This window comes from Chryseobacterium sp. C2(2020), assembly GCF_014218915.1.
In the GTDB taxonomy this organism is placed as follows: Bacteria; Bacteroidota; Bacteroidia; order Flavobacteriales; family Weeksellaceae; genus Chryseobacterium; species Chryseobacterium mucoviscidosis.
Genome location: NZ_JACLCT010000002.1, coordinates 115,344 through 173,014, shown reverse-complemented (window position 1 = coordinate 173,014; position 57,671 = coordinate 115,344). Strand labels below are relative to the sequence as shown.

Sequence of the window (57,671 nt, the reverse complement as noted above, 5' to 3'; positions counted from 1 at the left end):
TTTTAGATTGGATTTCTAAAGGTAAAAAGAAAACCATTCAAGAGATAGAAGCCGAAGCGAGAGCGAATTATAAGAATCTAAAATAATTCTGATGCATTCGCCACAAAAACGGTATCAAACCGAAACAGGTTCTGTTACGGTATTTGATAAAGTGATTAAATATCTGAATCACAAATATCAAGTCAGATACAATGAAATTGCTTTGGAATTTGAAATCCGAACGGAAAACGAAGATTGGGACGAATTGAATATCAATTCCCTGTTTATTGAATTGATTCAATCCGGGATTAATATTACGTTGAATAAGTTGGAAATTTTACTGAAAAGTCATTGGATAGAGAAATACAATCCGATTCAAAATTACTTTGAAAATCTACCAAAATGGAACGGCGAAAATCACATTCAAAAATTAGCGAATCACATAACAATGACTGACGATGAATCATTTCAAAAGCATTTTGAAAAATGGCTGACAAGAGCAGTTTTATGCTCATTGAAGAAAGGCTACGTCAACAAACAATGCTTGGTTTTGTTCAATACCAAACAAAATTCTGGAAAAACCAGCTTTTTGAGATTCCTGATTCCAACCGAACTAGAAAAATATTACACCGAAGATATTGGAATTGATAAAGACGGATTGATTTCGCTTTGTAAATCACTAATAATTAACATAGATGAACTATCCGTCATGTCAAAAATAGATGTGAATACGCTGAAATCTTTCATTTCCAAAAATACCATTAATGCAAGACTACCTTATGACAGAAAATCGTCATTAATGCACAGAACCGCTTCGTTTTGTGGCTCCACGAATCGTTCTGATTTTCTGACGGATGAAACAGGAAGCGTTCGCTGGCAAATTTTTGAAGTGTTGGAAATTGATTTCAATTACTCAAAGGAAATCAATATCAATCAAGTTTGGGCTCAAGCATATTTCAATGCTTTTGAAAGGAAAAATTACAATCCGGAACTCACTGCCGAAGATATTTTGGAAAACGAGAAACGGAATGAAAAATACAAGCAAGTCAGTTTAGAGCAGGAAATTATTCTCACTCATTTTGAGAAATCGGATAGTAAAAATGAATTCCTCACAGCAACGGATATTATGTTGGCGATGAACAATGCATTGGGAGTTCGGTTAAACATTATAAAAATAGGAAAAGCATTAACGGTCTTGAATTATGAACGGATAAAACATTCCAAAAGGCAAGTCTATGGTTATTTAATCAAACGAAAAATCGAAGAATCAAAAAACGAAAATTAAAAACCGACTTACCTCAATTACCAACTTACCTAAAACCTTTGAAAACCACCATCAATAAGGGCTTTTCTAATAAGGTAATATTAAAATCACTTCTTACCTAAGTTACCAAAACAAATAAAAATGAAGGTAAAAAGGTAAAGAAAGGTAACTGACAAAAATTAACCAAAACACTTTCTAACAAAGACTTTGGTAGAAAGGTAAGAAGATTCTGAAAAAACTTACAAAACTTTAAAACATTACAAAAAATGAACTGCAAAACAGCTAACGAAAATATCAATATTCGGGAAATTCTAGAGAGTTTTTCTCTTTTCCCAAGCAAAGAAAATCCTAAAACAGCATTTTATTTTGCTTTTAACAGAAACGAAAGAACAGCAAGTGTAATTGTTAATTTCACTAAAAATACCGCTTTCGATTTTGGAACAGGGAAACAATACGATAATGTTTCTTTAGTTCAAGCCATTAAAAAATGTTCGGTTTCGGATGCACTCCACTATTTGAAAAGGTTTGAATATTCAATTTCAAAATATCAAAACGAAGAAAAATCCAACGAAAAGCTGACATCAAATTATGAAATTTTAGAAATCAAAAATGTTCAAAATCTCAAACTTTTGGAGTATTTAAAATCTAGAAATCTTGAAAGCCAAAATTCAGAATTAAAGGAAATTCATTATTTACTGAATGAGAAAAAATATTTCGGATTGGCTTTTCAAAATGATTCCGGAGGTTACGAAATTCGGAATCCATTGACTAAAATCTGTCTTGGAAAAAAGGATATTTCCACCATAAAAAACGGAAGTGAAACTTTGAGAATTTTTGAAGGATTTACAGATTATTTATCATTCAAAATTTTAGAAAAATCACTCGAAAAAGAACCTTCGGATTACCTTGTTTTAAATTCCGTTTCTATGCTTTTAAAAACAAAAAATGAAATTGAAAACTATCAAAAAATTGAACTTTATTTTGATAACGACCAAGCTGGAAATTTGGCAACGGAGCAATTAATTAGCCTTCATAAAAATAGTTCAGACGAACGTTTACTCTACAAAAATCACAAAGATTTGAATGCGTTTTTGATGAACAATGAAATTAAAGAAGAACGTCATCCAAAATTCGGCAGATAGATAGTGCAAAAAGTACCCAAAGTTTACAATAAGCGTGTCCGCTGATTGAAAAATTTGAACTTTTTGGTTTTTTCCTATCGTCAAAAACAGATTTTAAAACCAACAATTAAAGACAAAAAAAACAAATGGAAAATGATTTTTTGAAAACGTTTGTTCAGCAAATTTCCAAAGTGGAAGAACAAAAAAATGCAGAGCAAAAAAAGAAAAAATACTTCCAAAAATTGGGAAGAAAAGGTGGACTAAAAAAGAAAACTTCGGAACAATTTTCTAAGGTGATTTCGGTACGATTTACTGAGAAAGAATTTGAAGAAATTAGAAAGGAATCGGAAAAATTTAAGCTCACTTTTTCAAAATATTTACGGTTGATATTCACAGAAAAAGAATTGAAAATAAATGAATTTAAAACCGACGAAATTCTGTTGAAATATGGCGACAATTTTATCAAAATCCGAAACCTTTTTAGAAATAAAGAATGGACTGCTTTTGAAAATAAAAAAGAAATCTTGATGGAAATAGAATTGGTTTTGGGTTTAATCAAAAACTATCTCTATCAAAAAAATAATCGAAATGAATAACTCTGCAACCACAAGAAGAATTTCCAAAATCGCTTTGGAATATAACGGAAACGATAAAGGAAAAGCAGAAATGGTTTACAGCAAAAATCTTCTGAATGAAAATCCAGAACAACAATTTTTGGAAATGAAAACGATTGCTGACAGAAATTCTAATGTGAGGAAATGGGCTTTCACTGGATATATTTCGCCCGAAAAATCGATTGGCGACACATTATCGAACGAAGAATTGGTGAAGTTAACTTTGAAAGCATTGGGAAAAGTTGGCGTGACGGAACAAAACCAAATTCGGTTGGATATTCATTCTTCAACCAAGCAAAAACATATTCATTTTGTGGTTAATAGAATCAATATTCACGGAAAGAATACGATAAAAGCTCATAAAATAGGAGAAAGTTTCGGAAAAGCCGTTCGTGAAGTTTGCAAAGAAATGAACCTGAAAACCGACCTTGAAATTGGCATTGAAAAGAAAAATCAAATGCTAATAGATTTGAAATTTTGCTTGAAAACAGCAAAGAATTTTGAAGAACTCACCCAAAAAATGCACCAATTAAATTATAGAGTTACCCTTTCGGAGAATGTGAAAATTGGCGTTTCGGGAATGCGAATTGTTCGGAATGAGGACATTAACAATGATACACTTCGCCAATACTTTTCAGGTTATAAATTGTCTGAAATCACAAACAAACTGAAAATTGCGGATATAAAGACGATTTTGAATGAGAATCAAATGAAATTCAGTTCGGAAATTTCGGAAAATAAATCCCAAAATGGAACAGGAAAATCATTTTTCAATGAAATTGAAAATCTATCAAAAGACCTATTGAAACCTACATTTACCGCTTCAGAAGAAGAATTATTAAAGAAAAAACGAAGAAAATTTTAAACAAAATGGAAAACAAAGAAAACAATCAGGATTTTGGTTTAGAACTGCTAAAAAAAGTAATTGAAACCAACGAGAGAAACATTGAACAAGGAATAAAAGCAGAATTTGCATTCGAAGATTTATTGAGTTTAAAAGGCAAAACAGATTCTTCTTTGCAAGGAATGAATGCTATGTATTTAAAATTAGTCGAATCGCTTGAAAAAGAAAAGCAAGAAAGAGAAATTTTTTTAGAAAAAATACCAAAAACTATTGATGTCATAATTCCTGAAACAACATTGAAGCAATTCAAGGCATTTGAAAAGAAATTTAAAGCGGGGAGATATTTATTTTTTGGAAGCATTGGAATTTTGATTCTTTCAATCATTACAATTTTTTCCGTTGGAAAACTTGCTAAAAATTGGTATTCGGAAAGTATAAAAACCAAAACCGAAATTCGCCAAGAAATCCTCACCGAAATCGAAAACGAAGGAAAAAGCATTTACAAAACTTCCGATTTGGAACAACTTAAAACTAACACAGTAATTATGAATAAATGGATGCATAAAAACCCGAAAGAGGCTGAAAGTTTTTTGAAGTTTAAGGAGGGGTTTGAAAGTAGATAGATATTTGTGAATACTATCAGGATTATAAATGAGCGTTCAATAAGATGTCTTCTTTACGGTTTTCCGCTTTGTCCTTTCAATTGCTATTTGTAATTTTAACAATTGAATTACTTTATAGAAATCAACAAAACTAATGGCTAAAAAGAAAAAGGAAGAAGTACAAGAATCTATCGAGAAAACCTTATGGAAAGCAGCAGATAAACTCCGCAAAAACATCAATGCAGCAGAGTATAAAGACGTGGTTCTTGGCTTAATCTTCTTAAAATATATATCGATTGCATTTGAAAAATTACACGCAGAATTAACCGCACAAATCGATCAAGGAGCAGATCCGGAAGACAGAGAAGAATATACTGCAGAAAACGTATTCTTCGTGCCACCTTCTGCGCGTTGGTCGTTTTTACAAAGTTCGGCTAAGCAAATTACCATTGGTAAAATTGTAGATGATGGTATGGATGCTATTGAGGCAGAAAACCCACAATTGAAAGGAATTTTACCAAAAGTATATGCCAAACAAAATTTGGATCCGACCAGTTTAGGAGATTTAATTGATTTGATCGGCAACATTAATTTTGGCGGTACCCAAGAGCGTTCTGCTGATGTATTAGGACACGTTTTTGAGTATTTCTTAGGTCAGTTTGCCTTAGCGGAAGGACAAAAAGGCGGACAGTTCTACACGCCTCGTTCAGTAGTAGAGTTGTTGGTAGAAATGCTGGAACCACAAAAAGGTCGTGTATTCGATCCGTGTTGTGGTTCGGGTGGTATGTTTGTGCAGTCGGAAAAGTTTGTGGAAGACCATCAGGGAAGAATTGATGATATCTCGATTTACGGACAGGAATCCAACCAAACCACCTGGCGTTTGGCAAAGATGAATTTAGCCATTCGTGGGATCGATTCTACGGGGGTAAAATGGAATTCAGAAGGTTCGTTTTTGAACGATGCACACAAAGATTTAAAAGCCGATTATATCATTGCGAATCCTCCGTTTAACGTGAGCGATTGGTCGGGCGATTTATTGCGTAATGATGCGCGTTGGCAGTTTGGAACACCTCCAGTAGGGAATGCCAACTTTGGTTGGTTGCAACATTTTATCCATCACTTGGCACCAACAGGACAAGCGGGTGTCGTATTGGCAAAAGGAGCTTTGACTTCTAAAACGTCAGGCGAAGGCGAGATCCGTAAAAACTTAATAGAAGAGGGATTAATCGACTGTATTGTGAACTTACCTGCGAAGTTGTTCCTGAATACGCAAATTCCTGCGGCCTTATGGTTTATGCGCCGTAAGAAAGTACCGAATGCAAAATTCCGAAATACCGAAAACGAAATATTGTTTATCGATGCGCGTAATCTTGGGCATCTCATCAACCGTAGAAATCGTGAGTTGAGCAAAGAAGATATCGAATTAATTGCATCTACCTACCACAATTGGCGTAATGTAGATGGGCAGTACGAAGATGTCGCCGGTTTCTGTGCTTCGGTACCTGTGTCTAAAGTTGCAGAATTGGATTATGTACTTACGCCTGGGCGTTATGTAGGTTTACCGGATGAAGAAGACGATTTCAACTTTGTAGAGCGTTTTACGTCATTGAAAAGCACTTTAGAAGAACAATTAGCCAAAGAAGCTGAATTGAATGCCATTATTGCGGATAACCTTTTGAAAATTGAATTGCCGAAGGATGGAGAATAGAGAATGGATAGAAGGAAAACTTTTGGATATTGCCAATATTAAAATGGGACAATCTCCTAAAGGGGAAACCTGTAATAATAGCAATGGATTGCCACTTTTAAATGGACCTACAGAGTTTGGCTTAAAGCATCCTAAAGAAATGCAATATACAACTGATTCAAGAAAGGAATGTGTTCCTTTAGATATTTTATTTTGTGTTAGAGGTTCCACTACAGGAAGAATGAATTGGGCTGATAAAGTGTACTCAATTGGAAGAGGTTTAGCTGCAATTAATCATAAAAGTGGGGCTGATTACAATTATTTTATTAAAGGTCTATTAGATTATAATTTAGATTTATTGTTAGCTAGTGCAACTGGTTCAACATTCCCAAATATTTCGAGAAGTCAATTAGAGACTTTAGAAATCCAACTTCCCCCACTTCCCGAGCAAAAAGCCATTGCATCGGTATTGTCGAGTTTGGATGATAAAATCGACTTATTACACCAACAAAACCAAACCTTAGAGGCTTTGGCAGAAACTTTATTCCGTCAGTGGTTTATTGAAGAAGCTAAAGAGGATTGGGAGGATTGTACAATTGGAGATTTAGCGATTCATTCTAAGATATCAGTACATCCGAAAAAAAATCCTGATATACTTTACTATCATTACAGTATTCCTGCTTTTGATTCAAATAAAAAACCAGTTGTAGAATTTGGAAAAGAAATTCAAAGCAATAAATATAAAGTTGAAGAAAACTCTATTTTATTCTCAAAATTGAATCCACATAAGGATAAACGAGTTTGGTTGATACAAGATAGTGTAGAAGAACATGCGATTTGCTCAACAGAATTACAAGTTGTTAAACCTAAAGACAATGACTATTTGTATTTTATTTATGGTTGGTTAACCAATTCTATTTATTACAATGAGATTGCTGCAGGTGTTGGAGGAACAAGTGGTAGTCACCAAAGGATTGAGCCGAAAGCAATATTCTCAGCTCCGTGTGTAAAAATTGATAAAAATATTATCCATCAATATAATATACTTGCAGAACCATTGTTCAAAAAACAATTTGAAAATCAACAACAAATCCAAACCCTAACTAAACTTCGCGATACCTTATTACCAAAGTTGATGAGTGGTGAGGTACGGGTGAAAAACTAAATTATGAGTGAGCATATTAATAAATATCATAAAGGATCAGAATGGCGTAAATGGGACTTACATTTTCACGCCCCAAGTATATATACATGTGCGAAAAATGATCAATATGAAGGAAATGATTTGCTTGATAAGCAAAATCGTTTTATAGATGAACTTAAAACTGTTAACGATATTACTGTTTTAGGAATTACTGATTATTTTTCTTTAGAAGCATATAAATTAGTGTTGAGTAGATCTAACGAGCTATCACAGTTTGATTTAATATTACCGAATATTGAATTAAGAATAACACCTGTCACTAATGATAATAGAAAAATTAACCTTCATATAATTCCTAATACTGAAGTTTTAGATGTAGAAGAAATAGAAAGGTTTCTATATAAATTTGAGTTTGGTCCTGATAAATTAACCTGTAAAAGAGAAGATTTAATTCGACTAGGACGTAAAGCAAATTCAAGTTATAGTGATGAAGAAGCCTTTAAAAAGGGATTAAATGAGTTCGCAATTAGTTATGATAAATTCTTCGAAATTTATAATAGCTTATCAGATCGAATAAAAGAGAATATAATAATAGGAGTTTCAAATAATAGTGGAGATGGTGCTTCGGGTATTAAAGATATTCAAGGTATTCGTGAAATAATTTACTCAGGTGTTCACTTTATATTTTCTGCTCAACCTAATGATAAAATTTATTTTCTTGGAAAAGGTGTAGATAGCGAAGAAATAATTAAACAAAAGTATGGAAGTCTAAAACCATGTTTACATGGCTCCGATTATCATGGCTCTAAAGATGGTAAAAAAATATGTGTTCCGGATTTAAATAGGTTTTGTTGGATTAAAGCTGACCCTACTTTTGAAGGATTAAAACAAGTAATTTATGAACCAGAGGATCGAGTTTTAATTCAAGCAAGCAAGCCGCAAGAAAAAACGGGCTATCAAATTATAGATCATATAGAAATTATAAATGATTCTATTTTCAATAATAAAATCCATTTAAATCAAAATCTTAATTCAATTATCGGAGGTAGATCTTCAGGGAAGTCTGTTTTACTTGGTGCTATAGCGACAAAAGTAAAAACAACGAGAGCTATTGAGTTTTCGGATTCAGGTTATCAAAAATATGTAAAAGAAATCTCCGATACAATAAAAGTTATTTGGAAAGACGGAGAGGAAGAGAATAATAGAGAGGTTGAGTATTTTGAGCAAGGTTATATGCATAAAATAGCTCGAAATGAAGCTGAACTTAATAAGATTGTAAATGACATCTTAATTCAAAACGGTAAAGAACCAATTCTTGATGAATATAAGCGGTTTGTTACCGATAATTCAAAGTCAATAGCTGGTTTTGTAAGTGATTATTTTTTGCTTTTAAGAGATATCCAAGAAAAAGAAAGTAAGGTTAGAGATAAAGGTGATAAAAAAGGTATAGAGGACGAAATTGCAAAACTTAAGGGGGAGTTGATAAAGCTTTCTGTCACGGCAATAACAGACGAAGAAAAATTACATTACGAAGGAGTAAAAACATCTATTGAAGACTATAATCAACGAATTCAATCTATTACAAAGGATGTTGGATTAATTGATAAACTGAAGACAATTAGTGTAATTAAAGATAATCTTGACTATGAGTTAATATCTCTAAGTGAAGAGGTGAAAAATTCAATTTCCACTGCTCTAGATGCTATCAAAGCTGACGCTCAAAGAAAATGGTCGGAGGAGTTAGAAAGGTTACTAGCTTTAGGAAAAGCAACCATTGATGGAGCAAATCATGAAATTGAAGAATTATCAAAAGATGTAGTTTATCTGAAAGTTCTTCAAGCTTATAAAGACAATTCTCAACTCTCAGAGTATGAAGCTAAAATTAAAACTCAAACAGACAAATTATTTGAAATAAACACTTTATTATCCGAAATAGCTAATCTGAAACAGCAGGTACTTGAAATCAAAACTAAAATTACTTTAGCTCATAAATTATTTTATGAAAAAATAACAAATCTTTTAGGAAATCTTTCAGATAGTCAAGATGGGTTAGCAATTATTGGAAAATATAAATTCGAAGGAGAACAATATAAATCTATTTTAAATGCTGGATTAAACTTACAAGGTTCTGCAAATAGAGATTTAGCAGAATACAGTTATGTTGATTTTAATAGTTTCGAATCACATCAATTTAATCTTTTTGACAAATTAGAAGCAAACCAACTAACATTAAAAGGAGGTTACACTAATCAAAGCCTTATTACTTCTTTGTTGTCAACCAACTTTTTTAGTCTTAGCTATGATATAGAATATGAAGGCGACGATTTTAAAAAGATGTCTGATGGTAAAAAAGCATTTGTTGTACTTAAGCTTCTCTTGGATTTTAGTGACAAAAACTGTCCTATTTTAATAGATCAACCAGAAGATGATTTAGATAATCGAGCAATTTACAACAACCTTGTACAGTATTTACGTAATAAGAAAAAATTTAGACAGGTTATTGTGGCAACTCATAATCCAAATATTGTTGTAGGAGCAGATAGTGAACTAGTTATTTGTGCTAATCAACATGGAGAAAAAAACATCAATAATGAGAATAAGAAATTTCAATACGTAAGTGGTAGTTTAGAGCATACGTTTCCAAAATTAATTGAAAAAGAGGAAGTTTTAGAAAGCCAAGGAATACGTGAGCATGTGTGTGAAGTTCTTGAAGGAGGAAATATTGCATTCAAGCTAAGAGAAAAAAAATATTCAATTAAAGAATAGGAGAAATGACTGAAAACGAAATTGAAAGTTAAAATCCAAACCCTAACTCAACTTCGCGACACCTTATTACCTAAGTTAATGAGTGGCGAGGTGCGGGTGAAGGTATAAAAACCTAAAAGGAGCTGTGTGAAAATGCGGCGCCTTAAAGCGATTAACCAAAGCTAAATATAACCAAAAAAACATGAGTGCAGCACTTCAATTAGCCATCACAACTATTGGAGATTTACTTTTAGGTTCTACCATCAGCAAAAATGCAGAAGGTAAACCTTTAAGTTCAATCAATTTGGTGATACCACCTTATCAGCGACCATATAAATGGACAGCAAAAAATGCAGTTCAACTTTTTGACGATATCATCGACGCCAAAAATCAAAATAAAGAAACCTATCGTGTAGGAACTCTTATTTTACATTACGACAAGGCAAAATTAATCTATAATATAGTAGATGGTCAACAACGTACTATCACATTTTCCCTGCTGTTAATGGCGTTTAATGAAGGTAGTGGCGATGATATTGATTTCTTAAGGCAATCGTTAACAGACGATATGTTCAATGCCAGAAATATTCCTAATAACTACAGAACATTAGAAAGACGCATCCACAACATCTCGGATCATAGAGAACGTGCAGAACTGTACGATTACGTAAAAAATAACTGCGAATTAATTGTGGTTATTACGGAAGATATTTCAGAAGCTTTTCAATTTTTTGACTCACAAAATGCTCGTGGCAAAAAGTTGTATCCGCACGATCTTTTAAAGGCATATCACCTTAGAGAAATGAACAGTTTGGCTATTGCTGAAACAGAAAAAATCGTGAAGGACTGGGAAGATTTAGATCAGAAAAAATTGTCACTGCTGTTCAGTGATTATCTCTACCGATTAAAAGAATGGATTAAAGGTAATAGAGCAGGTGAACTGAACGAGAGTAATATCCAAAAATTCAAAGGGATTAACCATACAGGTAATTATCCCTATGCGCAATTTTTTAAAGGAGCTTATGCTTACGCTGATATGGTCAATCAATCGTCTATGCCGTTTGTAGCAGGGATGGGAGGTTTAAAACCGTTTCAGATAGATACACCCATTATTGCAGGAAAATCATTTTTTGATTATGCAAAACATTACTTCCACATTCTAAAAGATATCCAAAACAATAATAAATACGAAGGTTATTTTATCAATGATAACGAGATCGTTAAAACATTAGATCTACGCAAATATAAAAATGGTGTAGGGAATGGAATTACACGATTATTGTTTGATACTGCGATTTTACTTTATGTAGACAGATTTTGCCCAAGCGAACGTCCAACCAAAGTAGACAAAGAAATGTTAGAGAAGCAATTTGTAGTTTACGCTTTTATATGGGCGTTTTCATTAAGGGCTCAATACCAAAACTTAGGTTGGCAGTCTGCTCAAAATTATATTTTAGGAAGTGATGTTAAAAATTCATTTAATATCTATAAAATGATCACAGAAGCAGATTCACCAGTAGCATTATTAAGCCTGCTTTCGGATCATTTAAGTCCACTTTCTTGGAATAAAATTAAGGCGACAAATAACGATATACACTATCAAGAGAATGGTGTTTATCTAAATTACCTGCACTATTTCAAATTAAATAAATTTATTGAAGAAGATTAATATGGCAAGAGCTGTTTTACCACTAAAAGAACAATCGATAGACGAAATATACAATGGTAATCAGGTTACTTACGAAGTGCCGATTTATCAAAGAAATTACGCATGGCAAGATGATGAAATTTCAGCATTAATTCAGGATGTATATGACGCTTTTCTTCAAGGAAAAAACACCTACTTTATAGGTACTTTGGTGTCTTATCATAAAGGTGATCAGGTATATGAAGTAATTGATGGACAGCAACGTTTAACAACGATTAATTTGGTTCTTTCTGCGCTAGATATTTATCGTAAAAATAAATTAACGTACAGAGCTCGTAAAAAGTCGAATGAAACCATAAAAAATATTCCTTTATTTGAAAACGAAGAGAAGGATAATGGGATCATTAGCGGTTATGGATTTGCTAAAAATGCAATTAAGAAAATTATTCCTGCTGAAGATTTAGAAAGCTACAAAAAATACTTTCAAAATAATGTTCATATTATTCATTACAATGTTCCACAAGATATAGACTTAAATCATTATTTCGAAATAATGAATTCTAGAGGGGAACAGTTAGAAAAACATGAGATTATAAAAGCGCGTCTTATCGAGCAATTGGATGAAAGTGATAAAGTCAAATTTAGCCAATTATGGGAATACTGTAGTGTAATGAGTGTTTACATTCAGCAGAAATATAGGCAAAGTGCGATTTTTGGAAATAATCATCATGAATTAATAATCTCAAGTTTTGACGAATTACCACAGGTTGAAGTTGGATCGGGTAAAAAATCTATTTTGACTCTTGTAAAAAGTAAAGTTGGTGATCTTGGCGGAGCTGATTATGTGGACTTAGATACCTTCCAGCCCATCATCGATTTTTCAAATTTTTTATTAATTGTACTTAAAATAACAAGAATTTCTGAGCCCGATTTTGTGGCAACAGATTTTATTTTGGATGATAAGGAGTTGATTCGTGAATTCGACAAAATAGAATTGAATGAAAGTTTTGCAAAGGAGTTTGGCTTTAATTTACTAAAAACAAGATATTATTTAGATAACTATGTGGTGCACCATTCCAATGAAAATGATACGTTGGAAAGTAATCCATGGAAACTTCAGTTTTGGCAGAAAGAAGGTAAAAATGAATATTTGAAAAATCTGGATGGTGAAAGTGAAATTCAGCATAACTTAGTACAGTTATTATCGATGTTTGAAGTATCATTTACAGCAAGACAAAGAAAAAATTACTTGTTCTACTGCCTGTTACATCTCTTTAACGAGGGGCCAGATCTTCAAAAATACCTTCAATTCGTCAGGAATTTAGCAGATAAGTATTTTCAAGATGTTTACTTGGATCCAACAAAACTAAATGCGATCAACGTACCGAATCCAGGTAGTTTTGATAGTACTATACTTGTTGACAACAAACTAGTTGTTACGCCAGAAAATGCAGATTTGAGTTTTAACGAAGTCTATGGTGATGGAAATGTACGTTCTAACGGCATTCCATTATTCGTCTTTAATTTTCTTGATTATAAGTTGTGGGAAAAATACTTTGATGAATTACGCGGTGAAAAAACAAAAGAAGGTAGTACCGAACGTAAAATTTTCTTTGAGAATTTAGGATGTAGTGATTTTGGTTTAAAATTATTTGAACAATTCTATTTTTCAAGAACAAGAAGAAGTTTAGAACATTTTTATCCTCAAGCCAAAGCTGATGGAAACGATGGAAGACCCACCCAAGACCAGATTAATTGTTTAGGAAATTATGCAATGATTGGTAGTGAAATGAATAGTTCAGGAAACAATTGGGATCCAAATGCAAAATTAAGCCATTACCTGGATTCAGGTAAGATCAGACAAATTAGTATTGCTTCAATTAAGTTTATGATTATGATGCAGAAATGTAAAGATAATTTATTGGAAAATAATCGTAAACATGGTTTAGAATGGAATTTTGAGGACATTAAAGAGCATCAACGTAAAATGGAATCAATTTTAAGTGTGAATTAAAAATAAACAACCATGACCGAAAACGAAATAGAACAACTCGCTATAGCATTATTAGAACACCAAGGATATACCTATATCAATGGGGTTCAGTTAGCTCCTGATGCAGGAGATACGGAAAGAACATCATTTGAAGAGGTTGTTTTAAAACAACGTTTAGAAAATGCGGTTCGTCGTATCAACCCAACGATTCCTCCTGATGCACAACAAGATGCAGTGAAGCAAATTTTGCGTATTGCTTCGCCTGATGTGTTATCAAACAATGAAAGCTTTCACCGGTTATTAACCGAAGGTATTCCGGTAACCAAACGTGTGAATGGACAGGAACGTGGGGATCGTGTGTTTTTAATTGATTTTGAAAATCCATTACACAACGAATTTTTAGTAGTCAATCAATTTACTATCGTAGAAAACGGAGTAAATAAAAGACCAGATATCATTCTTTTTGTCAATGGTTTACCATTAGTTGTGATTGAGTTAAAGAACGCTACGGATGATAAAACCACCATTCAATCTGCCTTCCGACAAATAGAAACCTACAAAGCAATGATTTCATCTTTGTTTACTTTCAATGCTTTCTCGGTTATTTCTGATGGATTGGAAGCGAAAGCAGGAACGATTTCGGCAGGTTTGAGTCGTTTTATGGCTTGGAAAACTACAGATGGTATCTCCGAAGCTTCTAAACAAATCAGCCAATTAGAAACATTGATTAAAGGAATGTTGCAACCAAGCGTAGTATTGGATTTGGTGAGACATTTTGTGGTTTTCGAAAAATTTAAAAAAGAAGATGCAGATGGAATTGTTACCATACAAACGGTAAAGAAATTAGCAGCTTATCATCAATATTATGCCGTAAATCGTGCGGTAGAATCTACTAAAAGAGCTTCTGGTTTTGTTTCAAAACAAACATTAGGGAATTTAGTAATGGAATCTCCTGAAAGCTACGGTTTACCAGGCGTTAAAAACCAACCTGCAGGCGACCGAAAAGGTGGTGTGGTTTGGCATACACAAGGTTCCGGTAAATCCTTATCTATGGTGTTTTATACAGGTAAAATTGTATTAGCCTTAGATAATCCAACGGTTTTAGTGATAACGGACCGTAATGATTTGGACGATCAATTATTTGACACCTTTGCGGCTTCGAAACAATTATTGCGTCAAGATCCTGTCCAGGCAACGGATCGCAAACAATTGAAAGACTTATTGAAGGTAAATTCAGGTGGTGTAATTTTCACGACGATACAAAAATTTCAACCCGAAGAAGGAAATATTTTTGAAACATTATCCGCCAGAGAAAACATCATTGTCATAGCAGACGAGGCACACCGTACACAGTATGGTTTTAGTGCTAAAACGGTTGATGATAAGGATGAAAAGGGAAATGTAATTGGTAAAAAAATCGTGTATGGATTTGCAAAATATATGCGTGATGCCTTACCTAATGCGACGTATTTAGGTTTTACAGGAACACCAATTGAAAGTACGGATGTCAATACACCAGCAGTTTTCGGTAATTATGTAGATATCTACGATATAGCTCAAGCAGTAGAAGACGGAGCAACAGTTCGTATTTTCTATGAAAGCCGATTGGCGAAGGTAAAATTAACCGAAGAAGGAAAGGAATTAGTAGATGAGCTGGATGATGAATTGGATCAGGAAGATTTAACAGCCACTCAAAAAGCCAAAAGTAAATGGACTCAGTTAGAAGCCTTGATTGGTGGGAAACAACGTGTTCAAAATATAGCTGCTGATATTGTCGGTCATTTTACTCAACGCCAGGAAGTGTTTCAAGGGAAAGGAATGATCGTGTCAATGAGTCGTCGTATTGCGGCGGATTTGTACAATGCGATTATTGCTATAAAACCTGAATGGCATTCGGACGATTTGAAAAAAGGAAAGATAAAAGTTATTATGACTTCTGCATCTTCTGATGGTCCTGAATTGGCTAAATTCCACACGACCAAAGAGCAACGTAGAATGTTAGCCGAACGTATGAAAGATCCTAATGATGAATTAGAATTGGTTATTGTTCGTGATATGTGGCTAACAGGTTTTGATGCGCCTAGTATGCATACCCTGTATATCGATAAACCTATGAAAGGGCACAATCTGATGCAGGCGATTGCTCGTGTTAACCGTGTGTATAAAGATAAGCCAGGTGGTTTAATCGTTGATTATTTAGGAATTGCTTCCGATTTGAAAAAAGCGTTAGCATTCTATTCTGATGCGGGAGGTAAAGGAGATCCTGCTGTGGCACAAGATCAGGCGGTAGCTTATATGTTAGAAAAAATTGAAGTGATTTCTGCCATGTATCATGGTTTCCCTTATGAAGATTATTTCGATGCTGATACATCAAAAAAACTGTCGATGATATTAGCTGCCGAAGATCATATCCTAGGTTTAGAAAATGGTAAGAAAAGATATATTGATGAAGTAACTGCTTTATCAAAAGCATTTGCCATTGCTATACCACACGATCAAGCTATGGATGCTAAAGATGAAATCTCATTTTTCCAAGCCGTTAAAGCAAGGTTAGCAAAGTTTGATATTACGGGTTCAGATAAAACAGATGAAGAAATTGAAACAACCATTCGTCAAGTAATTGATCAAGCTTTAGTTTCCGATCAAGTGATTGATGTTTTCGATGCAGCAGGTATTAAAAAACCTGATATTTCTATCTTATCAGATGAATTCTTGATGGAATTGAAAGATATGCAACACAAAAATGTCGCATTAGAGGTTTTAAAGAAGTTGCTAAATGATGAAATAAAATCCAGAACTAAAACCAATTTAGTGCAAAGTAAGAAGTTACTGGAAATGTTGGAGCAATCAATTAATCGCTACCATAATAAAATTTTAACAGCTGCAGAGGTGATTGATGAATTAATTCATTTAAGTAAAGATATAGTCGAGTTAGACAGCGAACCTAAAAAGTTAGGCTTAACAGAATACGAGTATGCTTTTTATACCGCAGTTTCTAATAATGATAGTGCTAAAGAATTACTTCAGCAAGAAAAGTTACGTGAACTTGCGGTTGAATTAACCAACACAATAAAACAAAACGCAAGCATTGATTGGAATATCAAAGAGAGCGTGCGGGCAAAGCTGAAAGTAGCGGTAAAGCGATTGCTACGTAAATATGGCTATCCACCAGATATGCAGTTGTTGGCAACGGAAACCATTTTGAAGCAAGCCGAAATGTTGGCGAAAGAATTGAGTAAATAAGCAAGAGATATATTAATTTTCTAAAAGTCCGATATTTCAATCATTTTGTTTGTTTTTGTGTGAAATAATAATCATTTAAAAAATGAAAAATAAGCCTCTCACTAAGTCTCGTTTCAAACTCGGATTAGAATGTCCTAACAAACTCTTTTTTACGAGTAAAAAAGAATATGCCAATACCAAAGTAGAAGATACTTTTTTAAAAGCATTAGCACAAGGCGGTTTTCAGGTAGAAGAGCTCGCTCGACTTGGTTATCCGCAGGGTGTTTTTGTTGATGTAGATCATCATCAGTATGATGAAGCATTGCAATTTACAAAAGATCATTTGACTGAATTAGATGTCATTTTATTCGAAGCAGGATTTGGCTATGAAAATCTTTTTGTAAGAACGGATATTGTCGAAAAGAAAGGTGATAATGTTCGCTTGATAGAAGTAAAAGCAAAAAGTTTTAATTCTACTGACGAGTATACATTCTTAGGAAAAAAAGGAGGGTTAGTTGCTAGCTGGAAGCCCTATTTGTATGATTTGGCTTTTCAGAAATATGTAGCTCAAAAACAATATCCTGATTATGATTTTACTGCTTTTTTGTGTTTAGCTGATAAAACAAAGATAGCCACTATTGATGGATTGAACCAAATGTTTAGAGTTCCTATTAATGGAGATCCAAGAAAAGATATTGTTAAGAAACTGTCCTCTATTGAAGAGATCGGTGGAACTGTCTTATCAGAGGTTAATGTTGATGAAATCATCAATGATATAATTGCTGATAAATTTCAATATTTGGAAAGTTTAACTTTTGAAGAGATAGTTGATTTATTTTCGAATACCTATCGAAAGAATGAATTCCTCAATTGGCCTATAAATTATTCATCTTGTAAAAATTGTGAATTCAAAGCCAATGAAGAGCAAAAAAAACGGGGACTTTTGAGTGGATTTGAAAAATGTTTTTCTCATCAACTAGGATGGAAATCTACTGATTTTGAAAAACCTAATGCTTTTGAGGTGTGGAATTTCCAAGGAAAAGGTTTGGTTGAGGAAAACAGACTTTTGATGGAACAATTAACTCAAGACGATTTTAAAATCAAACCTGAAGCTGGAAAAATTTCTACAAGTGAGCGAAGATGGATACAAGTAGAAAAAGCGATTGCCAGCGATACTTCGATTCATATAGAGACGGAAGCTCTTAAGGAAGAGATGAACACGTGGGTTTTTCCACTACATTTTATTGATTTTGAAACCAGTGCTGTCGCTCTACCTTTTACAAAAGGAATGCTTCCATATGAACAAATAGCGTTTCAGTTTTCTGAGCATCTATACTTTGAAGATGGAAGAATAGAACATCATTCGGAATACATCAATAGCACTCCTGGTAGCTTTCCTAATTTTTATTTCGTCAGAGCCTTAAAAAAAACCTTAGAAAATGATAATGGTTCTATTTTTCGATTTGCAGATCATGAAAATACTATTTTATGTGCAATAATCTCCCAGTTGGAAAAAAGTGATGAATTTGATAAAACAGAGCTAATCGACTTTTTAAAAACAATTACACATTCTACAAAAACAAATACCAATGTTTGGAAAGGAAATCGAGATATGATTGACTTACGAAAAATAATTCTAGATTATTATTATAATCCATTAATGAAAGGGTCTAACTCCATAAAATTTGTATTACCTGCAATAATAAATAGTAGTCTTTTTTTACAGAATAAGTACAGTAAGCCCATTTTTGAAATTGATGTAAGTAGTAAAAATTTTTCTTCGGATCATATTTGGCTTCAACCTGATAAATTTGGTTTTATAAATCCGTACAAATCATTACCCTCACTTTTCCAAGATTGGACAAGTGAGGAGTTGGATAAACTGATTTCCGAAATGGATTTGATTGCGGATGGAGGAGCGGCATTAACGGCTTATGCAAAATTGCAATATATAGATATGCCCGATCGTGAAAGAAAAGAACTTTTACGAGGATTATTGAAGTATTGTGAATTAGACACCTTAGCTATGGTGATGATTTATGAGCATCTAAAGAATGATTTTTGATACTAAATATATTTTTATTAGCCTTTCAACTTCTTCAACTTCCCCTGATAACCTTGCAAATAATTTCTTTTCAATTTTTCATTAAGGAAAGAGTGGTTTATGAGCTCAATTATTTTTTCTTCATGAGAAGTAAGGTTTTGGATGATTTTAGAAATGGTTTTTTCAGGGATTCCAGCTTTTTCGCCTAAAAGTAAAAATTGATTGAGGATTTTTCCTTGTGCTAGAGATTTGGGTAAAAGTCCATCTTTTAAAGCAAAATCAGAATCGTCTATATGAATTTTAGTATTCAACAAATCATAAGCTGGACTTAGTTTGAAATCGCCTTGCTGGGTTTCTATGAAAGAGAAATTTTTCAAATGTGCATCACCATTTGAAAATAAATAATTAAATAGAATCAGTGTAAATAATTTTGGAGCTTCTACTTTCCAAGCTGGGACATATTTTTTTAAAGCGTCAAAAAGCTCGAGATAATTTCCTTCATATTTGTATTGTTCACCATCTTTTGCAGGACTTTTTTGGAGTAATGATGCGAAATCTTCTACCGCTAATTTATTTCCATCAACATCATAATCAAACCGTTTAGTCAAGTAAGCAGGACTTCCATCTTCAAAAAATACCAACGCATTTTCTGCCGTTTCAATTTTGAAAACTTGTTGAGCAATTTGCATCGTTAAATGTTCATTGGCTGGTGCAAAATCCGCATTTTTCGGAAGATCAGAAATTGGTTTTAAAATGTAGTGTCCGTGTTCACCTTCATTAGTAAGACGAAGCCTGTTTCCATCAAGTAATAAAGAATATTTTTCTTGAAATCCCGAAATAGAAATATGGGTTTGATTGGCATTGAAATTTTTTTTATCTTCTGCATTGGAAGGAGAAAGATAGGGTAGAATAGGATTGACTTTTTTACCACCAAACAGTTTTTTTATAACCGTTGGACTGTAAGTAGAAAATCCTTCTTTCAAACTTCCTGGGCAATTATTTATTTCTGGTTTCATTTTAAATTCGTTGTAGAGTTACTGCTCCAATGGTGTCGTCTTTTGAAATATGAAGCAATATTCCGAAAGCATCATCTTCATCGATTTTATACGTTCTGCAAACGATTCTTTTATTGCTTCCTTCAGGTAATAAATGATAAAAAAATGGAAATAATGTTTTCGCATTAAATTCAATTTCTTTTTTCGGCAAGGTCAAACTGATAGCAGGTTTAGAATCATCAGAAAGCCAATTTTCATTGTATTTAAAATGAAAACTTCCGTCATCTTTTTGTGTGAGTATTCCAGCTAATTGACCTTTGTATAAAACATTTGCAGTTCTCATGAGTCAGTTTTTTTGATTTGCAATTGAATTTCCAAGCCCAATGCATCACACAATTTTTGTAAAGTTTCTAAAGTTGGATTTCCCTTTCCACTTTCAAATTGTTTGAGCGTACGCAATCCAACACCCGAAATTTCAGCCAATGTTTCTTGCGTTACATCTAGTACTTTCCGACGATCTTTTATTTGTTCAATTAAATTGATTAGTGTCATATACTGCACTTTTTTACAAAATTAGTATTTTTTTTAATTCAATTCTAAAATAAGTGCCTTTAAATGCACTTTTTACATAAAGTGAATCGATTTTGTTTTAACAGGATTGAAAAGTGAATTATAATGCACTTTTTAAGTAAAGAATGTCAAAAATTGATGTTTAATTATTTTAAACGTCCGTTATTTCAATCATTTTAGTTATTTTTGTATGAAATAACAATCATTTCAAATGAAGAAGCAAATAGTTTTACCCAAATACACTGCTCTTTTAGAGCAAATGGGTGAGAACATAAAATTAGCTCGAAAGCGTAGAAAACTAACGGCAATACAGGTTGCCGAACGTGCAGGCATTGCTCGTTCTACTTTATATTTAGTAGAAAAAGGAGATAGTAGTGTGGCAATGGGTGCTTATTTTAATGTATTGCGTGTATTGGGATTGCAAAACGATTTCTTGAAATTGGCAGCTGATGATGAATTCGGCAGAAAACTTCAAGATTTAGATCTCTTATAAAATGGAAACAAATAAAACCGACATCTATGTTTATGCACACTGGCTTGGATTAGCCGAACCGGTGCTGTTGGGCATTTTGTCTGCACATCAAGCCAAAGGACGAAAGGCTTTTAGTTTTGAATATGATAGGAATTGGTTAAAATCCAACACTCAAAGATTGATTGATCCGGATATTCAATTTTATTCCGGGCAACAATTTCCAAATAATAAAGAGAATTTCGGGATTTTCCTAGACAGTATGCCTGATACTTGGGGTCGAACATTAATGAAACGACGGGAAATTCAGTTAGCCAAATCGAAAGGCCAAAATCCTAAAACGCTGTATGATATTGATTATCTATTGGGCGTTTTTGACGAAACAAGAATGGGTGCTTTTCGGTTTAAATTGGATCCTAACGAAGATTTCTTAGATAATGATTCCGAAAAATCAACTCCGCCTTGGTCAACGGTTCGGGAATTGCAACAAGCCGTTGTTCACTACGAAAATGATACGGATAACGAAGCTATAAATAAATGGCTGAAAATACTTATTGCACCAGGATCTTCCTTGGGCGGTGCAAGACCCAAAGCCAATGTTTTAGATGAAAAAAATCAACTTTGGATTGCGAAATTCCCTTCCAAAAATGATACAATTGATAAAGCCGCTTGGGAATATTTAACCTACCAATTAGCGATAAAAGCAGGAATCGAAATGGCGGAATGTAAAATTGAAAAAGTAAGTGGAAAATATCACACCTTTTTTACCAAGCGTTTTGATCGAATGGGTAAGGAAAGAATTCATTTTTCATCAGCAATGACGATGACTGGAAACAATGAAGACACAATTAAAAGTCAACCAGCAAGTTATTTGGATATCGTAGAGTTTATTCAGAATTATGGTTGTAAGGTTAATGAAAATCTACACCAGTTTTGGCGAAGAATTGTTTTTAATATTGCTGTTTCCAATACGGACGACCATCTTCGCAATCATGGATTTATTTTGACTGACGAAGGTTGGGTGTTATCTCCAGCTTATGATTTAAACCCTTCAATAGATAAAGATGGTTTGGCTTTAAATATTGATATGGATAACAATGTATTGGATTTTGAATTAGCGAAAAGCGTAGGTGTTTTTTTTAGATTAAATCAATCCGAAATGGACAACATCTTGAACGAAGTTTTCAATTCAGTAAAACAATGGAAAGAAATCGCTAGCAAAATTGGAATTTCACGATCAGAACAAGAATTAATGCAGGCTGCTTTCAGATTTAGTTAGGTATATTGAACAGATTTATACTGTTTCTCAAAACTTAATCGTATGAAAAAAACAGCTTTTTCTGTATCTTATTTGTACCATAAAATCATAACTGTTTGATTTTCATATATGGTTATTTTTGAACAGAGAAGTTGAATTTGGAATTTTAGATTTATTTTTCAAGATCAATGTGAGCAGACCAGAGGTCACAAGAATAGTTGTTAAAACAAATGACGATAATGAAATTATACTTCCTGAAACACAGCAATATTTGGTTTATATTGAAAATAAAGATGGCACAAAAATAAGATTGTATGATTCTGTAATGGTTCTTAAAAAAAATCTACACACTCAAAAACCTTTTGAAATGGTTTTGAAATCTTACGATTTTACAGATCATAGACTGTTTTTTAATGGAAATTATCAAAAGATAAAAAGCATTACCTACACAGGTTTACTAACTATTATTAATAAGGACCATCAAAAAACATTTTCTCTAGTGGATAAAGTATGGATGATTATGAACCAAATCTTTGAACAAAAGACATTTCTTATAACCCAGCTTGGTATTGTTGTGAATAAAGAAGATTTGTCATAAATACTATTTATGTTCTTAGTAATACGGTTTCCCGTAATGTCAATTTAGTTTTCAAATCTATCTTTGACAAAATTAAAAAATGAAAGCTATTTACAGTTTATTACTTTTAGTATTAATATTATCGTGTTCTAACCCAGTCCAGCGAAATACAATAAAATTTTCAAAGCTGGAGTATGGAGAAAAATGGCCATTTTCAGTTGATGAAGTTGAAGTTTATTGTTCTGGATATAAAGAAATTTACTGCAAGGCCAGCAATGGAAAGACATATGCTTTAAATGGAACTGCTAAAGGTGTTTCACATAATAATGCTGCTATCAGTAAAGTTGATGAAATATGGTTGGATGATCCCAAATGGGCTGGATTAAAAATTTCATACGGAGATTTTATCACTAAAGGTCTGGAACTTTGTGAAAATAAATAACAAGAATACTAAAGAATCAGTTTATCTTTTTTCTTGGTAATCCAATTTCATGTTCCTGTGGATAGGGATTTCGGTGAGTCATACTAACGTCTTCCCGTAGACTTCTTTCCATTTCTTTAGATTTTTCATCATCCATCGAATATCGCGGATCGGCAATCAAAGGCATTTTTGCCATTTTAGTAATGGTAATAGTAGGAAAATGATAATCTACTTCAACAGTTCCTAATAAAAGGTAGACTCCTCCTTCCTTAAAGGGAAATTGTTTTAAACTGTCGGGAAAATGTGCCGTGTCAAAATACTCACCTTCAGCATCGATCCATGTTCCGAAATACATATCGTCTTTCTTTCCAGGATGATTTCTCATCTTGATAGGAACGTGTTTCCTGGAAATTAAATATGCCAGCATTTTAACCTGTTTTTTATGATACTTCAAGAGATCTTTAACCAAAACGTGACCTCTGTATTTAGTCTTGAGTAAATCAAAGATCGAATAGGAAACTGGAAATCCTAAAATTTCAATTTCATCAAAAGCGTCTTCAAAAGGGTTTCTATCTATTGTCGGTAGCTTATAATCTTTTTGAGGTTCCTCAAATAATGATATGATCTTGCTTTTATATTGATTCTTTGAAAGTAGGAATCTTGCTTCAATTAAAAGTTCGTGTTTCTGCTTTCCGGTAAATCTGAAAGCCCCGACAAAAATTAATATCTGTAAAGTTTCAATACCAATGTTGACTCTTTTTATAAAATCTTCTAATGATCCGTAATCGCCGTTTTCTTTCCTTTCTTCCGGGATATTTACTTTGATAGAAGCTTCAAGTTTTTCAATATGCATTAGACCTAAGTACACATCTGTTCCATATAATGTTGTATGAAATTCGCTTAGGTTAATGCAGGGGTTATGAATTTTAGCACCTGACATCTTCGCCTCGTGTACATAAACTTCTGTTCGGTAAAAACCACCGCCATTATTAATAGCAGATACCATAAATTCGATAGGGTAATAGGCTTTCAGAAACAGACTCTGATAGCTCTCCACGGCATAAGAAGCAGAGTGTGCTTTACAAAAGGAGTAGCCGGCAAAAGATTCAATCTGTCGATATACTTCCTGAGAAAGCTGCTCAGGATGTCCTTTCCTTTTGCAGGATTCAAAGAAATCATCTTTTAATTTTTGTAAAGCTGAAAGTGATCGTCCTTTACCACTCATAGCTCTTCGAAGAACATCTCCATTAGCTGCAGAAACTCCACCAAAGTGCATCGCAATTTTAATGACATCTTCTTGATAAACCATAATGCCATAGGTTTCGCCTAATTCTTTTTCAAATACATCGTGGAAGTATTCAAATTGACCGGGATGATTGTGTCGGAAAATGTACTCCCGCATCATTCCACTCTGTGCAACTCCTGGACGAATAATTGATGATGCAGCAACCAATACTTTGTAATTATCACATTTTAATCTTCTCAAAAGTCCACGCATAGCTGGAGATTCAATGTAGAAACAACCAATGGTCTTTCCAATGCTCAAAAATTCATTGCACTTGACTTCATCCTTAGAGATTCTGGTATCTTCAATATCTACATTGATTCCCTTTTTTTCTTTAATTAGATTAACGGTATCTTTAATCGTTCCCAATCCTCTTTGTGAAAGAATGTCAAACTTTTCCAGACCAATATCCTCAGCTGTATGCATATCAAACTGAACAATTGGAAATTCTTTTGGAGGAAATTCTAAAACTGAATAATTTGTAATAGGTTCTTCGGAAATAAGAATCCCACAAGAATGCATACTTCTTTGATTGGGAAATCCAACTAACAACTGTTCATACTTATAAATCTCTTGAACAATTGAATTTTGATCGTGTAGTTCTCTCGGTTTTTTTGAAAGCTGATCTAGTTCATCTTTCGGCAGTCCAAAGACTTTTCCCAGTTCTCTGAATCTCGATTTTCTCTTGAACTCCACATTAGTTCCACAAAAAGCAACGTGATTTTTTCCATATTTATCAAAAATGTATTCCAAAATAGTGTCACGATTCTTCCAACTCCAATCGATGTCGAAGTCGGGAGGACTTTTACGGTTTAAGTTTAGAAAACGCTCAAAGTACAAATCTAGCTCTAGAGGACATATGTCGGAAATGCCTAAACAATAAGCTATAATACTGTTAGCGCCACTTCCTCTTCCGACGTGCATAAAACCCATACGCTTACTGTATTGAATAATATCCCAAGTAATCAAGAAGTAGCCGCAAAAATTAAGTTGATGAATAACTGTTAATTCTTTTTCAGCTCTCTCAATAGCCTGTCTGTTATTATCAGGATATCTATGAGATAAACCTTCATAAGCAAGCTGGGATAACAATTTAAAGTCATTTTCCTTGCTGTCAGTATAATATTTTTTATTCTTCGGGGTTTTAAATTCAAAATCAAAACTGCATTGACTGACGATAAATTTCGTGTTTTCAACGATTTCTGGGTAATGCTTAAACTGATCGAGAAGAGTTTTCTTACTCATAAACAACTCATCTTTTCTACAATAATCTTTTTCAGCCAGTTTTGTAAAAAGAATATTACCATCTATGGCTCGTAATATTTTATGAAGTTCGTATTCGTCATCAGTCTTAAACGTTACCGGATGAAGGATAACCATTTTATGAGTGAGGGATTTGAATTCAGAATTGATTAAAAGGTTTAACTCATCTTGTCTGATTCCGATAAACTCGTGTTCCAATAATATATCAGGTTTATTTTGTAAAGTATAAATCACAAAGCAGTTTTCTAATTGAGGATTAGATTTTGGAATTTCAATATTTTCACAATTATAATCGGTCAAAAGCCTGTTGACTTCAGCTATTCCTTTCGGGTTCTTCGCTAAGCATATATAATACTGCTCATTTTCAACTCTGACATCAACGCCTACAATAGGTTTAATGCCTTTATCTTCACACAGTTTATAAAACTGATAGATTCCCGTTACGGTATTGATATCAGTTAGCGCAAGAACTTTCAGCTTATAATCCATAGCCAGATCAACTAATTCTTCAACAGAAATAGTCCCATAACGAAGGCTATGATAGGTATGACAATTGAGGAACATAATTTTATTTATTGAGTCAAAAAACCGGAAGCCCTTCCAAGGCTTTTAGCACCAAAACGGTCTTTCATTTTATCCATGGTCTGATATAATGAGATCAGCTCTTCGGTATCTTCAAAAAGATTCATCTGATGGCTTCCGTGAACCAGTCCTGTAAACTTGACACCTACAAGACGAATTCTCATTCTTCGGGTATAAACTTTCTTGAAGAGTTCCAGAATATATTTCAGCAATGTGTGGTCTGCTGAGGTATAAGCCACCTTACATTGTTTAGTCTCTGTATCAAAGTTGGCATATCTTATTCTTACTGATACCGTTGAGGTCAGCCATTTTTCCTGTCTTAACTGGTAGCATAACTGTTCAACCATTCCGGAAAGAATACTTCTGATATTCGGAATATCGATGGTGTCTTCGGAAAAAGTTGTTTCAGTTGATATGGATTTACGCTCTGAATATTGAATCACAGGATTTAAATCAATGCCATTGGCTTTTTTCCATAACTCAGTTCCATTTTTTCCAATTAATTCCTGAAGCACATCCACTGGCATTTTAGCAAGTGTTTCAATCTTTCTTACACCTAATCTTGAAAGGAGTTCAAAGGTCACATCACCAACCATAGGAATCTTTCTGACGGATAAAGGATTTAAAAAAGGCTGTATTGCGAGCGGTTTTAATTCTAATTTACCGGCTGGCTTTGCTTCACCTGTTCCAATCTTTGAAACTGTTTTATTGGTAGACAATGCAAAACTAATAGGTAGACCTGTATTTTTCTTTACCGCTTCCGCAATTTCGGTTGTCCATTGATAGCAGCCGAAGAACTTATCCATGCCCGACAGATCAAGATAGAACTCGTCTACACTTGCTTTTTCCATAACAGGAACTTTTTCCTGAATGATTTCAGTCACCAAATGTGACATTTTGGAATAATACTCCATATCACCTTTGATAACCTGCGCTTCGGGACATAAGCGTAAAGCCATTCGCAAAGGCATCGCAGAACGAACCCCAAATTTCCTGGCTTCATAGGAACAAGATGCTACTACACCACGATCTCCGCCACCTATGATCACGGGCTGATTCTCCAATACAGAGTCTCTCAGCCGTTCACAGGAAACAAAGAATGTATCCAGATCCATATGTGCAATCGCTCGTTCCATTTGACAAAATTATCACGATTTGTAGCAAAAAATTGTATATTTGTTGCTATAATTTATAGCAATGTCAATTTTATCAGAAAACATGCGGTATTTAAGAGGTAAGCTCAATCTGTCTCAACAAAAGGTTGCCGATGATCTTTTAATTACCCGAGGCCGATATAGTAAGTATGAAGATGATGCCGCAGCGCCACCCCTTGATATTTTAGTGAAAATTTCAAGATATTATAATATCAGCATCGATTTACTTTTGACCATCAACGTCAGCAAATATTCGATTGATGAGATTATGGAGCTCCCTGACAATAGGATTGTTCTGCCTATCAGGGTTGATCAGGATGGAAACGATCAGATTGAGATTATTCCACAAAAAGCCTCTATGGGTTATCTGAACGGTTATGGAGATCCGGAATACATAGAAAGTTTGGAAACGATATCCTTACCTTTTTTAAAAGGTGGGAAGTTTAGAGCGTTTCCAGCGGACGGAGATTCTATGCCGCCTTATAAGAACGGAACTTATATTGTTGGAAAATATGTAGAAAATCTTTCTGATCTGAAAACGGACCGGACTTATATTTTCATCACCACTAATGATGGAATCAGTTACAAAAGATTCCAGTTTCATGAAGCAGACAGTATATGGGTAAAAGCTGACAATCAATTTTATGAGCCATATAAAATTCCATTATCTGAAATTAAAGAGATCTGGGAATTTGCCTGTAGTATCAATACGATAGAATATGGAGCTGATGAATTTGCAGAACGTAATATTCAAAACTTTATGACAGAGATCAAGACCGATATCAAACAGATTAAAGAAAAAATAGGAGATAAGAATTGAATTCATTTGAATAAAGCTCAAAAATAAGTTTCCTAACATTACTTCATAAAAAAAAATCTCCTAAGGGAAGCAAAAACACAAATGATGAAAAAAATCCCGTATAAACGGGCCAGATCAAATATAAATATTTTAATAGAAAATTGCAATGAGTCAGCTGAGTTTATTTGATACGGAAGAGTTTTATAAATTTCCAAAAGACCTTTTGGAATACAAGGAACATTTCCTGAGCAGCAAAGAAGCCGATGAATTGAAAGATATACTGCTGAAAACGACACCTTGGGAACAGCGAACTCAGAAGATGTATGATAAAACAGTTGTAACACCCCGCCTTACTGCTTGGTATGGAGGAAATGATAGCTCTTACGATTCAGACGGAAATGTTTCAGGAACTAATCCTTGGACTCCCGAGCTTTATACTTTAAAAGAAAGGATAGAAAAAGAATTTGGGTATCAGTTCAATGGTGTTTTATTAAACCTGTATCGTGATAATAATGATTCCGTGGCATGGCACAGAGATAAAGAAAGCCGCTATGGAAAACGACCTGTGATTGCATCAATCAGTTTAGGTCAAACCAGAAACTTTGATTTCAGAAAAAAAGACCATCATCAGAGCAAATACAGTTTGCCATTGCCTCACGGTTCGTTACTCATTATGAAAGGGGATTTACAGGAAAACTGGGAACATCGAATTGCTAAATCAACAGTAAAAATGAAAGAAAGGATTAATTTGACCTTTCGTTTAATTATTTAAATAAACTCTTACTTATCCAATTAACTTTTCCTATTTTAGAAAAAATAAGAAAGTATTAATAACCATTATTTTATGACTCAAAAAACACATCGGATTAGTTTTCATTTTTTCGATATCGGCGGCGGTGATGCTATTTTTATCAGATTTTTAGGAACAGATTCCCAATGGCATAATATACTTATTGATGGAGGATATGGTAAAGAGTACAAAAATTCTTTTGCCCCATTAATAAAAGAAATTTTGTCTTCTGGCGAACAAATTGAAAATTGGATTATCAGCCATATAGATCGCGACCATATCGGTGCCGTAAAAGGTTTTGTCGTGGACAAAAAAATTGAAAATAAACAAGACGCTGTAAAGAATTTTTTATTTAATCATTCTCCTGAGATGATAAAGGAATCTAATGGGAAAATCTCAGTCGGTGACGGGATTTTACTTAGGGATTTTTTAACTGCAAATAATCTTCTTACCACAGTGCCAATAAATACTGAAACATTACCAATTGAATGTTTTGGTTTTAAAATGACCATTCTTTCACCTACACCTGAAAAGGAAGCTGCTGCAACAGAATTGTGGAAAGAAGAAGAAAGTAATGGTAAAATTGGTAGAAAAGAAAATCAATCCGACCATAAAAAAATAATTGAAGAACTTACAGGGAATGAATTTAAACCGGATACAGATCCTGTTAATGGAAGCTCTATTGCTGTTCTTGCCGAGTTTGATAAGGTAAAAGTACTCTTATTAGCCGACAGTCATCCCTCTGATATAATTGACAGTTTAGATGCATTGGGGTATAATAAAGATCGGCCACTGCCCGTGAAGTTTATGCAATTATCACATCATGGCAGTAAAGCCAATACCTGCCCTAAATTGCTGGAAATAGTTCAGACCAATTGTTATGTGATAACTGGAAACGGTATCCATAACAGACATCCGGATAAAGAGACTATAGTTAGAATCATTACGAACGAGAGAAGAAATTCTGAAATTATCAAAATTCATTTTGCTTGTGATACTCAAGAATTGAGAAATATCTTTGAGGTCGATGACGACGCTTTTGAAAGATATACATTTGAATGTGATTATTCACAAATAGGACCTGACAGCTTAGAACTTTCGTACCTGCCCTTAACTCATAAAATATGAATGAAAATATACCACAGCTTTCTACAATCAAAATCAGATGTAACCACGAAATTGCTACAGCAGTAATTTTCTACCCGAGTCCTGATGTTGATGACGTGTATGTCTTGACTGCAAAACATTGTTTAGAAGGTAAAAAGTTCGATAAAGAATATGTAAATACGGATATTAAACTTGAAGAGATTTTTAATCAGGAAACATCAGAATTTCATTCATACAATTTGACCGAAACAGATATTGTTATTGTGTCAGATGATGATGAGGATATGGCATTGTTGATTCTTTCTAAAAAGAATATTCTTCCACTTACAGGTAAACAATTTTTTTGTCAGGTAATTGATACTGATGAAATGGTGGAAGATTATCAAATTAGAGGGTATGCTAATTTTAATGATCAAGAGGCAGATCGATCTTTTCCTATGAAATTTATCGAAGATATCAAGAGCAATCGATATAAATTTACACTAAAGTCTGAAAATTCTCTCGATACATATTATCAACAGGCCTTGGAAAATGTTGAAGGATTGTCTGGAAGTGGCGCTTATTCTATCTTGTATGGAAAAACTTATTTTACAGGTATTATTCATACATACGAGGACGGTGGATTTTTTTTGGCGACCAAAGTTTTAGCATACAATAAGCTGATTCCATATCCTAAGTTCAGTCTGATCAATTCTATCAAACCGGAGACAGATAAAGATGTTCTCTTAAGTTATGAAGAAATGGAAAAAAATGAACAAACCACTAATTCTAGAACTAGAGAAAAAATCGGAGATTTTAATGTTCCTCGTGATAATATAGACCTCCTGCAATTGCTTAAAGAAAAGAATCTTGTAGTGGTTCATGGAAACCCGGGAGTTGGAAAATCGGCTTTGACAAAATCAGCTGTAAGTGATTTGAAAATGTCTGGAGATCGTAGTGTTTTAACTTTTACCGCTGAAAACCTGTATTGTGAAACAATTAGTGAAGCTTTGATAAAAGCCGGATGTAAAGTTAGTATCGAACAAATATTGGCAAGTCCTTTATCAAATAAGTATTTTTTAATTTGGATAGAAAGCTTTGAAAAACTAATAGAGTCAGGTAGCTCGGGAGCATTTAATGAACTACTTCAGATACTGGAAAAAAATAAAAATATAACTATAGTTTTAACAATAAGAGACTACTTATTACAGAAGTTTAAAATCGATTACTATTATGAGCTGCCAGAAAATATTGCTTATTTTCAAGTAGGTGAATTTAATGATGCTGAGGTTGAATTAATCGTTGAAAAAATTCCTGACTTACTGCCATTGATGGAAAATTCTAAGATTAAGCATCTTTTGAGAACTCCTTATTATCTTGATAAAGCTGTACGAATTATACCAGAACTATTAAGTGAGGAACACTTGGACGAGTTACAATTTAAAAGGTTAATGTGGAAATATATTGTTGAAGACAATCAATCACGACGAGGAACTGTTTTCTATGAGATTTGTCTTAAAAGATCTAGAGAAATGTCTCTTTTTACAACATATGAGAGCGATAACAGTGTGACTGCTGATCTTGTTAAAGATAATATTCTACAGTTGGATGATATGTCCGATACCAGTGCTTACAGTCCTTCTCACGACATATTGGAAGATTGGGCATTGATCAGATTTATAAGAAATCAAAAATCGGAGATTGCAAACTCAAAAGATTTTTTACTTTCGATAGAAAATACTCCCGCCATGAGAAGGGCATTCAGATTATGGATGGAAGAGTTTTATGAATATGAACCGGAAGCTTCCGTATATTTTATGCACGAGCTCTTAAGTGATGATACTTTGTCCCCTTCATGGAAAGATGAGCTACTGATTGTTTCACTTAGATCAAATCATTCCAAAGTACTACTGGATAGTTTAAAAGTACAGCTTCTTGAAGATGAAGCGAAATTGTTGGATCGCATAATCTATTTACTACAAACGAGTTGTAAAAAAATAGATCCTCAAAAAAGAAATTTTAATGATCTTCTGCCTATTGGCTCCGGATGGGATTATATAATTGATTTTATCAAAGCTAATATTAATGAAATTAAGCTGCAAAATTTTGAATTAAAACATTTGACTCTTATTGAATCATGGTCAAAACAGCTCCCTGAATTTAACCAAGGCATACTTCCATCTGGTGCAAAAAGCGCTGCTTTTCTGTTGGAAGATTTTATTTTTAGGTTGCAGGGTCGTTCAATTCAGAGGAGATTAGGCAGGAGATCTTCTGAATATTTAAAAAAATATATTAAAATTCTTTTTAAATTGACGGCAGCCGATCAGGAACTTATTGCTTCGATTATTCAAGCTTGCTTGATTCCTGAAACAGGTAATGAAAGATGGACTGATCCTGCTTTTCTACGAGAAATAAGAGCTTATATTACCGGAGGTGTTATTTCAGATCAAATTTGTCGCTTTTTCCCTGAAGAAGTTATTCAAATGGCTACTGAAGACTGGGCTCAAAAGGAAGAGAAATATGCACCGGGGAGTATTAATAGTATGCTTATTCGAGAGCCTAAAGTAAATGATTTTGGTTTAAATAAAGATTTAGAATATGATTATGGATTACCATCAGGTTATCAGACTTTTTTTTATTGGATGTTTTTGTATCACGGTGAAAAAGCTCTTGATTTCCTTATTCCATTTTTAAATGATGCTTTTGAAAAAAATTATGAAATTCTTCTGTCTTTAAAAAAGAGAGGGGTGGAAAGGATTGAGGTTGTTTTTGAAGATGGATCGTGTGGTGTATACTATGGGAATCCTGAGTACTGGTCTATGTACCGAGGATTTTCAATTTATGATAAGGTCTTAATATCAGTGCTGATGGCTTTGGAAAAGACTTTGTTAGAAATTGGGGATAAAAAAGATTTTTCAACAGCACGCATATTTTTAGACAGGTTGATAAGAGAGTCTAACAATATTGCCATTTTAGGAGTGGTCTGCAGCATTTTACAAGCATTTCCTAATTTAGTTGATGAAACTTCTGTCTCCTTATTAGGTGTCCCACTGTTTTTTAAGTGGGATTCTACAAGGTCTACTTCGGATATGATGAGAAGCAATGTCTATAATGACGAAGAATTCGAAAGAAAAGAACGAATTGCCGCAAATCAAAGAATTCATCGCAATAAGTATTATGTAGGTTTAGTTGGATTTGTGGCTGACTATATGTTTTATCAACGAGAGTATAATGAACTTTTATTCAAACAGGTCGACAGAATGTGGGAGAATGTCAAGGAAGATGATTGGCTTTTTAAAAAGTTTTTGTTTGATATGGATGCTAGAAAGTATGAATTTAAACATTTTAATCAAAAGGGATATGAAAATTATGTTCAGGTAGTTCCCGGATATGATGATACAATTAGAAATGTTGTAGAAAGTGGGAATGATTATACAGTTCCGACAGCTAATACGACTTGGGCAAGAAAAGTTTTCGAATACGAAGAAGTTGATGATCATAACTATGAAACTTGGAAAATAGGATATGAATTTATTTTGCAACTAGATGGTAGACGAGAAATTATGGTTTCTCCAGGTACTATGGCGTCTATTGCTCTTCGTGACTTTTCAAATCAACTTCAACCTGATGAAATTGCATGGTGTTGTGAAACTATTATCAATTTAGAAGCAAAAAAATTAGCGAAAACAGATCCATACGCTATTAATTTTGATTTATTGGATAATATACCTTCTCTTAAAGGATTATGCTATATTTTTAAAGTTGATATTGAGCAAGATTTAAAATTGAAGGTTAAAGAATTAATTTTCCGTTTACTTTTAAAGGGTCTTGACGCTAGGGAACGAATCGCTTTGCAGCACGCTATTTTACAGGAATTAGTATTATTTGAACCTGATTTTGTTTTAAACTGTTGGTATGGATTAGCAGAAGCCATCGTAATTCTAAAGGCACAAAATAAAGAAAGCGAGAGAAAGCGAATGTTATATCATCAAGGGAAATTAAGTGCTCGTGATTTTAATAAGTCGGAAGAAGACAATTGGTCGGAAGTACTAATTAATTCTGTTATCAAAGGAAGTATAAACATACCTGATGAAATTATCGTTTCATTAGACTTACATACTCAGTGGTACTTGGATGACATGCTTCGTATCATCCCATGGAATACGGCTCTTCCTGCTCACCACAAATTTATTCAGGATGTTCTGACACTACACACTGTTTTTTTAAATGATCCCAAATCAAGCATGCTGGATTTTTATGAAAGTAGACATGCATTTACTTTTTATTATCCACGATATCTGCTGAATCAGCCTACAGAATTATCATTACCTCTCTTAAAAAAAATACTTGATTCAAGTATAGAAACACCTGAAAAAAGTATCCCTGATGATTATTTAAAATTTATATATAAGTTAGTTGAAGAGTTTATTAGAGCAGCGATAGGTAGAATTCAACTCGAAAATTTCTGGATATTTTGGGAATTTTTGAAAGATTGGATGATCAATAACAGCAATGCGAGATTTCTACCAATTTTTCTTTTTGACATTGACTGGGTGGAGAGCTCTGAAAAATGGTCAGTATTGGATGGTAAAAGCTTATATTTCAAAGATTTTATAATTACTTTAGGATTTAACAGAATTAATTCATCGATAAAATTTTTAAGTGGCATTGCATTTTATAATTTTATGCCTAACTCAATATCATGGATTGTTCCCATGCTCCAAAGCCAAAATGCTGAACTGGTCGAGAACGATATTTTAGAAAAATTCGTTGAAAAAGCTTTTTATAAATATGGTGGTAAAATAAAAAGAGATAAAAATACTTTAGCTGACTTTCTATTTATTTTAGATTTTCTAGTCAAAAGAAGTTCTCCTAAAGCCTATATGTTACGAGAAGAATTACTTCAATTTAAATAATTAACATTTTGTCGTGAGATATTTTTGGGAAATATATTAATAAAATTGGAAAATAAATGAATACAGAAGATTTTATAAGATTGATTGAGGGTCAAACGGAAAGCCCTTCACTAGATTTTAAAGCAAACAGTCCTTGGGATTATAAGAAGCTAACAAAAGATATCTTGGCAATGTCAAATCTACCAGATGGAGGTCACATTGTAATTGGAATTGAGGAAAAGGATAATGAATTTATTAATGTAGGAGTTGACCAGAAAAATATTATCACTTACAAATATGATGAAATGCGAGATCAGGTTTCAAAATATGCAGAACCAATGGTAGATTTCAATGTCTATTTTCCGGAAGATAGAAACGAATTAAAATATGTGGTAATCAAGATCTTCTCTTTCAAAGAAATTCCAACTCTTTGTAAAAAAACTCTGGACGGAGAAATGAGAGCAAGTACTTTGTATTATAGAAATACAAATAAGAGACCTGAAAGCGCAGCCATATCAAATGTCAGCGATTTGCGAGATCTCATTGAGTTGGCAGCCGTTAGATTAATGCAACGCAGAAAAAGTTTTGGCTATACCATTCCCAATATTGACGCAGAAATATTTGACGCAGAAATAAAAGCTTTTCAGCAGACATCATCATATGAATTAATAAAATCGAAAGGCAATTGCGAAGTTTATATAACTCCTCTTCAAAAAGGTAATTTACATAGTCTTAAAAGATGTCTTGAAGTTGTCGAAAAAGCACAGGTAAAGGCGTCATGGTCATTGCCATTTATACCAAGAACGTTACACGAGGGTAGTTTAGTTACTGCTGAAAATTCTTACGAGGCTTTTTCCGATTTAGGAGCTCGAAAAGAACTGTGGAGAATGTATTTGTCAGAGAGTTTTTGCATGATTAACAGCTTTGTAGAAGACTGGCTAGAAGGTGATCATTTGAGAGGGGCTTGGGCATCAAAATTTCCTTCTGGTCAATACTTGTTTTATTATACAAGTATTATACATTATCTTACTCAACTATATGTTTTTATTGAACACTTAACAATAGAAGGATTATATAAAGAAGGTTTGAGTATTTCTATTATATTTAATGAGTTAAAAGATAGAAGATTACATTTGGACAGCGAGAATCACATGCCGCTTATGAAGATAAGAACGACAAAAACAGATAAAATCACTATTAATGAGGAATATTCACGATTAGAAATTCTGGAGGGAGGTATAAATATTTCAAGTTCTATAATTTTAAAAGTTTTAGATTACTTTAGTTTTTACCCTTCAAAAGAGTCAGTTTTACAGATTCAGAAACAGTTCTTAGAAAAAGGTTACTAAAGAAAATTACGTAAATTCAGTTCAATTTTAGAACCTATTTTAAGATGATTTTTTGAATATTTAATATGTACATCTATATTAAAGAAGTATTATAATTTGGAAAGACCAATATTGATATAAGAATTTAATATATTATTCATCTAAAAATCAAGTGTAAATTAATATATAATTTTGTTTTGAAAAAAATGAAAATTAGTTTACTGAAAAATTGAGTTAAAATTAAATTATGGTGGCAATATTATTTAAATGTACATATCTAATTTTATCTAAAAGCATCAGTTTTTTTCTATAATTATAAATGACTTAGATGTATTGTAGGTATTTTATTTTTTTGATTCGGCATAATCAAATGTATAATTTCCTTAAAATTTTAGGATAAAATATTTTTTTGGTAATTATATTTTATACATTTGCATTATGAAATTTGTAAGACTACTTTTCATCATCTATTTTGTGGCGTTATCCATAATGCCATGTCTAGATAGTGCAAATGCTCAGTCTTTTAAGCAAGATTTCAATTATTCTTTAAGTTCAAAGACACAAGAAGATTCACATTCGAAGGCAGATTCTTGTTCTCCATTTTGTTCTTGCAACTGTTGCAGAACCACGGTGGCATCTTATAAAATCGAACCAATTCTAGTTTTTTCAAGAATCGCTACTGCGTTTTTTTCTAAGAAAATCCATTTTCAGAAAAACGACTTCGCTTATTTGGTGTACGACCAAATCTGGCAACCGCCTAAAATATAATTTTTATTGATATGATGGAAGGATTCCCTTTCATCTAAATTGTCTTGGAAACTTTGCAATATCATTGCACTGTAATCCTATTCATCTTTGCATCATCTTTTAAATTCAGTTTTATACTGATTTTAACTTTGGGCAATCCAATAAAAATTAAATTCAATGTTAGATAAAATCATAAGATTTAGTATCAAGAACAAGATTGTCATTGGTATCATGACCTTGTTATTGATTATTTGGGGAGTTTGGAGCGCAACCAAACTGCCAATTGATGCTACACCGGATATTACCAATAATCAGGTGCAGATCATCACAGTATGTCCCACACTTGCTGGACAGGAAGTAGAACAACTTGTTACCTTCCCAATTGAACAAAGTATCGCAAATGTACCAGATATTGAGGAAACTAGGAGTATTTCTAGATTCGGTCTATCAGTGATTACAGTTGTTTTTAAAGAAGAGGTAGATATTTATTTTGCTCGCCAACTGGTTACTGAAAAATTAAAACAAGCAGAAGAAGAAATTCCCCAAGGTGTTGGAACTCCTGAACTTGCCCCTGTTAGTACTGGACTTGGAGAAGTTTATCAATATATCCTGCATCCCAAAAAAGGCAGTGAGAAAAAGTATGATGCTAAAGAACTGCGAACAATGCAGGACTGGATTGTGCGAAGACAGCTTAATGGAACACCTGGAGTTGCAGAGATCAACAGTTTTGGCGGTCAGTTAAAACAATACGAGGTCGCTGTAAATCCAGACAGATTAAGAGCGATGGGCGTAAGTATATCTGATATTTTTACCGCTCTCGAAAAAAATAATCAGAATACAGGAGGTGCTTATATTGATAAAAAGCCAAATGCATATTTTATCCGTGGAATCGGTTTGGTAACATCTTTAGAAGACGCAGGGAACATTGTAGTTAAAAATAATACGGGCAGTGTTCCAATCTTCATAAAAGATGTTGCTGAAGTGCGTCTGGGAAGTGCTGTGAGATATGGTGCAATGACTTTTAATGGTCAGGTCGATGCTGTGGGAGGTGTTGTTATGATGCTAAAGGGAGCCAACAGTAATGAAGTGGTGAACAGAATTAAAGAAAAGATACCAGTTATACAAAAATCTCTTCCTGCAGACGTTGTAATTGAACCTTATTTAGATAGAACCGACCTGGTTGGAAGAGCAATCGACACAGTAGAAAAAAACCTAATTGAAGGTGCACTCATTGTCATCTTCGTACTTGTTATCTTCTTGGGTAATTTAAGAGCAGGTTTAATTGTAGCATCAGCTATTCCATTATCATTACTGTTTGCATTAGGAATGATGAATGTGTTTGGTGTGAGTGCTAACCTGATGAGTTTAGGAGCGATTGATTTCGGGCTTATTGTTGATGGGGCAGTTATTATTGTGGAAGCTACCTTACATCATTTAGGCTTGAATAAATCAAAAAAAATGCTTACCCAAGCAGAAATGGATGAAGAAGTTTTTCTTTCTGCATCCAAAATCAGAAGTAGTGCAGCATTTGGAGAAATCATTATTCTAATTGTATACATTCCGATTTTAACATTGGTGGGAGTAGAAGGTAAAATGTTTACGCCTATGGCTAAAACTGTGGGATTTGCTATTTTGGGCGCTCTGATTTTATCATTGACTTATATTCCGATGATGAGTGCTTTATTCTTATCAAAAAAGATGAGCCACAAAGAAAATTTCTCTGATAAAATGATGAACAGAATTCAGAAAGTTTATCAGCCTTTATTGGAAAAAGCATTAAAAATAAAATATTGGCTGGTTGGAGGAACCGTAGCTCTCTTTGCTGTAGCAATATTTGTTTTTGGGAGAATGGGTGGTGAATTTATACCTCAGTTGCAGGAAGGCGATTTTGCATTCCACTGTATCCTTCCACAAGGAAGTTCCTTAAATCAAAGTATTGAAACTTCAATGCAGGCTTCAAGAATTATAAAACAGTTTGATGAGGTAAAAATGGTTGTTGGTAAAACTGGCGCTGCTGAAGTACCTACCGACCCAATGCCACCGGAAGCTACTGATATGATGGTTATCTTGAAACCTCAGAAAGAATGGAAAACAAAGAAAACGTATGACGAACTCGCTGATGAAATCTCAGAGAAATTAGAAGTGATTCCTGGAGTTTTCTTTGAAAAGAACCAACCTATCCAAATGCGTTTCAATGAGTTAATGACAGGTATTAGACAAGATGTTGCAGTTAAAATTTTTGGTGAAAACTTAGATTCTCTGGCAATTTATGCTGATAAGACTGCTAAGGTAATACAGTCTGTTAAAGGTTCTACATCTCCCCAAATTGAGCGTGTAAGCGGACTCCCTCAGATTAACGTAGAGTATGACAGAACCAGAATGGCCAATTACGGATTAAACATTGAAGACGTTAATAATGCAGTAAGTACAGCTTTTGCAGGTAAATCAGCAGGTCAGGTTTTTGAAAATGAAAGGAGGTTCGATCTGGTTGTAAGATTAGACAGTTTACACAGAACAAATATTGACGATGTTAGTAATCTAATGATTTCTACTGCCTCTGGAACGCAAATTCCACTCGCCCAGGTTGCTAATATTAGTTACAAATTAGGGCCTGCCCAAATCAGCCGCGAAGCGGGAAAAAGAAGGATTGTAATAGGTTTCAATGTGAAAGACCGTGATGTTGAAAGTGTAGTTAAGGACATACAATCAAAGCTCGATAAAGAAGTAAAACTTCCTGCAGGATATTATTTTACCTATGGAGGTCAATTTGAGAATCTTCAGGCAGCAAGTAAGAGATTAATGATTGCAGTTCCAGTATCGCTATTCTTAATCTTTATGCTGCTTTATTTTACATTTAATTCATTTAAGCAAGCCACTTTAATTTTTACGGCTATTCCTATGAGTGCGATTGGTGGTGTATTCGCATTATTATTGAGAGATATGCCATTCAGTATCAGTGCCGGAATTGGCTTTATTGCTTTATTTGGTGTTGCCGTTTTGAATGGAATTGTATTGATTGGAACATTTAATCAATTGGAAAAGGAAGGCGAGACCAATATTCTGAAAAGAGTAATGGAAGGTACAAAAACAAGATTAAGACCTGTTTTAATGACTGCAACAGTAGCTTCATTAGGATTTTTACCGATGGCTATTTCTACAGGTGCAGGAGCTGAAGTGCAAAAACCTTTGGCGACAGTTGTTATCGGAGGTTTGGTTACGGCGACTTTCTTAACATTATTTGTCTTACCAATGTTGTATATTATTTTTAATACCAAGATTAATTTAAAAAAGATCAATAACAAATCGGTAACCGCCATTGTGGTTTTAGGATTTTTATTTTTAGGACAGACTTTTAGTGCACAACAGGGAAGAACCATAACAGTCGAAGAAGCTACACGTACTGCTATTGAGAATAATCAATCAATCCGATCGAGAGATCTGGATATTAAAGCTACACAGGCATTGATTCCAACGTCCAAAGAGCTCCCGAAAATGAATGTGGATGCTCAATTGGGGCAGTATAACTCTAAGAAATTTGACCAATCATTTTCGATCTCCCAAACGATTCCATTTCCAACTTTGTTCAAAGCAAGAAAAGAGTTGATTGCGGAACAGATTAAAGGAAAGCAAATCAACAGGGAAGTTTCTATGAATGAATTAGCGAAACAGGTTCGAACGTATTATTATCAAATTGAGTATTTACAATTTAATAAATCCAAGCTTAGCAATCTGGATAGTTTATACAATGACTTTATCAGAGTTGCAACGGTTAGGTTTAAAGCCGGAGATATTAAAAAAATTGAAATCAATACAGCTGAAACACAGAGAGGGGAAATCAACTTATTGCTTAAACAGAATGAGGTTTATCTTACCAATGCCTATAAAAATTTAAAAACATTGCTAAATATTGAAGAGGATATTTCAGTTCCATTTGATCAGAACTATCATCCGCTACAAGCACAATATGTTTTAGACAGCAGTGCCATTGCACAGCATCCTACCGTAAAAGCTTTTTATCAGGAAATGCAGATTGCGGAAAAAAATAAGAAAGTTGAAAAATCTTTGGGACTTCCTGACTTTACCATCGGATATACTAATCAGTCATTGATAGGATTTCAAACCATCAACGGGATGGATCAGTATTTCAATGGAGGAAACAGGTTTCATTCGGCAACAATTGGTGTTTCTATTCCTTTGACATTTGGAGCTACGAAAGCAAGAATCCAGTCTTATGAATATCAGAGACAAATGGCAGAATCAAATGCAAAATTCCAGCAAAAGCAGCTTGAAGCGCAATTGCAAAATGCATTTAATCAATATCAGCAAAATGTTAATCAGTATGACTACTACGTTAATCAAGCGATTCCAAATGCTGAGAAAATTGCCAAAGCAGGACAATTAGGTTATAAAACAGGAGAAATTTCTTATGTAGAATATCTTTTTGCACTGCAGACTTCCACCAATATTCAGCTTAAATACCTGGAATCTATTCAACAGGTCAACGAATCTGTAGTTATCATTAATTCAATCATCAATAAATAGACAAATGAAAATCAAATATAGCATTGTATCTCTAGCCTTAATTTCTATTCTAGCGGTCAGCTGTGGAAAAAAAGATGCTCCGGCAGAAGGAGAAGAGAAACCAAAAACAGAACAGGCAGAAGAAAGTCACGAAGAAGCTCCGCAAACTATTGCGGAACTGACTGAAGAACAGATGAAATCTGTAGGAATCAGTCTTGGAACTTTAGAAATGAAAGATTTAGCCTCAACTATTAAGGCAAATGGTGTTCTTCGTGTACCCAATAACAGAAAGGCAACGGTCACTTCACTGTATGGAGGTGTCATTAAGACATTAACCGTTCAGATAGGAGATTATGTAAGACAGGGACAGGTTATTGCTACAATCAGTAACCCTGAATACATTCAGTTACAGGAACAATATCTGACTATTAACAGCAGAATAACTTATGCAGAGCAGGAATTCAGAAGGCAAAAGGAGCTTTTTGACAATGATGCCGGAGCAAAAAAGAATCTGCAAAGTTCTGATGCGGAGCTAAAAAGTTTAAGAACCCAGAGATCATCGTTACAAAGACAATTACAGCTAATGGGAATCAGTCCTGGGAAAGTAAGCAATGGAAACCTAAGATCAGGCTTGGTCATTACATCGCCAATCAGCGGAACAGTTAGTACGATTAATGCACAGATAGGAAGTTATGTTGATGTATCGTCACCGGTTTTGGAGATCATCGATAACAGCTCAATTCATTTGGATTTACAAGTCTTTGAAAGAGATCTTCCCAAAATGAAAGTTGGTCAGATTGTGCAGTTTAAGCTCACCAACAATCCGGAAGAAACCTTTAATGCAAAAGTGTACAGCATCGGATCATCTTTTGAAAATGAAAGTAAAACGATTTCAGTTCATGCAATGGTTACCGGGAACAAAGCTGGCTTGATTGACGGAATGAATATTACAGGAAATGTAAGCCTTGGAAATTCACAAACTCCCGCCGTTCCAAATGAAGCTATTGTAGAAGCCGATGGTAAATTCTATGTATTTGTACAAACTTCTAAAAAAGTGGAAGAGCACGCTGAAGAAAAAGGAGATGACGATCATGGTCACGGGCATGATGAAGGAGAGGCGGAACACGGTCACAAAAATGAAACCGAAGCAGGAAACCATGCAAAGGAGCAGGCTAAGAAAATGAATTTTGAAAAAATTGAAGTGGTAAAAGGGACTTCAGATATGGGTTACACAGCGATTACGCCTGTGAGTGCAATTGCACCTGATGCAAAAATTGTGGTAAAAGGCGCATTCTTCGTGAATGCTAAGCTTTCTAATGCAGGAGACCACGGACATTAATTAATCAATAATCAAGTGAAATCCTATCTTGATTTCACTTGATTTTAAAAATATTAGTTATGCCTTTAAAACAAGAATTAGAAACCCAGGGAAATTGGCTGTTCAGATACAGAAGTTTTTTGCCGATTATCGTTCTGGCGCTTGGCTTAGGAGTTTTTATCCAAAATGTTTTGCTGAAAAACGATAATGATTGTTCACTTTTCTTTGAGATGCTTTGTTTAGCTGTAAGCATTTTAGGTTTGATTATAAGAGTGTATACTGTTGGTTTTACTCCGCATAATACTTCAGGAAGAAATACAAAAGCAGGGCAGGTTGCAGATGAATTAAACACTACAGGTATTTACAGTACAACCAGAAATCCATTGTACTTAGGTAATTTTTTTATGTGGCTTGGGCTTGCGATGTTTACTGAAAATCTGTGGTTTGTAATTTCATTTGTGTTTTTTTATTGGGTCTATTATGAAAGGATTGTTTTTGCTGAAGAGCAATTTTTAGAAAGAAAATTTGGAGAGCAATATACTAAGTGGGCTGATAAAGTACCGGTTTTTATACCGAATTTATACCTTTTCAGAAATACTCATCTTAGCTTCAGTTTAAAAAAAGTTCTATTAAAAGAAAAAAACGGACTTTTTGCCATGTTTCTGATTTTTACTGTTTTTGAAATTACCGGAGAAATTATCCTAAGACATACGCATTATAATATGATTTTTATTGTAGGCTGTATTCTTACTATGATTCTATACATTATTTTAAAAGTAATAAAAAAACGTAAAACAATGTTGCAAAATAAATTTAGTCAATAATTAAAAAATCCTCAATTATGCTTTTAAACAAAAGAATTTCGGTTTGGTATTTTGTTAAACAGATTAAATTTCAGATCGTTTTGATTGTCAGCTTTGCTTTTCTAATAGGCTTTTTAGACGACATTGATTTTTTGAAAAAAATTACCATACCATTGAGTATTCCTGCACTTTTAGGAACTGCTGTCTCTTTACTTTTAGCATTCAGGACTGCACAATCTTATGAAAGATGGTGGGAAGCAAGAACCGTTTGGGGCGCTATTGTGAATGATTCAAGATCATTTATGAGATTAATAAAACAATTTTTCCCTAACTCAGAAAACGATACATCTGAGTTTGCAGAACGACATATCATCTGGCTGAATGCTTTAGGAGAAAGTTTAAGAAAAGTACCTTTTTCAATAAGAGTAAGAGAATACTTAGAATCGCAAAACATCAATGCTTTAAATATTCCCAATGCCCTTTTAGATAAACATTCTGATCACCTTAGGAAATTGGCAGAACAGGAGAATTTATCTGAATACAAATTGGTACAGATGAACGATATGGTCATCAGGTTTTGTGACAGTATGGGAAAATGTGAGCGTTTAAAAAATACTGTTTTCCCTCGTGCCTACAGCATTTTGCTGCATACATTGATTTACGTTTTTGCATTTCTTCTGCCATTTGGACTGGAAGACTCACAACTTGGTGTTGAGATTGCCACGACAATTATTGTACCTGTGATTTTTATAGCTATTGAGAAAACAGCAATCATAATGCAGGACCCCTTTGAAAATACACCGGTAGATACTCCAATGACATCATTAGCAAAAACAATTGAAATCAATCTTTTGCAAATGATCGGAGAGAAGAATGTACCAGTTAAAGAAGTGAGTACAAGCTATTATGAAATGTAGGCTTAATCTAATACAAATCTTAGTGTTATGAACGATCAGAATAAAAATATTTCGGCTTCTGCAAAACATAAAAGAAATCTTTTAATTGTCTTATGTTTAAGTGGCACTTATATGATTGCCGAAGTTATTGGCGGTTTAGCTACTAAAAGTCTTGCGCTACTTGCCGATGCAGCTCATATGCTTACTGATGTGGTCGGATTATTCCTTGCTTTTATAGCAATCAAAATTGGTGAAAGAAAAGCCGATGCACAGAAAACATTCGGCTATTACCGAACAGAAATTCTGGCGGCAGTAATCAATGCGGTAGTTCTGTTGGGAATTTCTGTATATGTATTGTTTGAAGCATGGCAAAGGTTCAAAAATCCCCCTGAAGTACAGAGCACAGCTATGATGATCGTTGCCGGAATAGGCTTGCTGGTGAATATTATCGGAATCATGATTATTAGAAAAGATTCAGGTGAAAGCCTAAATATGAAGGGTGCCTACTTTGAGGTTCTTTCTGACGCGCTTACCTCAGTAGGAGTAATGATTGCCGGAGTTATTATGTTGACGACAGGATGGTATTATGCTGATCCCCTTATTTCCGCTGTGATAGGGTTATTAATATTTCCGAGAACCTGGAAGCTCTTGAAAGAAGCTGTGAATGTTTTATTAGAAGGAACTCCAAAAGATGTCAATATAGAAGAGCTTAGAAATTCTTTGGAATCTGTAAAAGGAGTTATTAAACTTCATGATCTCCACGTTTGGTCATTGACTTCCGGCGTTAATGCGATGAGTTCCCACGTAGTAGCCGACCATCAGGAAGATCTCAATAAACTTTTGAAAAATTTGTCAGATAAAGCCACCTCTGAATTTAAAATTAGCCATACTACATTCCAAATTGAAACTGAAGGGCACCAAGAGGGGGAGGTTCATCTATAATAGCAGTTGTGCCATCTTGCATTAATAGATGAAATAAGTAAATGGGAAAATTTCTAAAACATCAAATAGACTATGAATTATAAAAATCTGGGTCTATTCAAGATGAATTACATACTTACGTATTTTTTTACGCAATTAATCATTTCAAATATTTAGATATATGAAATTAAAACAAAACTATTGGGGCAATTACACATTACTGGTTTATTCTTTTTTATTTTATCTGGTATCGTCTTTACTTCTCCGATTTGGATTTTTAGCAGTCAGTTTTCAAAAGGCTGATTTATCTCTGTTACCTATAATGAAAATTTTTCTTCTGGGATTTTTGTTTGACTTTGGAGTTGGATTATTCTTTCTGCTACCATACAGTTTTTATCTATTGATTTTTCCTCAGAAATACATAAGGTCTTTATTCAATAAAATTATTACCTACAGCACTTTTATTATTTTTCTTCTTATACATTTATTTTCATTTTTTGCCGAGGTTACATTTTGGCAGGAGTTTGAGAGCCGATTTAATTTTATTGCTGTAGATTATTTGGTATATACTTACGAAGTTATTAATAACATAAATGAGTCTTACCCTTTACCCGTTTTGATATCATCGATACTTCTGCTTATGACCTTAATATTTATTTTGTTTTACAAAAGCAAAATATTCTTTTTTTCATTTAACGGACAACATAAATTTTCGGTTAGACTAATTGTTTTTTTAGGATTTTTCTGCCTTACCATAATATACTCTTTGTTTATCAGTAATAGTTTAGCAGATAAAAGTGTCAATCGTTATCAAAATGAAATTTCTAAGGCAGGAATTTATTCGTTTTTCTCCGCCTATAAAAACAATGAAATCAATTACGATCATTTTTACAAACTAATTGATAACGAAAGCGCTTTTAAAATAGTTAGAACTGATTTGAACGATAATCAAAGATTTTTCTCAAATAACCTTTCTATAGAACGAAAAATATCCAGCAAACAAAATCTTATAAAGCCAAATGTTATAATGATAACAATGGAAAGTTTCAGCGCGGACTTTATGGGTACTTTCGGGAATAAACAAGGGCTTACTCCAAATTTAGATTCTTTAGCCGGCGGTGGCATTTTATTCTCACAAATGTATGCTACAGGAACCAGAACAGTGCGTGGAATGGAGGCTTTGTCGTTAGCTGTCCCACCAACGCCAGGCAACAGTATTGTCAGAAGAGAAGATAATGATCATCTTACAACTATAGGCTCAATTTTTAGTGCACAAGGTTACGATAACACATTTATTTATGGAGGAGATGGATATTTTGATAATATGAATAAATATTTTGGAAATAACGGATATGATATTATAGATAAGAAGAGAAATCCTTTGGCAAAAGAAAACTATCAGGCATTGAGGACGCCGATCAACCAGAAAGAAATTACGTTTGAAAATGCATGGGGGATTTGTGACGAAGATTTATACAATCAAGTGATTAAACAGGCAGACCAGAAATATAAACAAGGAAAATCTTTTTATGATTTTGTGATGACCACTTCCAATCACCGTCCGTTTACATATCCTGATGGCAAAATTGATATACCATCCGGTTCGGGTAGGGAAGGTGCAATAAAATATACAGATTATGCTATCGGACAATTCTTTAAAAAAGCTAGAAGTAAGCCGTGGTTTAAAAATACAGTATTTGTGATTGTAGCTGATCACTGCGCAAGTAGCGCAGGTAAAAATGAAATTGATATTTCCAAATATCATATCCCAGCAATGATTATAAATCTTCCGAACCAAAACTCTTTAAAAATTGAAAAAATGTGTTCACAAATTGATCTTTATCCAACTTTATTTGATTTAATGGGATGGAACTACAGAAGTAACCTTTATGGTAAGAATGTTTTGAGCGACAATTATATTCCTAGAATTTTTGTAAGTACCTATCAAAAGTTGGGATATATGGAAAACGATAAACTTGTGATATTGAGCCCTCAGCAGAAAGTGGAAGCTTATTTATATAATAAAACGCAAAATCAACAGATACCAAAGATTTTTTCTGATCAGTATATTAACAAGGCTGTCGCAAATTATCAAACTGCATATTATCTCTATAAAAATCAAGGTTTGAAACAAAAATAATCAAGTAATGTTAGATACAACATGGATATAAAATTTGAACTTATTCTTTCAGGCAAATTGCTGCTATCTATATTATTCGGCAGCATTATAGGTTATGAAAGAGAAGCAGCTCATAAAGATGCCGGTATACGAACGTTTGCTATTCTTTGCTTGGCATCTTGTCTTTTTGTTGCGGTTGCCTCTCATCTTACAGATGATAAATCAGCGATAGCCAGAATGCTTGCAGCAATTCCGGCAGGACTTGGATTTATAAGTGCTGGATTAGCATTAAAAGATAAATCAAGCAATATGCAGGGATTAACAACATCTACAGCACTATGGGCAGCGTCAGCTATTGGAGCGGCTCTTGCCTTAAATATGTTTTTATTGTCATTTTTAGCAACTGTTCTCACCCTTTTTGTATTAAGCCTGAATAAATTCAAATGGTATAAAAACTGGATTGCAAAGAAGGAGCAAAGTAAAAATTTAAAATAAAAAATTAAAAATCACTTAAAATATACTTCTATGAAACATCAACACACTTACGATGAGCAAGGTAACCAGCTTTGCTGTACGCCTCAGGAAGGCAAGATTTATAAGGATGCAGGAGCCAAAAAACTCATTGTTGAGGATAATGGCTGTTGTTCAACAAATGTAAAGAAAGAAGTACAGCATCATTCCGATGACGATGGACATAACCACGATCATGACAATAGTGATAAGAGTACCTTTCAGATGTTCCTTCCCGCAATAGTTTCATTGTTATTGCTTCTGTTGGGAATTGCGTTAGATAATTATTTTAAACCAGACTGGTTTAAAGATTGGATTCGTATTGTTTGGTATGCAGCAGCTTATGCCCCTGTCGGGCTTCCTGTTTTAAAAGAAGCTTTTGAAAGCATTAAGGATGGTGATGTTTTCTCTGAATTCTTTTTGATGAGTATCGCAACTATAGGAGCTTTTATAATTGGTGAATATCCTGAAGGTGTAGCTGTTATGTTATTTTATGCTGTAGGGGAAGTTTTTCAAACACTAGCAGTAACAAGAGCAAAAAGTAATATTAAAGCTCTTCTTGATCAAAGACCGGATGAGGTGACAATTATTGAAAATAACGAAACAAAAACTATTAAAGCTTCCAATGCAGAGATAGGGCAAACCATACAGTTAAAACCTGGAGAAAAACTTGCTTTGGATGGAGAGCTTATTTCAGATTCAGCATCTTTTAATACGGCAGCACTAACCGGCGAAAGTAAACCTGATACAAAAAATAAAGGAGAGACTGTTCTTGCAGGGATGATTAATATGAATAGTGTTGCTTTGGTAAAAATCAATACAGCTTATGAGGACAGTAAACTCAGTAAGATTTTAGAATTGGTTCAAAATGCGACTGCGCAGAAGGCACCTACGGAGCTGTTTATAAGAAGATTTGCAAGAGTTTATACTCCGATTGTTGTTGTGTTAGCAGTACTGATATGTCTTATTCCATATTTTTTTGTCGATAATTATATTTTTAGAGATTGGTTATACAGAGCTTTGATCTTTCTGGTAATTTCTTGTCCTTGTGCTTTAGTCATTTCAATTCCTTTAGGGTATTTTGGAGGTATTGGTGCAGCAAGTCGAAACGGAATTTTATTTAAAGGCAGTAATTTTCTAGATAAGATTGCCGAAATAAAAAATGTTGTGATGGATAAAACCGGTACTATGACGGAAGGAGTATTTAAAGTTCAGGAAGTCGATATTAAATCAGAATTTGATAAAAATGAAATCCTTAAGATGGTTAATGTTGTAGAGAGCAAGAGTACCCATCCTGTGGCAACTGCTATCCACGAATATGTTGGCGATTTGGATACATCAATTAATGTTGAGAATTCTGAGGAAATTGCAGGTCATGGTCTTAAAGCTGTAATCAACGGTAAGGATATACTCGTAGGGAATTTCAAGCTTATGGATAAGTTCAATATTCAATATGATGTTGATCCTTCAAAAATTGTTTACACCGTTATTGCAATTGCTTATGATAAAAAATTTGCAGGCTACATAACTATCGCTGATAGTATTAAAGACGATGCTAAAAAAACTTTAGAACTGTTACATAATTTAAATGTAAAGGCAACAATGCTTAGTGGTGACAAAACAAGCGTTGTAAAATATGTCGCAGAACAAATAGGAATTGACAACGCTTTCGGTGACCTTCTTCCTGAGGATAAAGTGAACAAGGTGAAAGAAATAAAATCCAAAAATGAGAGCGTTGCATTTGTTGGTGACGGTGTTAATGATGCCCCAGTGGTTGCTTTAAGTGATGTCGGTATTGCCATGGGCGGCTTAGGGAGTGATGCGACCATTGAGACTGCTGATGTCGTGATTCAAGATGATAAACCTTCAAAAATACCAATGGCTATTAACATTGGCAAAAAAACTAAAAGAATTGTCTGGCAGAACATCATTTTAGCATTTGTGGTCAAAGCAATTGTTTTAATTCTTGGAGCCGGAGGATTGGCAACAATGTGGGAAGCTGTTTTTGCAGATGTAGGTGTTGCATTGATTGCAATTCTAAATGCTGTACGCATCCAACGAATGAATTTCAAATAAAAATAACATAGCATTCTAATTTCACTAATCACTTAAGAAAAGTTCCAACAAATATCAATTAAAATAAAGTTCTCAAACCGAGAACAGGTTGTTTATTGAAAATATTCAACAAAACTATTTACTCTAATTTTTCAATTAATGCAATGATAATCAATATTATAAATAAGATTCCAGTTCTTTTTTTTATGCTAGTATGCAATTTGGCTTTAGCACAGGATAGCTTAACAGTAAGTGAAAAAATTGGGGATACGATTGCTGTCCAAAAACCTGAAAATAATTTTAGTTATAAGAGACTTATAGCCCCTACAAGTTTAATATCCATAGGAGCGATGAGTTTCGCTATTCCTAAAATGAAAGAATTTGATGCAGGAGTACGAAAAGAAGTAAAAGACCATAATCTTCATAATTCTACATTGGATAATTATACCCAATTCATACCTGCCGTGATGGTTTATGGATTTAATATTTCAGGTTTGAAAGGCAAGCATAATTTAAGAGAAAGAACAATTATTCTTGCAACATCGCAGCTAATATCGACAGCAATCGTAATACCTTCAAAATATTTAATTGGAGAAGAACGCCCAGATAAATCCAACAATATGTCTTTTCCGTCTGGGCATGCAGCAATTGCTTTTTCAACAGCGCAGTTTATGTATAGAGAATATAGAGACAGTAATTATTGGCTCAGTTTATCAGGATATCCATTTGCAATATTCACAAGTGTTTACAGAGTTATTAATAACAAACACTGGGTAACAGATGTAGTAGCGGGCGCTGGGGTAGGAATACTTTCAACCGAATTAGCTTATTGGCTATTTCCGAAAATCAATATGTTTTTATCAGCTAATAAAAACAAAAAATCTGTCTCTATGCTTGCCCCTCTTTATCAAAAGAATGGTCATAGCAATACTTTTGGGATTAATTATCAGATAACCTTCTAATTTAGAACATGGGATTTAAACGACGTTTTAGAAGAAAAATTATTCGAAGAGGTAAGCACAGGCTTACTTCTCAAGATCTTTTTTTTATTGTTGGCTGGCTTCTTTTTATGCTCCTTTTGGTAATTCATCAGGTATACAATTTTAATATCAAATATGTTAAGATTCATTCGCATCCTTCGGAAAAAACACACACTCATAATGACGGAAAATGACAAATTATCAACAAATTTTTTAAACCATAATATTAACCCTTTATTTAAATCAAAATGAAAAAACTTGTACTAACTCTTTTGGTAAGCCTTGTATTAAATTCTGTTTATGGACAGGCTCCGTCAAACTATTATGATGGCACTGCGGGATTATCAGGAGCTTCTTTAAAGTCAAAGTTGAAAACTATCATTACCAACGGCCACCAAGATAATGGCTATGGCAATTTGCTGACAGCTTTTCAAAGCACAGATAGGGATTATTTCTACGAAAATGATGGAACTGTAATGGATATGTATTCTGAAAATCCGACAGGAACAGATCCATATATTTATAATCATGGAGTCAAACAATGTGGAAATTATAGTGTTGAAGGAGACTGTTACAACCGAGAACATGTCGTACCGCAAAGTTTATTTAATCAGAATTTACCGATGAGATCTGATGTCCATTTTGTTACACCTACTGACGGAAAAGTCAACGGAATGCGATCAAATTATCCTTTTGGAAAAGTAGGATCAACCTCATTTACATCACTAAACGGTTCTAAACTGGGAAGTTCAGTATCTGCAGGTTATGCGGGGACTGTTTTTGAACCAATTGATGAGTTTAAAGGTGATATTGCCAGAATGATATTATATTTTGTAACCAGATACGAGACGCAGCTATCAGGTTTCAGCAGCGGAAACATATTAGGTAGTACAGCCTACCCTGGCTTACAGACATGGGAATTAAAACAATTACTCGAGTGGAATAATTTAGATCCTGTTTCTCCTTTTGAGATAGCAAGAAATAATGCGGCATTCACTTACCAAGGTAATAGAAATCCATACATCGATCGTCCTGAGTTCGTCGCTTTAATTTGGGGTGCTTATATGGGAGTTGCAGATGTAGATTTGTCAAAAAGTCTTGTGATCGTTCCTAATCCCGTAAAAGATAATAAGATTTATGTGTTAGGCGGAAAAAATCTAGGACAATATAAAATTGCTTTGATTTATAATATGACTGGTCAATTAGTACAGACAATTGAAAATCCATTTCAAAAAGATAATACAATTATTCTTACAGATCTTCCTAAGGGTATTTATATTTTGAAAACTGGCGATCTGAATACAAAGTTTATTATAAAATAAATCAATAAAAAAGATTATTTATAAAATACTGTTCTAAGTCAAAAAAATTATAATATTGGTTAGATTGTAAATTATAATATCTCCCATTAGTTGAGAAGGTTTTTATGTGTAAATATTTAATACATAAATAAAGAATAACTTTTTTGTACCATATTTGTACCATAAAAATATAACTATTTGATTTATAGTAGTTATTATATTAGAAGAAGTGAAATAATTATTTAAAAACAAAATAATTTAAAACCGCCTTAAACGAATGTTCAGGGCGGTTTTTTATTACATGCCGAATCCAATTCTGGATGCTATCTGTTATATTTTTCCAGTTATTTTAATGAGTAAGGCATATTGGCATTGATGCTGAACCCAGATTCTGTTTTGGAAATTGAAAATTTACCGTTAAGATTTTCAATAGTCTCTTTTAACGTTTGAAGTCCTATTCCTTGTTTGCGCTTATCTGAAAAAAACTTCTTTTTACCATCATCTTTTACTTCTATGTAGATGAAATTTTCATCATTATTTATTTTGATGAATACATTTTGGGCGGTAGAATACTTTATAATATTTGTGCAACCTTCTTTAATCATCATTAGAATAAAAACTTTTGTTTCCGGAAATAGTTCTATTTGAGTATTAAGATCAAATTGGGTTTGAAGATTAATAATTTTTGAATTCACGAAAATTAATTGAATACTTTTTTCTAATTCTTCTAAAAAATCACTATTACGACAGCTTTCATAGATTTTGTGACTCTCATTACGGATGATTGCGTAAATTTTTTGCAATTCTTTTTCCAAAGACTCCCATAATTTTAGTGCTTTTACATCAGGTTCCAGCTTTCGTTTTACTTTTAGAAAATTAGCCGTTGCTATTAACGAAGATCCAATATCTGTATGTAGTTGCAAAGAAAATGTCTTCTTTAATTCATTAACAGCCGCTTGTTTTGCATAATGAATTTTATGAATTTCGTTTTCTGTGATATTTTTAAGATGTTGAGCTAATTTTTGAGATTGTCTTTTCTTCTTTCGAATATAGAAAAATATGAAGACTGTACTTATCATAATCAGATTCCACAAGAAGATAAGAGTAATGGTTAAATTCTTTTTTTTTACATTTAATTCTGCAATCTGTTCATTCTTTTTAGAGATATTGTATTTTTTCTCCAGTTCTCTGAATTGTACATTTAGTTTTTCATTTCTGTCTTGCTTTATAATCTCAATTTCTTTTACTTTTATACGATAAGCTTCCCGAAAATTATTACGGTCTTTTTCATATTCTGAGACGACTTTGTAATACTGAGCCAAATTGTTTTTAAAGTTGCTGTCTACTGAAATAATATCTTTAAAAGGTTTTGATTCCTCTATTTCATATTTTAGATTGGGAATTAAGTCGTATTTTTTCCGTTTAATAAGAATCATAACTTTAACCATTTTGGCAAATACATAATCTTCTGTGATAATGAATCTTCCTTCTTTTTTTTGCTTTAGTGATTTTTCAATAAATCTTTCTGCATTTTGGTAATCCTCTTTTAGATATTCTGAGTAGGCTTGTGCAAAATAAGTTCTAAGCATATTGGCTTCTTGGTAATGTAAACTTTCTATTTCTTTTGTATTAGAATCAATAATGCTTAAGTATTTTAGTTTTTCTTCTTTTTTTAAATTATCATTATTTAGCACCAGATCTAATACTGAATTGGAAATATTATTTAAGATAGTTTCGTGATAATTTGGAATTTTACCCCTATAGCTTGATTTTTTATAAAAAGCAATCGCTTTTTGATAGGATTTTACAGATTCTTTAAAAAGTTTAGCCTGATAAAATATATTGCCTTCTAATGCATAGTAATTCAGACTGGCGCTTTCTTTTTTTTCTTTCATCACTACTTTTTTCAGCTTGTAAAGAATAGTACTTATACTTTTTAAATCTTGCGTTTTTTTACATAAAGAATTAGCATACTGCATAAGAGCATTAGAATAATAGGTATCCCAGTCATCGGTCTTGTTATTTACCATCAGTTCTGTGCTTTTTTCGTACAAGGATATAATTTCTTTGTTGTATTTATCTTGCATTCTTTCATTCTGTACAAAATCATAGCAATCTGCAAGAGTACTGAGAATGATAATTTTATTTAGGTTATCAGTATTTTTATATTGTTCTTTGGTTTTAAATTTTTCTAATTGATTTATCACCTTCAGTAATTCAGGTTTGGTCATCTTATCAATTTTTTCACTTTGTTTAAAAGATTTTACATCCTCAACAGATCCAAAATTCTGAGAAAAGAAGTGACCGAAAAAAAAGAGATAAAGGAAAAAAAAATAGTTTTTCATCATAAAAATAGACATTAAATTACAAACCGAAATCTCCCAATTTAGCCAAAAGCTCTGTTACAAATTTTACGTCCGCTTTTTGCATAATATTTCTTCTGTGTGTAATAATTGTATTTTCGCTCAGGTTTAGAATTTTTGCTTTGTCTTTGATTGATTTGCCTTGTTTAATAAGTTCGATGATTTCCAGTTCTCTCTGGCTGAAAATATTATTTTCTTTTAACAGTAAATATTGCATAACATCCGATTCCAAGTTTTTGCAGACATATTTTTTATTATTGTTTATGTAATTGATACATTTATAAATTTCATCTTGGGATGCAGATTTGGATAAAAAGCCGTCTGCACTATTAAGCAACAATCTTGCAATCAAATTTGAGCTGTTTATACTACTGAGTACTACAATCTTTATAAATTCATTTTCTTTTTTCCATTGATTAATAATATGGAAGATATCCAGTCCCGGTATTAGGTAATCTGTAAAAATCAAATCAATTTTTTGTCCTTCCATACATGCATTCACTTCTTCTATGCTTGTACATCCGAATACTTCATGCTGAACAGAAAAATTACTTTCCAAAAGGATTTTAAAAGATTGCACAAATAATGTGTGATCGTCAAATAATAAAATCTTCATATTATGATTTTTTTACAAAACTAAAATTTAAACATTTAAAATAATGTAATTACTATTAATGATATAGGGTTAATTAATATTAGTTATAAAAAACAATCAATATTGATTATTGATGGCTTTTTGTTAAATCTCTTACTTTGTCTTTTATAAAAACATAAATGATAAACCTAATATGATTCTAAATAATTAACTAAATGATGAAAAGTGAAACCGGATTATTTTATTATCCGGTTTTATAAGTAATCATTAGATATTTAGAATACTTTCTATGCCGCCATTACCACATTTATTACGATAAAAAAGCTCAGCCTTTTTTAATATAACCATTTAAAATATTTAAAGAAATGAAAAAAATTAGAGTCCTGCTGTTATCATTAATGCTTACTGGTATCAAGTTGTTTAGTCAGGTTGGAAATATTGGGATTAATACTTCTTTTCCACAGGCAACATTTGATATCAGGGGAAAAAATGATACAGGTTCTTCAGGAGTAGCAGTACCGGGAGCTGTAAGTGCCAATGATGGTATCTTAGTTCCGAGAGTAAACTCTCTGGCTATCGATGGAAGCATCAATGGACAATTAGTATATTTAGTAGCAGATGCAGGAGCATTCACAAAAGGATTCCACTATTGGAACGGAGCCGTATGGACTCCGATACTCATTCCCGCGAGGGCAGATACAACTGCTGACGCATGGATAAATAACAGCAGTGCTACTCCGCCTAGAATAGAGTTGGTAACCAATGCAGACGGAACAACAACCAGAGCAGCTTTTAGTGAGTTTGTTATGACTGACGCAGGTAATGTAGGAATAGGAACTACAACTCCGAATAGCCAATTAGATGTCCGTACTAATTTTTCTAATGCAGATATCGCAAGAATTGGAAGTTCTACACAAAGAATAGCTTTTGGAGTATCAGCAACTAATAATGGACCCTACATTACTACAAATAATGGTACTAATGCATCTTTACGCTTAGGTGTTAATGGTTTGGAGCATATGAGAATTGATGCCAATACGGCCACTTTAGGTAATGTAGGAATAGGAGTAGGAAACGCTGCAGTTAATAATGCATTACAGATACACAGACTTGGCATTACAGATACTTATGAACAATTCACAAACGGACAGGTAGGAGCACTTGCTACAGATGGTTTAAAGATTGGTGTTTCTTCTACTGGAGCTGCTTCAATTCAGAATTTGGAATCTACGTCTTTATCTTTGCATACTAATGCAACGGAGCGGATTACTATTTTAGCGAACGGAAATGTAGGAGTAAATGAAACCAATCCTATTCATAGATTAATGATAAACGGAGGAATTGCATTGGGGAATGGAGCCTTTTCAATAGATCCTACTTATGCTGATGATAATAACTACATCACTTTTAAAGATGCTACAGGCGCTTCTTCAGAAGATTTTATAGGATATAAAGATAATACCTTTCATTTTCGAGATAATCCAGGTGGTGCAGATGCATCCCAACCTAATGTGGTTGCCTGGGGTAGATTTGGTTTAGGTACCAATGATTTTTCTTCGTTGGGAAGTGATAACGGTTTAGTGATTGCAAACTCGGGAGGAACCGCAATAGCTATTAGAAATGGAGGGGACTTAGATATTTATTCTCCAGACAACACCCAATCTGCGAGAATTGTTGTGGATAATGCCTCTTCCAATACTCTTACAATTTCCAGTAATGGTAAAACTTTTAGCTTCAATGGAACAGGAGGATCTGTAAATTCTGATAAAAGACTGAAACAGGATATTGTAAAAGAAGAAAATAGCCTTTCTAAAATTTTGCAATTAACCGGATATTCTTACAGATTTAAAAAAAATGCCAGCGATCCACGCAAAGAATATGGAGTAATAGCACAAGAAGTACTTAACGTTTTACCTGATGCCGTATTTACAGATAAGGATGGTTATTACTCAGTAAGCTATTCCTCTTTAATTCCAATCTTAATTAATGCAATAAAAGAACAGCAAATACAAATTGACGAACTCAAAGAACTCGCTAAAAAGCATAAATAGAAACAAATATAAAAAACAAGAATGAAAAAATTAAAATTACTTCCATTATCATTATTTTTTATTGGTATAAAAACGTTGAGCCAGGTTGGAAATGTTGGTATTAATACTTCTT

At 33.5% G+C, this 57,671-nt stretch carries 42 protein-coding genes (2 of these 42 cut by a window edge); 35 read left to right on the top strand and 7 right to left on the bottom strand.

Annotation, left to right across the window (positions count from 1 at the left end; all coding sequences use genetic code 11):
• From H6W52_RS02080 to H6W52_RS02020, 13 genes are all read left to right on the top strand, one after another.
• Nucleotides 1-86: the final stretch of a helix-turn-helix domain-containing protein gene (locus tag H6W52_RS02080; protein ID WP_078704777.1), read on the top strand. It extends 253 nt beyond the left edge of the window; 86 of the gene's 339 nt are visible here — the last part of the coding sequence; its start codon lies off the left edge, out of view; the stop codon is at nucleotides 84-86.
• A 5-nt stretch (nucleotides 87-91) separates the two neighbouring features.
• Nucleotides 92-1,264 carry a VapE domain-containing protein gene (locus tag H6W52_RS02075; protein WP_185216432.1) on the top strand — a complete coding sequence of 391 codons (1,173 nt, stop codon included), beginning with the start codon at nucleotides 92-94 and terminating at the stop codon, nucleotides 1,262-1,264.
• Between the two features lie 245 nt (nucleotides 1,265-1,509).
• Complete coding sequence (locus H6W52_RS02070) at nucleotides 1,510-2,385, top strand: toprim domain-containing protein (protein WP_185216430.1); 876 nt, start codon at nucleotides 1,510-1,512, stop codon at nucleotides 2,383-2,385.
• 125 nt (nucleotides 2,386-2,510) lie between these two features.
• Nucleotides 2,511-2,960, top strand: a complete 450-nt coding sequence (locus H6W52_RS02065; RefSeq protein ID WP_185216428.1) for a plasmid mobilization protein — start codon at nucleotides 2,511-2,513, stop codon at nucleotides 2,958-2,960.
• Nucleotides 2,953-3,843 carry a relaxase/mobilization nuclease domain-containing protein gene (locus H6W52_RS02060; protein WP_185216426.1) on the top strand — a complete coding sequence of 297 codons (891 nt, stop codon included), beginning with the start codon at nucleotides 2,953-2,955 and terminating at the stop codon, nucleotides 3,841-3,843. Before H6W52_RS02065 ends, H6W52_RS02060 begins: the two co-directional genes overlap by 8 nt.
• 5 nt (nucleotides 3,844-3,848) lie before the next feature.
• Nucleotides 3,849-4,445 (top strand): hypothetical protein, encoded by a 597-nt coding sequence (locus H6W52_RS02055; RefSeq protein WP_185216424.1) that lies wholly within the window; start codon nucleotides 3,849-3,851, stop codon nucleotides 4,443-4,445.
• 133 nt (nucleotides 4,446-4,578) lie between these two features.
• On the top strand, nucleotides 4,579-6,132 hold the full coding sequence (locus tag H6W52_RS02050) for a type I restriction-modification system subunit M (protein WP_185216422.1): 1,554 nt from the start codon (nucleotides 4,579-4,581) through the stop codon (nucleotides 6,130-6,132).
• A complete protein-coding gene (locus H6W52_RS02045; protein ID WP_185216419.1) occupies nucleotides 6,122-7,276 on the top strand; it encodes a restriction endonuclease subunit S in 1,155 nt (384 codons plus the stop codon). The genes H6W52_RS02050 and H6W52_RS02045 overlap by 11 nt, the downstream gene beginning before the upstream one ends.
• A gap of 3 nt (nucleotides 7,277-7,279) precedes the next feature.
• Nucleotides 7,280-10,021 carry a TrlF family AAA-like ATPase gene (locus H6W52_RS02040; protein ID WP_185216417.1) on the top strand — a complete coding sequence of 914 codons (2,742 nt, stop codon included), beginning with the start codon at nucleotides 7,280-7,282 and terminating at the stop codon, nucleotides 10,019-10,021.
• A gap of 181 nt (nucleotides 10,022-10,202) precedes the next feature.
• The gene (locus H6W52_RS02035; RefSeq protein WP_185216415.1) at nucleotides 10,203-11,669 is read left to right on the top strand and encodes a DUF262 domain-containing protein; all 1,467 of its coding nucleotides are present in this window, start codon (nucleotides 10,203-10,205) and stop codon (nucleotides 11,667-11,669) included.
• A gap of 1 nt (nucleotide 11,670) precedes the next feature.
• Nucleotides 11,671-13,662, top strand: coding sequence for a DUF262 domain-containing protein (locus H6W52_RS02030; RefSeq protein ID WP_185216413.1), 1,992 nt, complete (start codon nucleotides 11,671-11,673; stop codon nucleotides 13,660-13,662).
• A 12-nt stretch (nucleotides 13,663-13,674) separates the two neighbouring features.
• Nucleotides 13,675-16,884: a type I restriction endonuclease subunit R gene (locus tag H6W52_RS02025; RefSeq protein WP_185216411.1), complete on the top strand. Its 3,210-nt coding sequence runs from the start codon at nucleotides 13,675-13,677 to the stop codon at nucleotides 16,882-16,884.
• Nucleotides 16,885-16,966: 82 nt separating this feature from the next.
• Nucleotides 16,967-18,928, top strand: a complete 1,962-nt coding sequence (locus tag H6W52_RS02020; protein WP_185216408.1) for a DUF2779 domain-containing protein — start codon at nucleotides 16,967-16,969, stop codon at nucleotides 18,926-18,928.
• A 17-nt stretch (nucleotides 18,929-18,945) separates the two neighbouring features.
• Here the strand turns inward: H6W52_RS02020 and H6W52_RS02015 are convergent, their stop codons facing one another.
• Genes H6W52_RS02015 through H6W52_RS02005 form a run of 3 tightly spaced genes read right to left on the bottom strand, consistent with a single transcriptional unit; the run spans nucleotide 18,946 to nucleotide 20,454 of the window.
• Nucleotides 18,946-19,923 carry a type II toxin-antitoxin system HipA family toxin gene (locus H6W52_RS02015; RefSeq protein WP_185216406.1) on the bottom strand — a complete coding sequence of 326 codons (978 nt, stop codon included), beginning with the start codon at nucleotides 19,921-19,923 and terminating at the stop codon, nucleotides 18,946-18,948.
• 1 nt (nucleotide 19,924) lies between these two features.
• Nucleotides 19,925-20,245, bottom strand: a complete 321-nt coding sequence (locus tag H6W52_RS02010) for a HipA N-terminal domain-containing protein (RefSeq protein ID WP_185216404.1) — start codon at nucleotides 20,243-20,245, stop codon at nucleotides 19,925-19,927.
• A complete protein-coding gene (locus H6W52_RS02005; protein WP_185216402.1) occupies nucleotides 20,242-20,454 on the bottom strand; it encodes a helix-turn-helix domain-containing protein in 213 nt (70 codons plus the stop codon). The genes H6W52_RS02010 and H6W52_RS02005 overlap by 4 nt, the downstream gene beginning before the upstream one ends.
• A 229-nt stretch (nucleotides 20,455-20,683) precedes the next feature.
• Here H6W52_RS02005 and H6W52_RS02000 point away from each other — a divergent pair, with 229 nt between their 5' ends.
• From H6W52_RS02000 to H6W52_RS01985, 4 genes are all read left to right on the top strand, one after another.
• Complete coding sequence (locus H6W52_RS02000; protein WP_185216400.1) at nucleotides 20,684-20,965, top strand: helix-turn-helix domain-containing protein; 282 nt, start codon at nucleotides 20,684-20,686, stop codon at nucleotides 20,963-20,965.
• Nucleotide 20,966: 1 nt separating this feature from the next.
• Nucleotides 20,967-22,220, top strand: a complete 1,254-nt coding sequence (locus H6W52_RS01995; RefSeq protein WP_185216398.1) for a type II toxin-antitoxin system HipA family toxin — start codon at nucleotides 20,967-20,969, stop codon at nucleotides 22,218-22,220.
• 118 nt (nucleotides 22,221-22,338) lie between these two features.
• Nucleotides 22,339-22,797: a hypothetical protein gene (locus H6W52_RS01990; protein ID WP_185216396.1), complete on the top strand. Its 459-nt coding sequence runs from the start codon at nucleotides 22,339-22,341 to the stop codon at nucleotides 22,795-22,797.
• 79 nt (nucleotides 22,798-22,876) lie between these two features.
• Nucleotides 22,877-23,218 carry a DUF2511 domain-containing protein gene (locus H6W52_RS01985; RefSeq protein WP_002977357.1) on the top strand — a complete coding sequence of 114 codons (342 nt, stop codon included), beginning with the start codon at nucleotides 22,877-22,879 and terminating at the stop codon, nucleotides 23,216-23,218.
• Between the two features lie 16 nt (nucleotides 23,219-23,234).
• On the opposite strand, the gene H6W52_RS01980 is transcribed toward H6W52_RS01985, so the two are convergent.
• Together H6W52_RS01980 and dinB are read right to left on the bottom strand one after the other, a co-directional pair.
• On the bottom strand, nucleotides 23,235-26,309 hold the full coding sequence (locus H6W52_RS01980) for a DNA polymerase III subunit alpha (RefSeq protein ID WP_002977358.1): 3,075 nt from the start codon (nucleotides 26,307-26,309) through the stop codon (nucleotides 23,235-23,237).
• An 8-nt stretch (nucleotides 26,310-26,317) separates the two neighbouring features.
• The gene (gene dinB, locus H6W52_RS01975) at nucleotides 26,318-27,463 is read right to left on the bottom strand and encodes a DNA polymerase IV (protein WP_027383735.1); all 1,146 of its coding nucleotides are present in this window, start codon (nucleotides 27,461-27,463) and stop codon (nucleotides 26,318-26,320) included.
• 61 nt (nucleotides 27,464-27,524) lie between these two features.
• Between dinB and H6W52_RS01970 the strand changes: the two genes are divergently transcribed.
• From H6W52_RS01970 to H6W52_RS01900, 16 genes are all read left to right on the top strand, one after another.
• Nucleotides 27,525-28,301, top strand: a complete 777-nt coding sequence (locus H6W52_RS01970) for an XRE family transcriptional regulator (protein WP_027383734.1) — start codon at nucleotides 27,525-27,527, stop codon at nucleotides 28,299-28,301.
• 145 nt (nucleotides 28,302-28,446) lie between these two features.
• Nucleotides 28,447-29,052 carry an alpha-ketoglutarate-dependent dioxygenase AlkB family protein gene (locus tag H6W52_RS01965; protein ID WP_002977361.1) on the top strand — a complete coding sequence of 202 codons (606 nt, stop codon included), beginning with the start codon at nucleotides 28,447-28,449 and terminating at the stop codon, nucleotides 29,050-29,052.
• Between the two features lie 72 nt (nucleotides 29,053-29,124).
• Nucleotides 29,125-30,198 (top strand): ComEC/Rec2 family competence protein, encoded by a 1,074-nt coding sequence (locus H6W52_RS01960; RefSeq protein WP_002977362.1) that lies wholly within the window; start codon nucleotides 29,125-29,127, stop codon nucleotides 30,196-30,198.
• On the top strand, nucleotides 30,195-35,072 hold the full coding sequence (locus H6W52_RS01955) for a hypothetical protein (RefSeq protein WP_002977363.1): 4,878 nt from the start codon (nucleotides 30,195-30,197) through the stop codon (nucleotides 35,070-35,072). Before H6W52_RS01960 ends, H6W52_RS01955 begins: the two co-directional genes overlap by 4 nt.
• Before the next feature lie 56 nt (nucleotides 35,073-35,128).
• Entirely contained in the window at nucleotides 35,129-36,400 is a 1,272-nt protein-coding gene (locus H6W52_RS01950) for an ATP-binding protein (protein WP_002977365.1), read from the top strand.
• 417 nt (nucleotides 36,401-36,817) lie between these two features.
• Nucleotides 36,818-37,147: a DUF6660 family protein gene (locus H6W52_RS21420; RefSeq protein ID WP_050791101.1), complete on the top strand. Its 330-nt coding sequence runs from the start codon at nucleotides 36,818-36,820 to the stop codon at nucleotides 37,145-37,147.
• Nucleotides 37,148-37,303: 156 nt separating this feature from the next.
• Entirely contained in the window at nucleotides 37,304-41,668 is a 4,365-nt protein-coding gene (locus H6W52_RS01945; protein ID WP_002977367.1) for a CusA/CzcA family heavy metal efflux RND transporter, read from the top strand.
• Nucleotides 41,669-41,672: 4 nt separating this feature from the next.
• Nucleotides 41,673-42,986: an efflux RND transporter periplasmic adaptor subunit gene (locus H6W52_RS01940; RefSeq protein WP_002977368.1), complete on the top strand. Its 1,314-nt coding sequence runs from the start codon at nucleotides 41,673-41,675 to the stop codon at nucleotides 42,984-42,986.
• 38 nt (nucleotides 42,987-43,024) lie between these two features.
• Complete coding sequence (locus H6W52_RS01935; RefSeq protein WP_228370503.1) at nucleotides 43,025-43,789, top strand: methyltransferase family protein; 765 nt, start codon at nucleotides 43,025-43,027, stop codon at nucleotides 43,787-43,789.
• A gap of 17 nt (nucleotides 43,790-43,806) precedes the next feature.
• Nucleotides 43,807-44,685, top strand: a complete 879-nt coding sequence (locus H6W52_RS01930) for a bestrophin family protein (RefSeq protein ID WP_002977372.1) — start codon at nucleotides 43,807-43,809, stop codon at nucleotides 44,683-44,685.
• A gap of 27 nt (nucleotides 44,686-44,712) precedes the next feature.
• Complete coding sequence (locus H6W52_RS01925; protein WP_002977374.1) at nucleotides 44,713-45,606, top strand: cation diffusion facilitator family transporter; 894 nt, start codon at nucleotides 44,713-44,715, stop codon at nucleotides 45,604-45,606.
• Between the two features lie 160 nt (nucleotides 45,607-45,766).
• Entirely contained in the window at nucleotides 45,767-47,725 is a 1,959-nt protein-coding gene (locus H6W52_RS01920; protein WP_002977376.1) for an LTA synthase family protein, read from the top strand.
• 21 nt (nucleotides 47,726-47,746) lie between these two features.
• Nucleotides 47,747-48,199, top strand: a complete 453-nt coding sequence (locus H6W52_RS01915; protein WP_002977378.1) for an MgtC/SapB family protein — start codon at nucleotides 47,747-47,749, stop codon at nucleotides 48,197-48,199.
• A gap of 30 nt (nucleotides 48,200-48,229) precedes the next feature.
• The gene (locus H6W52_RS01910; protein ID WP_002977380.1) at nucleotides 48,230-50,290 is read left to right on the top strand and encodes a heavy metal translocating P-type ATPase; all 2,061 of its coding nucleotides are present in this window, start codon (nucleotides 48,230-48,232) and stop codon (nucleotides 50,288-50,290) included.
• A gap of 143 nt (nucleotides 50,291-50,433) precedes the next feature.
• Entirely contained in the window at nucleotides 50,434-51,231 is a 798-nt protein-coding gene (locus tag H6W52_RS01905) for a phosphatase PAP2 family protein (RefSeq protein ID WP_002977383.1), read from the top strand.
• A gap of 266 nt (nucleotides 51,232-51,497) precedes the next feature.
• Nucleotides 51,498-52,571, top strand: coding sequence for an endonuclease (locus tag H6W52_RS01900; protein WP_002977387.1), 1,074 nt, complete (start codon nucleotides 51,498-51,500; stop codon nucleotides 52,569-52,571).
• 323 nt (nucleotides 52,572-52,894) lie between these two features.
• Here H6W52_RS01900 and H6W52_RS01895 read toward each other — a convergent pair whose 3' ends face one another.
• On the bottom strand, nucleotides 52,895-54,898 hold the full coding sequence (locus H6W52_RS01895; RefSeq protein ID WP_116096096.1) for a sensor histidine kinase: 2,004 nt from the start codon (nucleotides 54,896-54,898) through the stop codon (nucleotides 52,895-52,897).
• Between the two features lie 16 nt (nucleotides 54,899-54,914).
• The gene (locus tag H6W52_RS01890) at nucleotides 54,915-55,529 is read right to left on the bottom strand and encodes a response regulator (protein WP_116096098.1); all 615 of its coding nucleotides are present in this window, start codon (nucleotides 55,527-55,529) and stop codon (nucleotides 54,915-54,917) included.
• A 395-nt stretch (nucleotides 55,530-55,924) separates the two neighbouring features.
• Here H6W52_RS01890 and H6W52_RS01885 point away from each other — a divergent pair, with 395 nt between their 5' ends.
• Both H6W52_RS01885 and H6W52_RS01880 read left to right on the top strand, forming a co-directional pair.
• Complete coding sequence (locus tag H6W52_RS01885) at nucleotides 55,925-57,559, top strand: tail fiber domain-containing protein (protein WP_185216394.1); 1,635 nt, start codon at nucleotides 55,925-55,927, stop codon at nucleotides 57,557-57,559.
• 21 nt (nucleotides 57,560-57,580) lie between these two features.
• Nucleotides 57,581-57,671, top strand: partial view of a hypothetical protein gene (locus H6W52_RS01880; RefSeq protein WP_116096102.1) — the 5' end (the start) only. It continues 1,433 nt past the right edge of the window; the window shows 91 of its 1,524 coding nt (coding positions 1-91); the start codon lies at nucleotides 57,581-57,583; the stop codon falls past the right edge of the window.

Coding starts and splice junctions, on each gene's coding strand:
- dinB (WP_027383735.1), bottom strand. CDS start 27,463: ATGGAACGAGCGATTGCACATATGGATCTGGATACATTCTTTGTTTCC.
- H6W52_RS02065 (WP_185216428.1), top strand. CDS start 2,511: ATGGAAAATGATTTTTTGAAAACGTTTGTTCAGCAAATTTCCAAAGTG.
- H6W52_RS02060 (WP_185216426.1), top strand. CDS start 2,953: ATGAATAACTCTGCAACCACAAGAAGAATTTCCAAAATCGCTTTGGAA.
- H6W52_RS02075 (WP_185216432.1), top strand. CDS start 92: ATGCATTCGCCACAAAAACGGTATCAAACCGAAACAGGTTCTGTTACG.
- H6W52_RS01890 (WP_116096098.1), bottom strand. CDS start 55,529: ATGAAGATTTTATTATTTGACGATCACACATTATTTGTGCAATCTTTT.
- H6W52_RS02000 (WP_185216400.1), top strand. CDS start 20,684: ATGAAGAAGCAAATAGTTTTACCCAAATACACTGCTCTTTTAGAGCAA.
- H6W52_RS01900 (WP_002977387.1), top strand. CDS start 51,498: ATGAAAAAACTTGTACTAACTCTTTTGGTAAGCCTTGTATTAAATTCT.
- H6W52_RS02055 (WP_185216424.1), top strand. CDS start 3,849: ATGGAAAACAAAGAAAACAATCAGGATTTTGGTTTAGAACTGCTAAAA.
- H6W52_RS01895 (WP_116096096.1), bottom strand. CDS start 54,898: ATGATGAAAAACTATTTTTTTTTCCTTTATCTCTTTTTTTTCGGTCAC.
- H6W52_RS01950 (WP_002977365.1), top strand. CDS start 35,129: ATGAATACAGAAGATTTTATAAGATTGATTGAGGGTCAAACGGAAAGC.
- H6W52_RS01945 (WP_002977367.1), top strand. CDS start 37,304: ATGTTAGATAAAATCATAAGATTTAGTATCAAGAACAAGATTGTCATT.
- H6W52_RS01955 (WP_002977363.1), top strand. CDS start 30,195: ATGAATGAAAATATACCACAGCTTTCTACAATCAAAATCAGATGTAAC.
- H6W52_RS01915 (WP_002977378.1), top strand. CDS start 47,747: ATGGATATAAAATTTGAACTTATTCTTTCAGGCAAATTGCTGCTATCT.
- H6W52_RS02035 (WP_185216415.1), top strand. CDS start 10,203: ATGAGTGCAGCACTTCAATTAGCCATCACAACTATTGGAGATTTACTT.
- H6W52_RS01925 (WP_002977374.1), top strand. CDS start 44,713: ATGAACGATCAGAATAAAAATATTTCGGCTTCTGCAAAACATAAAAGA.
- H6W52_RS02025 (WP_185216411.1), top strand. CDS start 13,675: ATGACCGAAAACGAAATAGAACAACTCGCTATAGCATTATTAGAACAC.
- H6W52_RS02050 (WP_185216422.1), top strand. CDS start 4,579: ATGGCTAAAAAGAAAAAGGAAGAAGTACAAGAATCTATCGAGAAAACC.
- H6W52_RS02040 (WP_185216417.1), top strand. CDS start 7,280: ATGAGTGAGCATATTAATAAATATCATAAAGGATCAGAATGGCGTAAA.
- H6W52_RS01970 (WP_027383734.1), top strand. CDS start 27,525: ATGTCAATTTTATCAGAAAACATGCGGTATTTAAGAGGTAAGCTCAAT.
- H6W52_RS02030 (WP_185216413.1), top strand. CDS start 11,671: ATGGCAAGAGCTGTTTTACCACTAAAAGAACAATCGATAGACGAAATA.
- H6W52_RS01985 (WP_002977357.1), top strand. CDS start 22,877: ATGAAAGCTATTTACAGTTTATTACTTTTAGTATTAATATTATCGTGT.
- H6W52_RS02070 (WP_185216430.1), top strand. CDS start 1,510: ATGAACTGCAAAACAGCTAACGAAAATATCAATATTCGGGAAATTCTA.
- H6W52_RS01960 (WP_002977362.1), top strand. CDS start 29,125: ATGACTCAAAAAACACATCGGATTAGTTTTCATTTTTTCGATATCGGC.
- H6W52_RS01930 (WP_002977372.1), top strand. CDS start 43,807: ATGCTTTTAAACAAAAGAATTTCGGTTTGGTATTTTGTTAAACAGATT.
- H6W52_RS01980 (WP_002977358.1), bottom strand. CDS start 26,309: ATGTTCCTCAATTGTCATACCTATCATAGCCTTCGTTATGGGACTATT.
- H6W52_RS02020 (WP_185216408.1), top strand. CDS start 16,967: ATGAAAAATAAGCCTCTCACTAAGTCTCGTTTCAAACTCGGATTAGAA.
- H6W52_RS02015 (WP_185216406.1), bottom strand. CDS start 19,923: ATGAAACCAGAAATAAATAATTGCCCAGGAAGTTTGAAAGAAGGATTT.
- H6W52_RS01940 (WP_002977368.1), top strand. CDS start 41,673: ATGAAAATCAAATATAGCATTGTATCTCTAGCCTTAATTTCTATTCTA.
- H6W52_RS01965 (WP_002977361.1), top strand. CDS start 28,447: ATGAGTCAGCTGAGTTTATTTGATACGGAAGAGTTTTATAAATTTCCA.
- H6W52_RS01905 (WP_002977383.1), top strand. CDS start 50,434: ATGATAATCAATATTATAAATAAGATTCCAGTTCTTTTTTTTATGCTA.
- H6W52_RS21420 (WP_050791101.1), top strand. CDS start 36,818: ATGAAATTTGTAAGACTACTTTTCATCATCTATTTTGTGGCGTTATCC.
- H6W52_RS02005 (WP_185216402.1), bottom strand. CDS start 20,454: ATGACACTAATCAATTTAATTGAACAAATAAAAGATCGTCGGAAAGTA.
- H6W52_RS02010 (WP_185216404.1), bottom strand. CDS start 20,245: ATGAGAACTGCAAATGTTTTATACAAAGGTCAATTAGCTGGAATACTC.
- H6W52_RS02045 (WP_185216419.1), top strand. CDS start 6,122: ATGGAGAATAGAGAATGGATAGAAGGAAAACTTTTGGATATTGCCAAT.
- H6W52_RS01920 (WP_002977376.1), top strand. CDS start 45,767: ATGAAATTAAAACAAAACTATTGGGGCAATTACACATTACTGGTTTAT.
- H6W52_RS01995 (WP_185216398.1), top strand. CDS start 20,967: ATGGAAACAAATAAAACCGACATCTATGTTTATGCACACTGGCTTGGA.
- H6W52_RS01910 (WP_002977380.1), top strand. CDS start 48,230: ATGAAACATCAACACACTTACGATGAGCAAGGTAACCAGCTTTGCTGT.